Source organism: Bacillus ectoiniformans (assembly GCF_016908875.1).
GTDB lineage: Bacteria > Bacillota > Bacilli > Bacillales > Domibacillaceae > Bacillus_BX > Bacillus_BX ectoiniformans.
The window spans coordinates 1-57,671 of the sequence record NZ_JAFBES010000009.1 but is presented as its reverse complement, the minus strand read 5'-3'; the positions used below and the strand labels follow the sequence as shown (position 1 = coordinate 57,671).

At 42.5% G+C, this 57,671-nt stretch carries 50 protein-coding genes and 2 riboswitches (1 of these 52 running past the window's edge); of the genes, 32 read left to right on the top strand and 18 right to left on the bottom strand.

Annotation, left to right across the window (positions count from 1 at the left end; genetic code table 11):
- Together JOC78_RS12405 and aspA are read left to right on the top strand one after the other, a co-directional pair.
- A protein-coding gene (locus JOC78_RS12405; protein ID WP_204556371.1) for an anaerobic C4-dicarboxylate transporter family protein crosses the window boundary here: on the top strand, window positions 1–433 show its 3' portion. The gene continues 881 nt to the left of window position 1, outside the view; the window shows 433 of its 1,314 coding nt (coding positions 882–1,314); its start codon lies beyond the left edge, outside the window; the stop codon is at window positions 431–433.
- 47 nt (window positions 434–480) lie between these two features.
- Complete coding sequence (aspA, locus tag JOC78_RS12400; protein WP_204556369.1) at window positions 481–1,923, top strand: aspartate ammonia-lyase; 1,443 nt, start codon at window positions 481–483, stop codon at window positions 1,921–1,923.
- A 119-nt stretch (window positions 1,924–2,042) separates the two neighbouring features.
- Here aspA and JOC78_RS12395 read toward each other — a convergent pair whose 3' ends face one another.
- On the bottom strand, window positions 2,043–2,579 hold the full coding sequence (locus JOC78_RS12395) for a general stress protein (RefSeq protein ID WP_204556366.1): 537 nt from the start codon (window positions 2,577–2,579) through the stop codon (window positions 2,043–2,045).
- 166 nt (window positions 2,580–2,745) lie between these two features.
- Between JOC78_RS12395 and rraA the strand changes: the two genes are divergently transcribed.
- Complete coding sequence (gene rraA / locus JOC78_RS12390) at window positions 2,746–3,246, top strand: ribonuclease E activity regulator RraA (RefSeq protein WP_338023204.1); 501 nt, start codon at window positions 2,746–2,748, stop codon at window positions 3,244–3,246.
- A 43-nt stretch (window positions 3,247–3,289) separates the two neighbouring features.
- On the opposite strand, the gene JOC78_RS12385 is transcribed toward rraA, so the two are convergent.
- Window positions 3,290–4,564, bottom strand: a complete 1,275-nt coding sequence (locus tag JOC78_RS12385; protein WP_204556364.1) for an MDR family MFS transporter — start codon at window positions 4,562–4,564, stop codon at window positions 3,290–3,292.
- 157 nt (window positions 4,565–4,721) lie between these two features.
- Between JOC78_RS12385 and bioD the strand changes: the two genes are divergently transcribed.
- Window positions 4,722–5,453 carry a dethiobiotin synthase gene (bioD, locus tag JOC78_RS12380; RefSeq protein ID WP_204556363.1) on the top strand — a complete coding sequence of 244 codons (732 nt, stop codon included), beginning with the start codon at window positions 4,722–4,724 and terminating at the stop codon, window positions 5,451–5,453.
- A complete protein-coding gene (gene bioA / locus JOC78_RS12375) occupies window positions 5,431–6,798 on the top strand; it encodes an adenosylmethionine--8-amino-7-oxononanoate transaminase (RefSeq protein ID WP_204556362.1) in 1,368 nt (455 codons plus the stop codon). Before bioD ends, bioA begins: the two co-directional genes overlap by 23 nt.
- 35 nt (window positions 6,799–6,833) lie before the next feature.
- Here the strand turns inward: bioA and JOC78_RS12370 are convergent, their stop codons facing one another.
- Window positions 6,834–7,016, bottom strand: a complete 183-nt coding sequence (locus JOC78_RS12370) for a hypothetical protein (protein ID WP_204556361.1) — start codon at window positions 7,014–7,016, stop codon at window positions 6,834–6,836.
- A 308-nt stretch (window positions 7,017–7,324) separates the two neighbouring features.
- Window positions 7,325–7,509, top strand: a riboswitch (cobalamin riboswitch).
- Window positions 7,510–7,757: 248 nt separating this feature from the next.
- Here JOC78_RS12370 and JOC78_RS12365 point away from each other — a divergent pair.
- From JOC78_RS12365 to acsA, 14 genes are all read left to right on the top strand, one after another.
- Window positions 7,758–8,729: an ABC transporter substrate-binding protein gene (locus JOC78_RS12365; RefSeq protein ID WP_204556360.1), complete on the top strand. Its 972-nt coding sequence runs from the start codon at window positions 7,758–7,760 to the stop codon at window positions 8,727–8,729.
- Entirely contained in the window at window positions 8,692–9,753 is a 1,062-nt protein-coding gene (locus tag JOC78_RS12360; RefSeq protein WP_204556359.1) for a FecCD family ABC transporter permease, read from the top strand. The genes JOC78_RS12365 and JOC78_RS12360 overlap by 38 nt, the downstream gene beginning before the upstream one ends.
- A complete protein-coding gene (locus JOC78_RS12355) occupies window positions 9,750–11,222 on the top strand; it encodes an adenosylcobinamide amidohydrolase (RefSeq protein ID WP_204556358.1) in 1,473 nt (490 codons plus the stop codon). The genes JOC78_RS12360 and JOC78_RS12355 overlap by 4 nt, the downstream gene beginning before the upstream one ends.
- Window positions 11,219–12,181 carry an adenosylcobinamide-phosphate synthase CbiB gene (cbiB, locus tag JOC78_RS12350; RefSeq protein WP_204556357.1) on the top strand — a complete coding sequence of 321 codons (963 nt, stop codon included), beginning with the start codon at window positions 11,219–11,221 and terminating at the stop codon, window positions 12,179–12,181. Before JOC78_RS12355 ends, cbiB begins: the two co-directional genes overlap by 4 nt.
- Window positions 12,156–13,232, top strand: coding sequence for a threonine-phosphate decarboxylase CobD (gene cobD, locus JOC78_RS12345; RefSeq protein WP_204556355.1), 1,077 nt, complete (start codon window positions 12,156–12,158; stop codon window positions 13,230–13,232). The genes cbiB and cobD overlap by 26 nt, the downstream gene beginning before the upstream one ends.
- Window positions 13,211–13,798, top strand: coding sequence for a bifunctional adenosylcobinamide kinase/adenosylcobinamide-phosphate guanylyltransferase (locus JOC78_RS12340; protein ID WP_204556353.1), 588 nt, complete (start codon window positions 13,211–13,213; stop codon window positions 13,796–13,798). The genes cobD and JOC78_RS12340 overlap by 22 nt, the downstream gene beginning before the upstream one ends.
- The gene (locus JOC78_RS12335; RefSeq protein ID WP_204556351.1) at window positions 13,795–15,300 is read left to right on the top strand and encodes a cobyric acid synthase; all 1,506 of its coding nucleotides are present in this window, start codon (window positions 13,795–13,797) and stop codon (window positions 15,298–15,300) included. Before JOC78_RS12340 ends, JOC78_RS12335 begins: the two co-directional genes overlap by 4 nt.
- Window positions 15,297–16,094 (top strand): adenosylcobinamide-GDP ribazoletransferase, encoded by a 798-nt coding sequence (locus JOC78_RS12330; RefSeq protein ID WP_204556349.1) that lies wholly within the window; start codon window positions 15,297–15,299, stop codon window positions 16,092–16,094. The genes JOC78_RS12335 and JOC78_RS12330 overlap by 4 nt, the downstream gene beginning before the upstream one ends.
- The gene (locus tag JOC78_RS12325) at window positions 16,052–16,678 is read left to right on the top strand and encodes a histidine phosphatase family protein (RefSeq protein ID WP_204556347.1); all 627 of its coding nucleotides are present in this window, start codon (window positions 16,052–16,054) and stop codon (window positions 16,676–16,678) included. The genes JOC78_RS12330 and JOC78_RS12325 overlap by 43 nt, the downstream gene beginning before the upstream one ends.
- Complete coding sequence (locus JOC78_RS12320; protein WP_204556345.1) at window positions 16,630–17,076, top strand: bifunctional adenosylcobinamide kinase/adenosylcobinamide-phosphate guanylyltransferase; 447 nt, start codon at window positions 16,630–16,632, stop codon at window positions 17,074–17,076. Before JOC78_RS12325 ends, JOC78_RS12320 begins: the two co-directional genes overlap by 49 nt.
- Window positions 17,073–17,663, top strand: a complete 591-nt coding sequence (locus tag JOC78_RS12315; protein WP_204556343.1) for a cob(I)yrinic acid a,c-diamide adenosyltransferase — start codon at window positions 17,073–17,075, stop codon at window positions 17,661–17,663. The genes JOC78_RS12320 and JOC78_RS12315 overlap by 4 nt, the downstream gene beginning before the upstream one ends.
- Entirely contained in the window at window positions 17,660–18,154 is a 495-nt protein-coding gene (locus JOC78_RS12310; RefSeq protein WP_204556337.1) for an ECF transporter S component, read from the top strand. The genes JOC78_RS12315 and JOC78_RS12310 overlap by 4 nt, the downstream gene beginning before the upstream one ends.
- On the top strand, window positions 18,151–18,873 hold the full coding sequence (locus tag JOC78_RS12305) for an ATP-binding protein (RefSeq protein WP_204556333.1): 723 nt from the start codon (window positions 18,151–18,153) through the stop codon (window positions 18,871–18,873). Before JOC78_RS12310 ends, JOC78_RS12305 begins: the two co-directional genes overlap by 4 nt.
- 227 nt (window positions 18,874–19,100) lie before the next feature.
- Window positions 19,101–20,822, top strand: coding sequence for an acetate--CoA ligase (gene acsA, locus JOC78_RS12300; protein WP_204556332.1), 1,722 nt, complete (start codon window positions 19,101–19,103; stop codon window positions 20,820–20,822).
- 53 nt (window positions 20,823–20,875) lie between these two features.
- On the opposite strand, the gene JOC78_RS12295 is transcribed toward acsA, so the two are convergent.
- Both JOC78_RS12295 and JOC78_RS12290 read right to left on the bottom strand, forming a co-directional pair.
- Window positions 20,876–21,448: a beta-class carbonic anhydrase gene (locus tag JOC78_RS12295; RefSeq protein WP_204556331.1), complete on the bottom strand. Its 573-nt coding sequence runs from the start codon at window positions 21,446–21,448 to the stop codon at window positions 20,876–20,878.
- Between the two features lie 91 nt (window positions 21,449–21,539).
- On the bottom strand, window positions 21,540–21,860 hold the full coding sequence (locus JOC78_RS12290) for a thioredoxin domain-containing protein (RefSeq protein WP_204556330.1): 321 nt from the start codon (window positions 21,858–21,860) through the stop codon (window positions 21,540–21,542).
- Between the two features lie 125 nt (window positions 21,861–21,985).
- On the opposite strand from JOC78_RS12290, the gene queF reads away from it, so the two are divergent.
- A complete protein-coding gene (queF, locus tag JOC78_RS12285; RefSeq protein ID WP_204556329.1) occupies window positions 21,986–22,483 on the top strand; it encodes a preQ(1) synthase in 498 nt (165 codons plus the stop codon).
- A 57-nt stretch (window positions 22,484–22,540) separates the two neighbouring features.
- On the opposite strand, the gene JOC78_RS12280 is transcribed toward queF, so the two are convergent.
- From JOC78_RS12280 to JOC78_RS12265, 4 genes are all read right to left on the bottom strand, one after another.
- On the bottom strand, window positions 22,541–22,732 hold the full coding sequence (locus JOC78_RS12280) for a hypothetical protein (protein ID WP_204556327.1): 192 nt from the start codon (window positions 22,730–22,732) through the stop codon (window positions 22,541–22,543).
- Window positions 22,733–23,051: 319 nt separating this feature from the next.
- On the bottom strand, window positions 23,052–23,312 hold the full coding sequence (locus JOC78_RS12275; RefSeq protein WP_204556325.1) for a hypothetical protein: 261 nt from the start codon (window positions 23,310–23,312) through the stop codon (window positions 23,052–23,054).
- 122 nt (window positions 23,313–23,434) lie between these two features.
- Window positions 23,435–26,881 (bottom strand): methionine synthase, encoded by a 3,447-nt coding sequence (metH, locus tag JOC78_RS12270; RefSeq protein WP_204556323.1) that lies wholly within the window; start codon window positions 26,879–26,881, stop codon window positions 23,435–23,437.
- On the bottom strand, window positions 26,859–28,724 hold the full coding sequence (locus tag JOC78_RS12265) for a bifunctional homocysteine S-methyltransferase/methylenetetrahydrofolate reductase (RefSeq protein ID WP_204556321.1): 1,866 nt from the start codon (window positions 28,722–28,724) through the stop codon (window positions 26,859–26,861). Before JOC78_RS12265 ends, metH begins: the two co-directional genes overlap by 23 nt.
- A gap of 76 nt (window positions 28,725–28,800) precedes the next feature.
- A riboswitch (SAM riboswitch) is annotated at window positions 28,801–28,915 on the bottom strand.
- 282 nt (window positions 28,916–29,197) lie between these two features.
- Here JOC78_RS12265 and JOC78_RS12260 point away from each other — a divergent pair.
- A complete protein-coding gene (locus JOC78_RS12260; protein ID WP_204556319.1) occupies window positions 29,198–30,280 on the top strand; it encodes a nitric oxide synthase oxygenase in 1,083 nt (360 codons plus the stop codon).
- A gap of 63 nt (window positions 30,281–30,343) precedes the next feature.
- Here JOC78_RS12260 and mreBH read toward each other — a convergent pair whose 3' ends face one another.
- Both mreBH and JOC78_RS12250 read right to left on the bottom strand, forming a co-directional pair.
- Entirely contained in the window at window positions 30,344–31,351 is a 1,008-nt protein-coding gene (gene mreBH / locus JOC78_RS12255) for a rod-share determining protein MreBH (protein ID WP_204556317.1), read from the bottom strand.
- 269 nt (window positions 31,352–31,620) lie between these two features.
- Window positions 31,621–32,124 (bottom strand): acyl-CoA thioesterase, encoded by a 504-nt coding sequence (locus tag JOC78_RS12250; protein WP_204556315.1) that lies wholly within the window; start codon window positions 32,122–32,124, stop codon window positions 31,621–31,623.
- Window positions 32,125–32,315: 191 nt separating this feature from the next.
- Between JOC78_RS12250 and argF the strand changes: the two genes are divergently transcribed.
- Entirely contained in the window at window positions 32,316–33,269 is a 954-nt protein-coding gene (gene argF / locus JOC78_RS12245) for an ornithine carbamoyltransferase (protein ID WP_204556313.1), read from the top strand.
- 47 nt (window positions 33,270–33,316) lie between these two features.
- Here argF and JOC78_RS12240 read toward each other — a convergent pair whose 3' ends face one another.
- Entirely contained in the window at window positions 33,317–34,348 is a 1,032-nt protein-coding gene (locus JOC78_RS12240) for a YeiH family protein (RefSeq protein ID WP_204556311.1), read from the bottom strand.
- A 115-nt stretch (window positions 34,349–34,463) separates the two neighbouring features.
- On the opposite strand from JOC78_RS12240, the gene JOC78_RS12235 reads away from it, so the two are divergent.
- Together JOC78_RS12235 and JOC78_RS17735 are read left to right on the top strand one after the other, a co-directional pair.
- The gene (locus JOC78_RS12235) at window positions 34,464–35,333 is read left to right on the top strand and encodes a LysR substrate-binding domain-containing protein (RefSeq protein WP_204556309.1); all 870 of its coding nucleotides are present in this window, start codon (window positions 34,464–34,466) and stop codon (window positions 35,331–35,333) included.
- Between the two features lie 169 nt (window positions 35,334–35,502).
- Complete coding sequence (locus JOC78_RS17735) at window positions 35,503–36,603, top strand: UDP-N-acetylmuramoyl-tripeptide--D-alanyl-D-alanine ligase (protein ID WP_338023203.1); 1,101 nt, start codon at window positions 35,503–35,505, stop codon at window positions 36,601–36,603.
- Window positions 36,604–36,648: 45 nt separating this feature from the next.
- On the opposite strand, the gene JOC78_RS12225 is transcribed toward JOC78_RS17735, so the two are convergent.
- The 3 genes from JOC78_RS12225 to gltB form a co-directional block, all read right to left on the bottom strand.
- The gene (locus JOC78_RS12225) at window positions 36,649–36,843 is read right to left on the bottom strand and encodes a hypothetical protein (protein WP_204556307.1); all 195 of its coding nucleotides are present in this window, start codon (window positions 36,841–36,843) and stop codon (window positions 36,649–36,651) included.
- 232 nt (window positions 36,844–37,075) lie between these two features.
- Window positions 37,076–38,554 (bottom strand): glutamate synthase subunit beta, encoded by a 1,479-nt coding sequence (locus JOC78_RS12220; protein WP_204556305.1) that lies wholly within the window; start codon window positions 38,552–38,554, stop codon window positions 37,076–37,078.
- Window positions 38,555–38,569: 15 nt separating this feature from the next.
- Window positions 38,570–43,183, bottom strand: a complete 4,614-nt coding sequence (gene gltB / locus JOC78_RS12215; protein ID WP_204556303.1) for a glutamate synthase large subunit — start codon at window positions 43,181–43,183, stop codon at window positions 38,570–38,572.
- 189 nt (window positions 43,184–43,372) lie between these two features.
- Here gltB and gltC point away from each other — a divergent pair, with 189 nt between their 5' ends.
- From gltC to JOC78_RS12195, 4 genes are all read left to right on the top strand, one after another.
- Window positions 43,373–44,278, top strand: a complete 906-nt coding sequence (gene gltC, locus JOC78_RS12210) for a glutamate biosynthesis transcriptional regulator GltC (protein WP_204556301.1) — start codon at window positions 43,373–43,375, stop codon at window positions 44,276–44,278.
- 192 nt (window positions 44,279–44,470) lie between these two features.
- Window positions 44,471–45,850 (top strand): sigma-54 interaction domain-containing protein, encoded by a 1,380-nt coding sequence (locus JOC78_RS12205; RefSeq protein ID WP_204556298.1) that lies wholly within the window; start codon window positions 44,471–44,473, stop codon window positions 45,848–45,850.
- Between the two features lie 66 nt (window positions 45,851–45,916).
- Window positions 45,917–47,248: an aspartate aminotransferase family protein gene (locus JOC78_RS12200; RefSeq protein WP_204556288.1), complete on the top strand. Its 1,332-nt coding sequence runs from the start codon at window positions 45,917–45,919 to the stop codon at window positions 47,246–47,248.
- Window positions 47,249–48,625 carry a YjiH family protein gene (locus JOC78_RS12195; protein ID WP_204556286.1) on the top strand — a complete coding sequence of 459 codons (1,377 nt, stop codon included), beginning with the start codon at window positions 47,249–47,251 and terminating at the stop codon, window positions 48,623–48,625. It begins immediately after the preceding gene.
- Window positions 48,626–48,673: 48 nt separating this feature from the next.
- Here the strand turns inward: JOC78_RS12195 and JOC78_RS12190 are convergent, their stop codons facing one another.
- The gene (locus JOC78_RS12190) at window positions 48,674–49,903 is read right to left on the bottom strand and encodes an aminopeptidase (protein WP_204556284.1); all 1,230 of its coding nucleotides are present in this window, start codon (window positions 49,901–49,903) and stop codon (window positions 48,674–48,676) included.
- An 87-nt stretch (window positions 49,904–49,990) separates the two neighbouring features.
- Window positions 49,991–50,443, bottom strand: a complete 453-nt coding sequence (locus tag JOC78_RS12185; protein ID WP_204556282.1) for an RrF2 family transcriptional regulator — start codon at window positions 50,441–50,443, stop codon at window positions 49,991–49,993.
- Between the two features lie 218 nt (window positions 50,444–50,661).
- On the opposite strand from JOC78_RS12185, the gene hmpA reads away from it, so the two are divergent.
- Window positions 50,662–51,861, top strand: coding sequence for an NO-inducible flavohemoprotein (gene hmpA / locus JOC78_RS12180; protein ID WP_204556280.1), 1,200 nt, complete (start codon window positions 50,662–50,664; stop codon window positions 51,859–51,861).
- A gap of 198 nt (window positions 51,862–52,059) precedes the next feature.
- Entirely contained in the window at window positions 52,060–53,691 is a 1,632-nt protein-coding gene (locus JOC78_RS12175; RefSeq protein ID WP_204556279.1) for an SLC13 family permease, read from the top strand.
- A gap of 23 nt (window positions 53,692–53,714) precedes the next feature.
- On the opposite strand, the gene JOC78_RS12170 is transcribed toward JOC78_RS12175, so the two are convergent.
- Window positions 53,715–55,709 carry a putative bifunctional diguanylate cyclase/phosphodiesterase gene (locus tag JOC78_RS12170; protein ID WP_204556276.1) on the bottom strand — a complete coding sequence of 665 codons (1,995 nt, stop codon included), beginning with the start codon at window positions 55,707–55,709 and terminating at the stop codon, window positions 53,715–53,717.
- A 270-nt stretch (window positions 55,710–55,979) separates the two neighbouring features.
- On the opposite strand from JOC78_RS12170, the gene motA reads away from it, so the two are divergent.
- Both motA and motB read left to right on the top strand, forming a co-directional pair.
- On the top strand, window positions 55,980–56,771 hold the full coding sequence (gene motA, locus JOC78_RS12165; RefSeq protein ID WP_204556274.1) for a flagellar motor stator protein MotA: 792 nt from the start codon (window positions 55,980–55,982) through the stop codon (window positions 56,769–56,771).
- A complete protein-coding gene (gene motB, locus JOC78_RS12160) occupies window positions 56,764–57,522 on the top strand; it encodes a flagellar motor protein MotB (RefSeq protein WP_204556272.1) in 759 nt (252 codons plus the stop codon). Before motA ends, motB begins: the two co-directional genes overlap by 8 nt.
- Window positions 57,523–57,671: the final 149 nt, after the last annotated feature.

Here is a 57,671-nt window from a genome sequence, read left to right as displayed (position 1 = left end):
TAAGGCAGGAGTCACAGCGGTTGTAGCGATTTTCGGAATTGCCTGGATGGGTGATACGTTCTTTAAAGGGAATATGGAGACTATTCAAGGGTCCATCCAAGATCTTGTCACAGCGGCTCCATGGATGTTCGCGTTTGCCTTGTTTGTATTATCTATTTTGCTTTACAGTCAGGCTGCGACAGTACGTGCGCTCATGCCGCTCGGAATTTCACTTGGGATTTCTCCATATTTACTCATTGCCATGTTTCCTGCGGTCAACGGCTACTTTTTCATACCGAATTATGGTACTGTAGTAGCGGCCATTAACTTTGACAGAACAGGAACGACACGAATTGGAAAATATGTATTAAATCATAGCTTTATGATTCCAGGAGTCGTAGCTACGATTGGTGCGGTGGGCATCGGCTTGATCATCATCAATTTCCTGTACTAGCATATACACATGGACAATAGGGCGAAATAAGATAGGAGTGGGATGTCATGATTAAGAAAAAGCTGTTTCGTATTGAAAGAGACTTTTTAGGAGAAAAAGAAGTGCCAAAAGGGGCTTATTATGGGGTGCAGACGCTGAGAGCGGTAGAAAACTTTCCGATTACTGGCTACCATATCGACGAGAGTTTAATTAAAGCATTGGCTATTGTAAAGAAATCCGCCGCACAGGCAAATAGAGATATTGGGCAGCTGGACGAATGGATAGCTGAAGCGATTATTCAAGCCACAGATGAGGTGATCTCCGGACAGTACCATGATCAATTTATTGTTGATCCGATTCAAGGAGGGGCAGGCACTTCCATTAATATGAATGGAAATGAAGTGATTGCTAACCGAGCGCTTGAAATTATCGGGAAGGAAAAAGGAAGTTATCAATATATTTCTCCCAATACTCATGTAAATATGGCTCAATCGACAAATGATGCCTTCCCGACGGCGATTCACTTAGCCGTTATTGAAAAAGTCGATACCTTGCTTGAAGTCATGGAAATGCTGCATGAGGCCTTCAGTCAAAAAGCTGTTGAATTTAATCACATTTTAAAGATGGGAAGAACTCATCTGCAAGATGCGGTGCCAATTCGTCTTGGCCAGGAGTTTGAAGCATATGCAAGAGTGCTTCGCCGGGACATTGAGCGAATATCTTCATCGAAAAAGGATTTATTTGAAGTAAACATGGGAGCGACTGCTGTGGGTACCGGGCTAAATGCGGAGCCGCTTTATATTGAAAAGGTTGTAGAGTATTTAGCCTCAAACAGCGGTTATCCAATTGTGAAAGCTGAGCATTTAGTCGATGCCACTCAGAATACAGATGCTTATTTAGAAGTATCATCAGCGTTAAAAGTTTGCATGATGAATATGTCAAAAGTGGCGAATGATTTGCGTATGATGGCATCAGGTCCACGAGCAGGCCTTGGCGAAATTACCCTTCCAGCCCGCCAGCCGGGTTCTTCCATCATGCCGGGAAAAGTTAATCCGGTTATGGCAGAAGTGTTAAATCAAGTAGCTTTCCAAGTGATCGGCAATGATCATACGATTTGTTTAGCTTCAGAAGCAGGACAATTCGAATTAAACGTGATGGAACCAGTCCTTGTCTTTAATTTACTTCAATCCACTCAGATCATGACGAATGTATTTACTGTTTTCCGTAAGTATTGCTTAGAAGGAATCGAAGCAAACGTGGAAAGAATGGAACACTACGTGAATAACAGTGTCGGAATTATCACGGCTATTAATCCGCATGTGGGATATGAAGTAGCTGCAGCCATTGCGAAGGAAGCGATTGATACAGGGAAATCTGTCCGTGAAATCTGCGTGGAGCGCGGAGTACTGACTCATGAAGAGTTAGATATTATTCTTCATCCATATGAAATGACGGACCCAGGGATTTCAGGTCGTGAATTGATGGAGAAAAAACTAGGGCAATTTAAATAATCACTTACTTTAAGACAAGCTGTGATCTAAACGAATTCGCTGAGGTAATTAAAGAGTCTTCATTTCTGCTGCAGCTAAAACAACCCGCTCCGTATATCGGGGCGGGCCTAAACATGTGATTAAAAGAAATCCCGGTGGTAAGGCTGCTGATTGGGGGGAATTAACGTATCGTCGGTAATGGTCGGTTCTTCATATTTATCTCGCTCTTGTTTTTTCTGGCGGTCTTCTGCTTCTTCTTTTGAAGGAAGCGGGGAATCTTTTTTCTTTACGCTATTAGATGACTCTTTAGATGACTCTTTTGGGGTGAAAAATAAAAAGTTCTTTTGAGGCACGGCTTCTTCTTCTAATACGAGCAGAATCTTTTCATGCTCGATCTCTTCGTGGTAAATAGCCGCTTCTTCTTCAGATAACCCAAATTCAATTAAATAATCTTTTATCGGTTCTTCTTGAAGAAAGATGGACTTCATTTTCTCCACCATATTAGGTCCTGCTGAGGTCACTTCGGCTGCTGTCCGATGCTGCAAAAGTAAATTGAAATCCGCATCTTTCGTGACAGCGTACATTGACTTCGGTGAGTATCCTTCAACTTTTAATTGTTCAATTTGACGAATGACATCAATTTCATGTTCAAATAAGCCAATTACTTTTTTAGTCACCATGTAAGTCCTCCTCCTCATGGGCATTCCTTACTTATTGTTTACCCTCTCAAAACTAATGAAAACTTATTCGTTTTTTGACAAAAAGGTAAATTGGTTTCATAAAAAGGAAATAAGAAGAAACCGTCGAATAATTATGACATATATGAAAGGGGGAAGTGAATTGATTAAAACAGATATTAAAACGGCGGATTTGTGTGATGATTATGCAGATCAATTAAAGGTGTGCAAGCAAGAGTTCAAATCATACGGCGGCCACAAGCGTTTTTCTGGTCCTATCTCTACTGTAAAGGTGTTTGAAGACAATGTGCTTGTGAAAGAGGCCCTTCAAACGATTCCTGAGGGACACGTACTTGTCGTAGACGGCGGAGCTTCTAAAAACTGTGCATTGCTTGGCGATTTATTAGGTGAAATTGCTGAAAAAAGAGGATTAGCTGGAGTCATTGTCAATGGCTGTGTTCGCGATACAGCTGAGTTAAAACAGCAATCCATCGGAGTCATGGCTCTTGGCAGCAACCCGCTAAAGAGCATTAAAGTGGGAAAAGGCGAGAAGGATATTCCTGTTCAATTCGGAGAGGTTGAGTGGGTGCCAGGCCATTATGTCTATGCAGATGAAGATGGAATTGTCATTTCAGAACAGTCATTAATTAATGGGAACGCTGAATAAACAAAGAAGGCACTGATATTATTTTCAGTGCCTTCTTTCACGTTTACAGCGTGGCATTTGATGATTTCTGCCTATCATATAGGTAGAACATGTAGTAATAAACGACAGCGCTTAGTAGGGCAAGAACGGCAAGAATGGTGAACGTCCAAATGAATCCAAACCATGCGGTCATTGGAATAGAAATCGGAGCCACCGTTCGTCCAAGTGTATATCGCAAACTGGCCGCGGCGAAATATTGTCCGCGCATCTCTTCCGGAGCTAATTTAGAAATAAAGCTTTGCTGAAGACCGACAATCATTAATTCTCCAAGAGTGAAGACCGCCATAGCTAGGACCATCCCCCAGAACCAGCCCGTCAGTCCAAACATCCACATCGAAGCCGCGTATAAAATAGAGGAGATGGCAAAGACGTTTCTTTCCCTAAACGGCGTGACCCACTTTGAAATGGCTACCGTAAACAAGGCGACGAGCAAGCCATTCTCGGAAATTAATAGCCCAAAGGCTTTTTCTCCAGTTATTTGAAAGTTCCAGTCAGCAAAAGAGAAGATCGTTTGCAGGCTAATCGTTTCCTTTAAATAAACGGGAATTAATAAATCAAGCTGCATAAAGGTTTGCGCACTCAATATGCCTGCTAAAATAAACAGCATGAATAATTTATCATGAACGATGATGCGGTAATCCTTTAATTGCTCCAGTAAAAAGCTGTACCACTTCTTATCTCCATCAGAAAGCATTGCTTTTTTTGCAGGAAGAGATTCCTCAACCCATTTAATGAGAATAAAGGTGAGAAAGAGGCAAGCAGCTGCTGCAAATACCATCAATTCAAATCGATAGCTGAAAAAGAAGATGCCGCCGAGAATAGGTCCAATGACGACAGCAATATTGATGGATGTATAAAACACGGCGAAGACAGAACTCCTGTCTTTCTCTTCAACTACGTCGGCAATCATCGCTTCACTGGCAGGCCAGTATAGGGCTCCAAACATTCCGCCTATGGTAAATGCAATAAATCCTAGAACGGGTGACTGAAACCACGGTGAATTAGCAAAAGCAAAAAGTAAAAAAGAAGCAGCTTGTCCGAAAGCGGCATACACCATCATTTTCTTGCGGCCAAACCGATCTGCACAGTATCCGCCAATCAAATTGGCGAAAACTGAAAATAATTGCGAGAGGATGAGCAGGAATCCCGCCTTTTCTTTCCCAAACGCATCTGCAAAATAGATGGCCAGGAACGGAAAAAACATCCAAAATGTAATGTTTATTACGGCTTCGCCAAAGAGGCGGACTTTTAAGCTTTTATTCCAATCTCTAATCCTCATGATCTTTGCTCCTTCAGCCAGTATGTCTTTTAAATATATCGCAAATGGAGGAAAAGCAGATAGGGAAATCATCATCATTTTAATTGTTTAAAAGAATTTTATATGTTAACATTTTTATTAATATAGTTAACAAATAATCTTGTGAGGAGGACATAAAATGCAAGGACTATTTATGACAGGTACGGATACTGATGCTGGAAAAACAATTGCGACTGTACTATTGACTCATTGTTTCATGGAGCATGGTGTGAATATATTTCCTTTCAAGCCCGTGCAGAGCGGTGCAGAAGAAAGAGACGGTCAATGGGTCGCTCCGGATGTGGAGCAGTATAAAGTGTTGCCAGGTTTACAGAATGAAAGAATGTTTTCTTGTCTGTATAAAAAAGCCAGTTCTCCGCATTTAGCTGCCGAGAAAGAAGGGGCTAAAATTGAGGTGGACTTGTTAAAAACAGACATACAAGAACAATTAAAACCAAATCGTCTGCTTTTGACAGAAGGAGCTGGGGGATTATTTGTTCCGTTAAACAGGCAGGGGTACTGCATAGTAGATTTAATAGAAGAGCTAAAGTTCCCTGTCGTTATTGCAGCCAAAGCAAGTCTCGGAACGATTAATCATACCATGCTGACAGTGGAAGCATTGAAGAAAAGAAAAGTGACTATTGCCGGCATTATTCTTTCGAGCACAGTTCTTGAAGATCCGGAGATAGAAGCAGATAACAGACTTATGATTGAAAAACTATCTGGCGTCCCGGTTATTGGCACGATTCCTTACATAGAAAACATAGAAGAACAATTAGCAGATGCTGCCTTCCGAACAAAGCTGACAGCAAAATGGAACATAGAGAAAATCAAGGAGGAGATCAATCATGGATACACAGCGACTGTATGATATAAGCAAGCAGCATATGTGGCTGCCTTTTACACAAATGAAGGATTATGAAGAGGCGCCTTTAATTATTGAAAGTGGAGAAGGAATTAAACTAAAGGATATTCATGGGAATGAATATTTAGATGGCTATTCCTCCCTTTGGCTGAATGTGCATGGCCATCGCAGAAAAGAAATTGATGAGGCGATCAAGGCACAGCTTGATAAGATTGCCCATTCAACACTTTTAGGGGCAGCGAATGTTCCGTCTATTTTGCTAGCGGAGAAACTGGTGGAAATTGCCCCAGACAATTTAACTCGCGTCTTTTATTCTGACAGCGGAGCAGAATCCGTAGAAATTGCCATAAAGATGGCTTATCAATACTGGCAAAACAAAGGTAACGATAAGAAGAAAAGGTTCGTTACGCTGGCGAATGGCTATCATGGCGATACAGTCGGTGCAATTAGCGTCGGCTCCATTGATCTGTACCACAAAGTTTACGGATCGCTTATGTTTGAATCTTACAATGTGCCGTTTCCAGCTGCATACCGTCATCCGTCAAGTGATGCAGAAACAGTGAAACAAGAATCGCTTACAGCATTGAGAGAACTGTTTGAAGATAGGCATGAAGAGATTGCTGGAATGATGGTCGAGTCCATGGTTCAAGGGGCCGGCGGAATGAACGTTATGCCAGAGGGCTACTTAAAAGCACTCGAAAGCTTGTGCCGAGAGTTTAGTATTTTACTTGTGGTGGATGAAGTGGCGACGGGTTTTGGACGCACTGGAAAAATGTTTGCGGTTGAACATGAAAACGTCCAACCGGACATCATGACCATAGCTAAAGGGATCACAGGAGGATATTTGCCAATAGCGGCTACTATGACATCTGAAGAAGTCTATAAAGCATTCTATGGGGAGTTTTCAGAGATGAAAACATTCTTCCATGGTCATTCGTATACTGGAAATCAGTTAGGGTGTGCAGCTGCGCTAGCGAATTTAGACATATTTGAGAATGAACAATTAGTAAAGCAAGCGGCAGAGAAAGCTGAATACGTGGAGCAGCTTCTGCAAGAGTTAGAAAAGCTTCCTCATGTGGGAGATATTCGACAGCTGGGGCTGATGTGCGGAATTGAGCTGGTCAAAGATAAAGAAACGAAAGAAGCTTTTCCATGGGAGGAGCGAGTAGGGTATAAAGCAACATTGAAAATGCGTGAATTAGGTATGCTGACAAGGCCGCTTGGGGATGTCGTGGTATTTATGCCGCCTTTAGCGGCGAGCTATCAAGAGCTGACTGAAATGGCGAAGATCATGGAGACAGCCATTAAAGAAGTAACTAGTCTTCATGCGCCCGAAACAGCAGGGAAATAATAAAAGCAGCGGGAATTTCCCGCTGCTTTTATTATTTATAGCTTTTCATCGTGAGAAGGATCTCGGTGGTTCAAATAGCTGTCATCCTCAAGGTCTCCCGGATGTTTATCTACTCGATGGGAGTCAGTTGAGTCCAGGGCTCCTCTGAGAAAATAAATAATAAATGCGCCAATAAATACAAGGACAATGGCTAAACCGATCACTGTTACCCAATCCATACTGTCAGCTCCTTTCAAAACAGATCTTATAAAACATTCTTCCACTTTTATTATAACTTAAACATTCACAATATTATAACAAAAAATGCAAGGTTTATTGTTATATAAGAATAGTAATTTACCTTAAGAAATGAAGTGGAGTTAGAGTGTTGAAGCAAACGGTTTACAGGAGAGGAAGGATGGCCTTTAAATTGTTCAATAACTAATAATCGTATCATAAATTTAAAATTTTTCGAAAAAATAGTCTGGCAGTGCGGCAATTTTCATGTATAATACTTTTAAAGTGATCACTTCTAGCTGCACTAATTGAATATTCGTTAAATCAGGTGAATCTGCGTCAAGCAGTTTCTTAATAGGGAAGTTGGTGTAAATCCAACGCGGTCCCGCCACTGTAAATGGGAGCAACGTGCCACCGCCACTGTACGAAACGTATGGGAAGGCGCACGCTGCAATGAACATGAGCCAGGAGACCTGCCTGATTTTTACGCACCGATTTACCTACGAGGATAGGGTGGTGTTAAAGAGCTAATTTATCAGTCTTTTCTTGAACTCTTTCACACTGCATCTCTATTCGTAGAGGTGCTTTTTTATTGGGAAATAAGCCTGCCGTTTACCGATTTCGGGTGGAACATGGTAACAGACAAGTTGACTGCAAAAGAATATCTTTTCACCTTTATCCATACAAAAGGATAAAGGGAGGCGAAGATTTATTCTATACATAATGAAAGAGGAGAATGAATAATGAAAAAGACAATGACAACGATTTTATCCCTCATGCTGGCATCAAGTGTATTAGCAGGCTGCGGGGAAGAGAAAGCTGCACCTAAGAAAGAAGAAAAAGCACCTGAAACAAAAGAGGGCAATCAAGCCTTTCCTGTCACCATTAAGGATGCAACAGGCAAGGATGTAGTGATTGAAGAAGATCCGGAGAAAATTGTTTCGCTTACGCCTAGCAATACAGAAATTGCCTATGAATTGGGTTTGGGTGATGAGATTGTTGGAGTAACAGATAATGATAATTACCCTGAAGAAGTGTCGAAAAAAGAGTCAGTTGGGGGCATGGAATTCAACGTCGAAAAAGTAATTGGACTGGGAACCGATCTAGTTCTAGCTCATGAACTGAATCTATCTAGCGGTAAAGAAGGATTAAAGCAGCTTGAAGAAGCGGGAATTGATGTTCTAGTAGTCAATGATGCGGCAGATTTTGAAGAGGTCTATCAATCATTTGAAATGATTGGCCAAGCGACTGGGCAAACAGAAGAAGCAGAAAAAGCAGTGTCAGAGATGAAACAAGATCTGGCTGATATTGAGGAGAAAGCAAAGACGATTAAAGAAGAAGATCAAAAGAAAGTCTTCGTCGAGGTCTCTCCCGCACCAGAAATCTATACACCAGGAAACGAGACATTCATGCAGGAAATGCTGGATATAATTCATGCGAAAAATGCTGCGGCTGACAAAAAGGGATGGGTGGCAATGACAGAAGAAGCTGTGATTCAGAGCAATCCAGACGTTATTGTTACGACGTATGGCTATTACACAGAAAAGCCAGTGGAAGGAGTACTTAGCCGCAAAGGATGGGAGAACATTCCGGCGATAAAGAACAAAGCGGTCTATGATGTTCACTCTGACCTTGTCACACGCACTGGCCCGCGATTTGTTGAAGGAGTAGAAGAACTTGCTAAAGCCATCTATCCAGACGTTTTTACAAAATAAACTTTTTGCTTATACAGGGGCATTCGCCTTTTTAATAGCAGCTGGATTTGCCGGTATCTCGATCGGAACGATTCACGTTCCGTTTCGAGATATCGCTTTCTTATTATCTCATCACTTATTAGGCACAGGATTGGACGGAGTGAACCCGACTTTTGACAACATTGTTTGGAAAATCAGGCTGCCGAGGGTCCTGCTTGCCGGGCTGGTGGGAGCTTCATTGGCTGTAGCGGGTGCTGCTTTTCAAGGGCTACTGAGGAATCCTTTGGCTGATCCGTTTACACTTGGCGTATCTTCAGGTGCATCAGTCGGGGCAGTAATGGTGTTATTCTTCCACTTGTCTCTGCCGTGGTTTGGATCTTTTACTCTGCCGATTATCAGTATAAGCGCTTCCATATTAACCATCTTTATCGTTCTGTTGTTCGCTCAAAGTATTGAAAAATCGCTGAAAGTAGAAACGATTATTTTAACAGGAATTATCTTCAGTTCTTTCTTAGGCGCATTAATCTCCTTAATGATTGCCTTGACAGGAGAAGAACTTCGTCAAATTATCGGCTGGCTGTTAGGAAGTGTGTCAATGAGAGGGTGGGATTATATTCAGTTGATCTTGCCATTCTTTCTCACAGGTGTGACGCTTCTGCTTATTCATGCTCCCGAGTTAAATGCGATGTCATTTGGAGAAGAAAAAGCCCAGCATCTTGGGGTGAATGTTCAAAGAAAAAAGTTGATTGTCCTTCTTGCTGGCTCTATCTTAACAGGGGCAGCGGTTGCTGTATCTGGAACGATTGGTTTTGTCGGATTGGTTATTCCCCATTTAATAAGAATCCTATGGGGGCCTGACCATAGGCATCTGCTGCCGCTATCTGTCTTAATTGGTGCAGGTTTTCTTATCTTAACAGACCTCGTATCAAGAACCATTATTTCACCGACAGAATTGCCGATTGGCATTATTACTTCTTTAATTGGCGCGCCGGTTTTTGCTGTTATATTGCTTCGCAAACAAAGGAAAGGAAGAGGAACCGCATGATTACAGTCGAACATCTCTTTGGAGGCTACAGCAGCAAGCCTATCGTGCAAAATGTCTCTTTTTCCGTGAAACAAGGGGAACTTTTCGGTATTCTAGGTCCGAATGGTAGCGGTAAAACGACGTTATTAAAAATGGTCAGCGGAATTGTTCCTTTTTCAGAAGGAGTCATTAACATCAAAGGCAAGGAATTAAAACATTATTCGCCTAAAGAGTTGGCGAAAGTAGTGGCCGTACTTCCGCAAATGACATCTCACGAATTTTCTTATACCGTCAAAGAAACGGTATCTCTTGGTCGCTATGCCCACCAAAAAGGCTTCTTCCGTGCGTGGTCAGATCAGGATGAACAAGCTGTGCAAAAGGCGATGCAGCAAACGGGAACAGAAACCTTTGCCGAGCATTCGCTCTTGGAATTGTCAGGCGGGGAACGGCAGCGCGTCTTTTTAGCTCAGGCTCTTGCCCAAGAACCAGAAATCTTACTGTTGGATGAACCGACTAACCATTTAGATTTATCTTTTCAAAAGGATTTACTCGATTTATTGAAAAAAATGACCAAAGAACTTGGGTTAACAGTTGTATCTATATTCCATGATCTGAATTTAGCCTCTCTTTATTGCGACCGGCTGCTATTGATCGAAAAGGGACAGGTGCACGGTCTTGGGATTCCGAGTGAAATAGTCAAGGAAGAGCATATCAATTCAGTATATGAAACAAAGGTGCACCAGCGTCCGCACCCCGAAGTGCCAAAGCCGCAGATGAGCATTCTGCCGCAAAGAACGAATCAGGATGAGGTTTGTTTTCAAATTGACGAGGGGTTAGTGGAAACATCAGAAGAAATGATTACATTGAATTCGCCTATTTTGCTTAAGACTCTATCTGCAGGAGTGATCGGAGCCGGCTGGGGATGGAATCGAAGCTTTGTCAATCGCCATGTAGATAAAAACTACAATCATGATCATTTTAAACAAGAGATGCACGACTTCTTAACAGCGCAGGGGTTTGACTGCAATGAAACAGTCGGTATGATGACCGCTGTATTTCTAGATACGGCAGCATTTCGGTTAGTAGAACATGAAGGGGCTTCTGTTTTTGCGATGGTTACAGCAGGGGTAGGAAATGCGGTGGATGTCTCCCGGGCATGTGAACACGATCGAGCCATGCTGCCTGGAACGATTAACACTTGGGTGTTTGCCAATGGGCGGCTGACAGAGGAAGCCTTTGTGCAAGCGGTGATGACGGCGACAGAAGCCAAAGTAAAAGCCTTGTTTGAAAAAGGGGTCAAAGATCCGCTGACAGGTTCTTTAGCAACCGGAACCTCTACGGACAGTGTGTTAATTGCTGCGACCCAAAGAGGAGAGGAGCAGGCTTTTGCCGGCACGATTTCCCCTCTCGGCCAAGCTATTGGAAAAGCCGTATACGAATGTACAATCGAATCACTGGAAAAAAGTAAAAATAGAAGGTGCGAGAAATGATTGCCCATATAGCAGCGGCAACTTTAGCTTTTATTTTCGACAGGCTGATTGGTGATCCTCCCCATTGGCCGCATCCAGTCAGATTCATAGGCGCTATGATTAAGTGGCTTGAGAGCAGACTGAATAAAGGCTCCTTTTTAAAGATAAAAGGCGTGCTTATGCTGCTGCTCGTTCTTGGCTCCGTGTTTGGCATCGGCATTTCTGTCATTATAGCAAGTTACCACATTCATATCGGACTAGGGATAGTAGCGGAAGCCATATTGATCTTTTTTTCTATTGCCTGCCGGAGTTTAAAAGAAGCAGGTATTAGTGTTTATGAACCGCTACAGACAGGCGATTTAGAACAGGCCCGGCTAAAGCTTTCTTATATTGTTGGGAGAGATACGGCAAGTTTGAATGAGTCGGAGATTGCCAGAGGGGCGATTGAAACTGTGGCGGAAAATACGAGTGATGGCGTAACGGCTCCGTTATTTTGGGCTCTGATCGGAGGCGGTGCTGCTGCCATGATCTATCGGGCAATAAACACGTGTGATTCCATGGTGGGTTATCAAAACGAGAAGTATCAGGCATTCGGCTGGGCATCTGCCAGGTTGGATGATGCGGTCAATTGGCTGCCTGCACGGCTCACTGCTGTGGTGATGCTGTGGTCATATCCTGAAAGCCCGTATAAAAAAGGGCAGGTATGGCAGATCATCAAAAGGGATGCCCCTAAACATCCGAGTCCAAACAGCGGCTGGGGAGAAGCGGCTGTTGCTGGTCTATTAGGAATCGAGCTTGGCGGTATCAATACATATGGAAACAGAGTTTCAGACCGGGCTCGCATGGGAAACGGGGATCATCATAAATCAGCCAGCCATATTCTCATGTCCATTACAATTATGGAGAGGACTTCGCTGCTTTTTTTATTACTTATGTGGATAGGAGGCATCATATATGAACTTGCCGGCTCATGGATCTAATCCGGCTGCTCTATATCAATCACTTCATCTTTCAAAGCCAGAGAGGATGATCGACTTTAGTGTGAATACGAACCCTTTAGGCACTCCTTCATCGATTAAAAACGAGTGGTCATTTTGGCTATCGCTTGCTGAAGATTACCCTGACCCTGAAGGTGCAAGCTTAAAGCGTCTGCTGGCGGAAAAAAACGGTGTAAATGTTGATCAGATCGTACTCGGAAACGGCGCCGCAGAAATTATTCAATTTCTTGGACAGTATTTGCGTAATAAGCGCGCGGTAATTGTTCAGCCAGCATTTGCAGAGTACGAAGCCGCATGTCAGACATATGGCTGCGAGACTCAATATGTGCATGTTTCAATAGATAATTGGGAGCTGCCTATTGATGAAATAGTTGAACAGGCTAGTCAGATCCAAGCTGTGTTTATTTGTTCGCCTAATAATCCAACAGGCTTATCCTTTCAGTCGAAACAACTAATAGAACTATGCCATCAATTAAAGACTAGGCAAACCCTTGTCGTGATTGATGAAGCTTTTTATGACTTTGCTGACCGGGGCTCCCTCACTTCTTATCTCACCGACTATCCGAATTTAATTCTTCTCCGTTCTCTAACCAAAATGTATGCCATTGCTGGGCTCCGAATCGGTTATATGCTCGCCAGCAAAGAAATAACAGCTGAGATTTCTCGGTTTCTTCCGCATTGGAATGTCAATGCTGTGGCGTTACAAGCAGCTGAAACAGCATTAAAAGATCTTGATTATGTCAAACATAGCCGCCAGATGATTCAGGAAGAGCGGCGGCAAATGTACGAATTTTTCACAGAACAGGGCTTCGAATACACCCGTTCAGAAGTGAATTACTACCTTATGAGAGATCCTGAAATAGAAGATCAAGAGCCGCTATTTCTTTTTTTACTGAAAAAAGGAATTGTTCTGCGGCACACCTATAATTATCCGGGACTTGAAGGCAGATGGCTGCGTGCGGCAGTGAAGTTAAAAGCAGAAAATAACTGTCTGAAAGAGGCGCTTTCGTTATGGAAACAACAGCGAAATTAATATTTGTGACAGGAGGGGTTAGGAGCGGCAAAAGCCGGATGGCGGAAGAAGCGGCACAGAGAGAAACCCTGCCAAGCGAAGGAAAGCTGTACTATATTGCCTGCGGAAAAGTGACGGATTCGGAAATGTCTGAGAGAGTCCGGCACCACCAGGTTCAGAGATATAAATCGCAAGGAAACTGGCTGACGGTTGAGCAGCCTGATGACCTCGCCTCACTTGCAGAACACTTTAAGGCGAGTGACGTACTCTTAATCGACTGTCTGACGACTTGGTTGACGAATGAATGGTTTGATGAAGCGGTGCCAGAGGAAGAATGGGCATGCCCAATGTTTCAGCAATCTTTAAAAGAACGAATCACAGGCGCCATCGACAAGCTGAGAAAACGAACGAGAAGTATAGTAATTGTTTCAAATGAACTGAGCTATGAGGCATTAGAAACGCCACTTGTCTTTTATTACGCAAAAGTATTGGGCGAGCTTCATCAATATTTAGTCAGGCAGTCCAATCAAGTGTTCCTTGTTGAATATGGACAGCGGCTGCTTTTGAAAGGAGGGGATCCAGAATGAAGGGTGTCATGATACAAGGAACGGCTTCTGATGCGGGGAAAAGCTTTATAGCAACAGCGCTGTGCCGGCTGCTGAAGCAAAAAGGATTTCATCCGGTGCCTTTTAAATCACAAAATGTCTCCAACAACTCATATGTTACTGCTGACGGGAAAGAAATCGGAAGGGCGCAAGGGCTGCAGGCAGAAGCATGCGGGCTGGAAGCCATTCCGGAAATGAACCCGATCTTGTTAAAGCCTTCTGCGAATGGCCAATCGGAAATTGTCTGGTTAGGCGAGAGGAAGGATACTGTTTCTGGATTGGCTTATCGGAAAACATATTACGAACAAGCGGTGAAAGTCATTACTGAATCACTTCATTATCTAGAAAAAGAGAATCGTTTTCTTGTGATTGAAGGAGCAGGCAGTCCTGTTGAAATGAACTTGAAGACGAAAGAGCTAGTCAATATGAAAATCGCTGAAATGGCGGATGTTCCGGTCATTTTGACAGCTGATATTAATCGTGGCGGTTTATTTGCCAGTGTGATTGGCACACTTGAATTATTGGAGCCACAAGAACGTTCCCGTGTGAAAGGGATTATTATTAATAAATTCCATGGAGATCCTCATTTTTTTGAAGATGGAAAGCTTTGGCTCGAAGAACGGACGGGAATTCCTGTACTCGCCATTCTGCCATATTTACCTGATCATCACTTAGAAGCAGAGGACTCGCTGTCTCTTGCCGAACGATTTCATGCAAACGTGCGAAAACCTATTGATGTGGCAGTGATTCAATTGCCATACCTATCAAATTACAGTGATATCGAGCCGTTTCTATACGAAGAAGACACCTCGATCCGCTGGGTGCAGCAGGCAGAAGAATTTGGCGCCCCCGATGCTTTGATCATACCTGGAACAAAGAGCACTCTTCATGATTTAGCCTTCTTAAAAGACAGCGGACTCATGAATTGTATTCAGCAATATGCTGAAAGCGGAGGAATCATTGCCGGACTATGCGGAGGGTTTCAAATGCTTGGGGAATACTTAACAGATCCTGATGGCTATGATTCTGGTATGGCTGGGCGGATTGAGAAAGGTGCAGGTCTAATTCCTGCATACACCGTGTTTTATAGTGATAAGACTACGATCCGAGTAAAAGGAAAGGTTCCTTCTCATGTCACTGGAAATGAAATTCCTGTGGAAGGATTTGAGATTCATATGGGTCAGACGCTTCTTCACTCCAGCCCGCCTTTTATAGTACGTGAAGACGGCAGTGGAGAAGGGTACGCTTCACCGGATGGCCGAATAATAGGGACTTATTTACATCACGTATTCCATAGCGACAGCTTTCGATCTGATTGGCTGAATCGGATCAGACAGGAAAAAGGGCTTCCGCTCCATTCTAGCCAAGTGAACCGTGATAAACAAAATGCCTTTGATCAGATTGCCGAACATTTAGAGAAGCATTTAAATTGGGAGCGGTTTCTTGGAATTATAGAAGAGGATAAGAAGGATACCGTGAGATGAAAGGGAATTCTTATATTAATGGGTTATTATTAAACTTTCAATTCTTTACGGTCGTGCCTATCCGCCAATCGCTGCCGATGGAACCTGTTCAATTAAGAGCGGCACTGCGGCTGTTCCCGTTATTGGGGCTCGTGAAAGGGTGTATATATGCGAGTGCTTTTTGGGGGTTGTTAGAGTGGACAGCGCTATCAGCAGTTAGTACGGCTTTTGTATTATGGCTCTTGCCGATTCTAATGACAGGAGGGCTTCACTTAGATGGCTGGATGGATGCGAGCGACGCTTTTTTTTCCTATCGGGACCGTGAGCGCAGGCTTGAAATCATGCAGGATCCGCGCATTGGAGCTTTCGGAGTATTAAGTGTCATCATTCTGCTGGCGGCCCGGTATGTTTTTATATACGAAATCGTGTCCTTTGGTGAAAGCAGCCTGGCACTATTGATCATGGCCATCCCATTTTTAAGCCAGATGGTAATGGGAATTCTGTTAAATGGTCTGCCATCAGCTAAGAAGAATGGGCTTGCACACTTTTTTCAAAAAGGCAGAGATCGGTTCTTAGGTTATTCATATAGTATGTGGCTTGCGGCAGGCGGATTGCTCTATTGGGTGTCTAGCGGAACATTCATTTTATACTGCTTATTTCTATTAGTCATGTGGTTATATTATCTCTATGTTCGCTCGAGTATCATGAAACACTTCGGGGGAATTACCGGGGATCTATTAGGTGCTGGTCTGGAAGGAGCGGAAACGATCTTATGGATGACAGTGTGGTTATTGGTATCTACCGTCATGGCATAACAACAGATAATGAACGAAAGGCTTTCAGCGGCTGGACGAATTCAGTGTTAAGTGAACAAGGAAAAAAAGAGCTTAGTGCGATAAAGAGTCATCTCCCTGCCTATGAAAAAGTAATTGCAAGTGATCTTAGCAGATGCCAAGATACGGCGGCGATCCTTTTTTCTAATAAAGATATTGATCTCTGGCCTGAATTTAGAGAAATGAATTTCGGTCTATGGGAAGGGAAAGTGCATGATGAATTAAAGCATATGAAGGAATATGCAGCATGGGTGAACGACCCTTTTACAAGTCCGCTGCCAAATGGTGAACACTTCAGCGAATTCCATGAAAGGATTAATCGAGCTTGGCAGAAGTGGCTGGATTATATGGAGAGGCATGGGATAAAAAAAGGGGCAATCGTCACTCACGGAGGCGTCATACGCCACTTATTAACTCAATTTGCTCCAGAACAGAAATCTTTTTGGGAGTGGCCTTCAAAAAATGGCCAAGGATATGAACTCTCCGGATCACTAGAGAAGTTAAGGAGGGGTGAGAGGTGCACTTCGTTACAGGCGGTGCCTTCAATGGGAAAAAACAGTGGGTGATTGAGAATTATCAATTAAAAGAACAGGCGCATATGTGGCATTCTTTTTACACAGCTGAACCGATGGCAGAATGGTCAGCAAACATTGTTGTTTTAGAGGGCATTGAGCGCTATGTGCGACGCTTGGCTGAGCAATGTGAGAATGCCGATGCCGCCCGAAAACAATGGAAGATCGATCTTCAAAAGTGGATAGACTGGGAACGCGAGCATCAGGAACGCAGACTTATTTTGATTGGGACAGATATGATGAAAGGAATTGTACCAGCCAATTCATTTGACCGGATGTGGCGTGATGCGGTGGGCTGGTGCTTTCAAGATACAGCGGAATCCGCTGATCTAGTCTGTCAGATTTGGTATGGTTTGCCGCAAATCATTAAAAATGAGGAGGAAGAAAAATGAAATTATATACACGAACAGGGGATAAAGGACAAACAAGTATTATCGGCGGAAGAGTGGATAAAGACGATCTGCGGGTAGAGGCGTATGGAACAGTGGACGAAGCGAATTGTTTTGTCGGTCAGGCAGTCGCTGAATTGGATCCGCTGATCTTTAAAGATATCTTAGAGGACTTAGAAATCATCCAGCATGAATTATTTGATTGCGGAGGCGATTTAGCTACGGTTTCGGGTAAGAAAGGCTGGAAGCTGCAGCAGGATTCTGTGGATGAGCTTGAGAAGAAAATTGATGTGTATATTAAAGAAGCGCCGGAGCTTGAGCGTTTTATTCTGCCAGGCGGCTCGAAAGCATCGAGTTCCATTCACATAGCCCGTACGGTCACTCGCCGTGCTGAACGCTTAGTCGTGAAACTGATGAAGGTAGAAGAAGAGATTCACCCTGTCACTTTACAATATTTAAACCGCCTGTCCGACTATTTCTTTGCCATTGCGCGAGTGATAAACTTCCGCTTAAATATCAAGGATGTCGAATACATTCGCAGTGCCGACGTATTTAAAGGTGGAAAAAGAAAAGAGAATAAAGATCAGTGAATACTAGAAGGTTAAGCTGGCTTTCTCTTTTTGTTGCTTTATCCGTCATAGGGGGCATGATAAAAGTTCCGGCAGTGGTGTCGAGTGTGGCGCTTGATTCATTTCCTGCCTTGCTTGCAGCAGGGCTGATGGGGGCGGGGCCAGGTGCGCTTGTTGCGGGAATGGGGCATCTCGTCTCGGCCTTAGTTGGCGGTATGCCGCTTGGTCCATTTCACGTATTGATTGCTGTCGAAATGGCAGCTATCCTTTGGCTATTTGCTAAGCTTTATCAAACGAGAAATAAATTAATCGCGGTTGGCGTGTTTATTTTTTTAAATAGTGCTGTTGCTCCGGCACCATTCATCCTGTTTTTTGGAGCGGAATTTTATGTGGGCTTAGTTCCAGCTGTTTTCCTTGCTTCTTTTATGAACGGAGTACTCGCGTGGATCGCTTTGCCAAGGCTAATGCCGATTTTTCAAAAATTTGACCAGTCGTTTGAAGTAAAAGTATGAAACGAGATGTGCTGACTTTGCCACTGAGCTCTGAGAAAGAAATTATTATAGCAGCTGATAACAGCGGTTCGATTGGAATGAAGAAAGCGGATCAAATCCAAGCTTCCTATGAAATAGTCGGTTATTACAGCTTTCGAGTGGCGGCTATGGAGTGTTTAGCGGCAGGGGGAGAGCTGACAGCTGCCGTCATACATAATTTCTCTGGAGAAGAGGCCTGGGGCGAGTTGTGCGAAGGTGTAAGAAAAGCTGCAATGCAATTAGGCTTCTCTGAGCTTCCGATTACCGGAAGTTCAGAAACGAATTTTGTTATGGCTCAGTCGGCTACAGGCATGGTCGTGATGGGAACGAGAGAGACCGGCTATTATGAGCGGGTGACTGATGATCTTCACTTTGCGGTAATCGGAAAACCCCTGTGTGGCTCTGAAGTGAAAGAACAGCAGCAGTCTATCGCTCCGCTGTCTTTATTTATTAAGCTTCTGAAAACAAAAGGTGTGCGAAGTATCATGCCGGTAGGTTCAAAAGGTATTTATGCAGAATTGAAGTCGATGACCGGACAAGAGCATTTGCGAATCGAGGGTATAGAGTGTGAATTGGATTTAAATAAATCTGCTGGCCCGAGCACTTGTTTTATCATAGGGTATGAACCGGAAGAAAGGAAGAGGATTTTCCGGTTAGCTGGGACTTTCTTTCATCCAATGACGATTAAAACCGTACAATAGCTTTCAGAGGATATGATGTCAAACGCATATCCTCTTTTTGATGTTTACTAAATGTAGAATCTATTGGTGCAAGCAATCATTTATTTCCAATTCATTGTAAAATTTTTTTCATTTCTAATGAATTGTCACATAATTCCCAAAAAACAGTTTAGAAAATTTGTATAATGTTGTATAATAGCCTTGTTCATACATAACTGTTATATAACATTAGACAAGGGGGAGTTATCATGTCAACAAAGGTGTTTGATCAAGAAATTGCAGCTACACCTGAACAGGCGAATTTACAAAACTATGATGATGCTGTAAAAAATGCTGACTGGGAACAGGTATCTGAGCATTTCACTTGGTTTCAAACAGGTAAAGTAAATATGGTGCATGAAGCCATCGACCGTCATGCAGAAGAAGGCAGAGGGGATAAAACAGCCTTATTTTTCACGGATGGCGAAAGGGAAGAGCAATATACATATGAGCAAATGAAACAAGAATCCTGCCGTTTTGCGAATGGATTAAAATCATTAGGGGTTGAAAAGGGAGACCGGGCGTTTATTTTCATGCCGAGAAGTCCAGAGCTTTATGTGGCATTGCTTGGAATTATTCGTATCGGTGCTATTGCAGGACCATTATTCGAGGCGTTTATGGAAGAAGCAGTGAAAGACCGGTTAGCAGATAGCGGAGCTAAAGTGGTAGTGACTACGCCGGAGCTTCTAGAGCGTGTGCCGGTCAATGAACTGCCTGAATTAAAGCATGTCATTATCGTCGGTTCAGATGAAAAAACAGCGGAATACGTGACGCCATATAGCGAATTGATGAGTCAATCAGATGATTACATAATGGAATGGGTAGACCGTGAAGACGGAATGCTGCTTCACTACACTTCCGGTTCAACAGGCAAGCCAAAAGGAATTCTGCAGGTGCACGATGCAATGCGCCATCAATATCTGTCTGGAAAATGGACATATGATCTTCATGAAGATGATGTGTACTGGTGTACGGCTGATCCTGGCTGGGTAACTGGCACATCAGCAGGTATGTGGTCACCTTGGCTGAATGGTGTGACAAACGTGTTAAGAGGAGGCCGATTTAAAGCGGAAGACTGGTTTGAGACACTAGAGAAATACAAAGTGACGGTATGGTTTAGTGCGCCGACAGCGTTTCGCTTGTTAATGGCAAGCGGCAATGAGCTTCCTAAGAAATATGATTTATCCAATCTTCGACATATTTTATCAGCGGGCGAGCCGCTTAATCCAGAAGTTATTCGCTGGGGACTTGAAGCGCTTAACCTTCGCATTCACGATAACTGGTGGATGACTGAAACCGGTTCCTCGATTTGTGCGAACTTCCGCTGCAATCCGATGCGTCCGGGTTCTATGGGCAAGCCGCTTCCGGGAATTGAAATGAGTATTATAGATGATAAAGGCAATGAGTTGCCTGATAAACACATGGGGAATTTAGCTATTAAGCCGCAGTGGCCAGCGATGCTTCGCCAAGTGTGGAATAACGAAGAGCGCTATGAAAGCTATTTCTTAAATGGCTGGTTTGTCACTGGCGATTCAGCGTATAAAGATGAAGATGGCTATTTCTGGTTTGAAGGCCGTGTTGATGATGTCATCAATACATCAGGCGAACGGGTAGGACCGTTTGAAGTAGAAAGCAAGCTGGTTGAGCATCCAGCTGTAGCGGAAGCGGGAGTCATTGGTGTACCTGATCCAGTGCGCGGCGAAGTCATTAAAGCATTTATTACTCTTCGTCCGGGTTATGAGGAAAGTGAAGAACTGCTTGAAGAAATTCGTGTCTTTGTTAAAACAAGACTGGCAGCTCATGCGGCTCCGAGATTATTTGAAGTAAGAGAGACGATGCCGAAAACGAGATCAGGAAAGATTATGCGCCGAGTTCTAAAAGCGTGGGAACTTGGACTTCCTACAGGCGATTTATCAACGATGGAAGATTAATTAAAGATATAAAAAGAACTCGCTTTTACGAAAGCGAGTTCTTATATGTAAACTTATTTTGCCGCTTTTTCGTAGCCGTTCACAACTAGATCAAGCTGGCCTGTTCCAGGGTGGATCACTAATCCGTGAACAGGAATGTCTTCAATCATCAGCGGGTGATTCTTCACCATGTTTACGCTGTGTGCAACACTTTGCTCCACACTTTCAAATCCTTCTAGCCATTGATCAATTTCCACACCGGCATTTCTAAGCGTATCCAATGTTTCCTCTTTCACGCCGCGTTCAAACATAGCATCAATCATTTTATCACTGGAAAGAGAGCTCATGCCGCAATCATGATGGCCAACAATTAATACCTCATCGGCTTGCAGCTGATAAACCGCTACGAGCAGACTGCGCATAATACTTCCAAATGGGTGACTCACGATCGCACCGGCATTACGAACGATTTTCACATCGCCATTTTTGAAATTCATTGATTTCGTTAATAGCTCGACTAGACGAGTATCCATACAAGTTAAAATGACCAGTCGTTTATCGGGGAACTTGTCCGTTTTATATTCCTCATACATTTTGCTTGAAACAAACTTTTCATTGTAATTTAGAATTTCGTCTAATAGTGTCATCATCATTCTCCTTTCGTGTATACCTATATCATACTATATTGATTGGGAATTGAGAATCTTTTGATTACTGTTATATATTTGAAACCGATGATTAAAGATGTCTCATAATTTTGCCTAGCTGCTCGTCTAATTCGTTCATTGGTACAAAACGTGCTTTTCGAAACATTTCTTTCCCATCCACAAAAAAGATCAAGACAGGTACGGTAAAAATTGAAAATTCCCCGGCAATTTCAGGAATGTCATCTGCGCTGGCGTGAATGGCATTGATGGAAGGGTAGTTAGTCAATAATTCTTTCACCTGAGGAAGGAGGGCATGACAGACAGAGCATTGTTCTCTTGAAATATAAAGGAGAACAGATTGGCTACTTTCAATTTCGGCTTGTATATCGGCTAAATCATGAATAGGCTTCACGTAATAAATCTCCTTTTTTATTTATTTTACAGGCACCATGATTAGGATACAAATAACAAGCACTTTCCATTCTAGTTGTACCAAAGTATAATAGATGAGCAAACGATTTAAGGGAGGTTCCGCATATGGCAGGAAGAAAAGAAGAGGAACTGCAAGACATCACGCTGTTGGGAAATCAAGGAACAAACTATACATTTGAATACGATCCGTCGATTTTAGAGACGTTCGACAATAAGCATCAAGGCCGGGATTATTTTGTTAAATTTAATTGTCCTGAATTCACAAGCCTGTGCCCGATGACAGGCCAGCCAGATTTTGCAACGATCTATATCAGCTATATTCCAGATGTGAAGATGGTGGAGAGTAAAGCATTAAAGCTGTATCTGTTCAGCTTCAGAAATCATGGCGATTTCCATGAGGACTGCATGAATATTATCATGAACGACCTGATTGAATTGATGGACCCTCGCTATATTGAAGTATGGGGCAAGTTCACACCACGTGGCGGCATTTCCATTGATCCGTATACTAACTACGGAAAGCCAGGAACGAAATACGAAAAAATGGCAGAGTACCGCATGATGAATCATGATATGTATCCGGAGACAGTGGATAATCGGTAATACTTAGAAGAGGCACCTTAGATGGGGTGCCTCTTTGCTTTCTCAAAAAAATACTGATCAGAAGCTGCTGTTATTCCCAAGCGGCTGCTGGTTTTGTCCTTGCATTCCATTCGCCATTCCCATGACGCTTGATGCTAGTGGAAGCATGTTTTTAGCGCCTGACTGATTGCCGCTCAGCATTTGATAAGTGGCAATCCCAACACCAATTGAAGCGAAAACCGGTAAGATTTTATCCATGTTTGTCTTCATAAATCAACATCTCCCTGTCATCATTGAATGTGGAACCTTTCTAGTTTGCCTCGCTTAGCTGAAAATAAAGAAGGAGGTTGTTTCCAAGGAGTGACGTTAAGCGGAGGGCAGGAAGGGAATTTTTTTCATCTTCGCAAGGGACTTCTTCGGTTTCACGCGTAGTATTATCGCTTTCGCATAGGGCTTTTTCGCCTTCACTCGAGTTTATTCACCTTTGAAAGGAGTTTCTTTGCTATCGAATAAAATTTTTAGCGGCAGAGGAAAACGCTTGGTAATAAAAAAAACGATGCCGCTATGAAAACGGCATCGGCAGGCAATACTATTTTTTATTCGGATAGGCATCAGAGTCAGGTGAAACCATTCCTCCTGCACCGGATGAGCTGACGTCAGGTGCCGCGCCTTCCGGCTGATTTGGCAGAGAGTTGTGCATTTTTTCGTAGGAAGAATCTGTATGGCCAGTGGAGTTTTGATTAGCTTCGTCTAAAGCCAGTAATTTAAAATCTGTGCCTTCCAAAGCCATTTGCAGCTGTTCTTGAGCGTCTGAACCAGTATACTCCATTTTAACAGTTAAGGTTTTCACTTTTATTCCTCCTTGTGAAATTGTCTATTTATTCCTTTCCCTTTGCTCCTGCACTCAAACTAAAGAAATTTCCATCGTTCATTACAAAAAAAGAGACTGCCGCAGCAGCCTCTTTCGACTTCTTATTCCACATTAAAATAACGGGCATCTGGATGAGAGAAGACGATGGCAGAAACAGATGCTTCCGGCTCCATCATGAAGCCTTCCGTCAGCTGTACACCGATCTCTTCTGGCTTCAGCAGACTAAAGAGCTTTTCCTGATCTTCCAAGTTAGGACAAGCAGGATAGCCGAATGAGAAGCGTTGGCCCTGGTATTTCGCAGCAAAACGTTCTCTCATCGTGAAGTCTGTTGGATCTGGGAAACCCCATTGATCGCGCATTTCCTGGTGAATCCGCTCGGCGAATCCTTCAGCAAGTTCAAGAGCTGTCGCTTGCAAGGCATGGCTTTTTAGGAAATTGCCTTCTTGTTTATAAGCTACCGCTTGATCGCGTACATTAAAGCCGGCTGTCACAAGAAACAATCCAACGTAATCCATTTCACCGCTCTCGACTGATTTTAAATAATCGGCGAGGCAAAGGAACGGTTCTTTCGTTTGACGCGGAAACGTAAAGCGTTCAATGACTGTTTGGCCATCATTCGGATCATAAATGATGACATCATCTCCATCAGATTGAGCAGGGAAGAACTGATAAATACTGGCTGTTTTTAGTTGGCCAGAGGATAAAAATTCTTCGACCATCGTATTTAAAGCTGTCGCACGGTCATCGTTTTCAGCAAGCAGTTTCTCCACTTTTCCTTTCAAGCCTAGGTGATGGCCAATAAGCGTTTGCCGATTCACATATGGTTTAAGGTGAGCAACAGGGTATTCGCGCTGCACATGTTTTCGTAAATCGCGCGGCGTGTACACAGGTGCATCTTCTCTTACAGTTTTCTTTGGTTTTTCAAGCACAGCCACTTTAGATGCGGCATTACTTTCACGGTATGCTTCAATTTCTTTTCGTTTTTCCTGTTTATCAGATAGCTCGCTTAGCAAGGCTATTTTTTCGTCTTCATTTTGAAGGCGGCTGGCAAGTTGTAGGCCATCCATCGCGTCTTTTGCGTATAAAACAGGCCCTTGATATTCAGGTGAGATTTTCGTTTCTGTAAACCGGCGGGATAAAGCGGCGCCCCCGACGAGAATCGGTACATCAATGCTCGCGGCTTTCATGTCCTGAGCAGTCAGCACCATTTGCTGAGCCGATTTAACAAGCAGGCCGGATAATCCGATCATATCAGGATTTTCTTTCTTTATTGCTTCAATCAAGGCAGAAGGGGTGACTTTAATGCCAAGGTCAACCACTTTAAAGCCATTATTGCTTAAGATGATTTCCACAAGGTTTTTCCCGATATCATGTACATCGCCTTTTACCGTAGCGAGTACGACTTTCCCTTTACCTGTATCATTTTCTTTCTTTTCCATGTAAGGCTCTAAGAATGCGACAGCAGCTTTCATGACTTCTGCACTCTGCAGCACTTCAGCGACAATCAGCTGGTTGTCATTAAATAGCCGGCCGACTTCGGCCATCCCAGCCATTAACGGGCCATTAATAATATCTAGAGGCGTATCATATGTTTGTAAAGCTGATTCAAGGTCAGGGAGCAAGCCTTCTTTCGTTCCTTCCACGACATAATAGGTTAAACGTTCAGGAACAGTTTTAGGGATATCTTCTTCCTTCACTTCTCTTGTTTTTCCGCGGTAAAAGGCAGTGAAGTCCGCTAATGTATCGTCGTTCGTATGGAAGAGCAGCTGGTCAGCCATTTTAATTTCCTCTTCCGGAATAGAGGCATAGCGCTCTAATTTCTCGGTATTAACGATGGCATAGTCAAGGCCTGCCTGAGTACAGTGATACAAATAAACGGCGTTTAGCACTTCACGTCCAACTGGGGGCAAACCAAAGGAAACATTGCTGACACCAAGAACCGTCAAAGCAGCAGGGAGCTTTTCTTTAATTAAACGGATGCCTTCAATCGTTTCTTCTGCAGAACCGATATATTGTTCGTCACCGGTTCCAACAGGGAAGACAAGAGGATCGAAGATAATGTCTTCTGGAGCAATGCCCCATTTATTCACCAGCAAATCATACGAACGTTCAGCAATCTCAAGCTTTCTTTCGCGAGTGACAGCCATTCCTGTTTCGTCGATCGTACCAACGACAACGGAAGCTCCATATTTTTTAACGAGCGGAAGAACGGCTTCAAAGCGTTCCTCTCCGTCTTCTAAGTTGATCGAGTTAATGATGGCTTTCCCTTGTGAATAGGTAAGGGCTTTTTCAATAACGGCTTCATCCGTTGAATCAATGACAAGAGGGACTTTGACTTTCTTCACGACTTCTTTCATGAAGGCTTCCATATCTTCAAGCTCGTCACGATCCGGGTTAGCGAGACAAATATCAATGACATGAGCTCCGCCTTTGACTTGAGCCCGGGCAATTTCAGCGGCTTCTTCATATTTGCCTTCCACGATCAGCCGTTTAAATTTCCGAGATCCAATCACATTCGTCCGTTCTCCAATAAATAATGGTCTCATGGAGTCATCATAAAGGAGAGGCTCGATGCCTGAAACTGCATGGTCGTGTGCATGCTCTGGACGGTTACGAGGCGTAAGGTCTTTCATTGCATCACGCAGAGCACGGATGTGATCGGGCGTTGTTCCGCAGCAGCCGCCGACGAAGTTCAGCCAGCCTTTTTCAGCGAATCCCTTTATTTTTTGGGCAAGTGATTCAGGAGACTCATGGTACAATCCTTCTTCATCAGGAAGACCGGCATTTGGATAACAGCTGACAAAGCTCTGAGACAGGTCTGATAAAGAACGAATGTGATCAGTCATGAATTCTGGGCCCGTCGCACAATTTAACCCGACAGAAAGCGGCTTGATGTGTTCAATAGAAATATAAAAAGCCTCGATGTTTTGACCTGCAAGAGTCGTGCCCATTGGTTCAATCGTACCGGAAATCATAATCGGCAATTCTTTGCCTGTTGCTTCAAATGCGCGTTTAATTCCCAGTGTGCCGGCTTTCACATTCAGCATATCCTGGCTCGTTTCCATTAACAGCAAATCACAGCCGCCTTCAATTAAGGCTCTTGCCTGCACTTCAAAGTTTTGGCATAGCGTCTCAAAGTCAATTCCGCCAGTAACAGACAAGGTTTTGGTCGTTGGCCCAATTGCTCCAGCTACATAACGCGGCTGATCAGGTGTAGAAAATTCATCCGCACACTTTCTGGCAAGTTCTGCAGACTTACGGTTAATTTCATAGGCTTGATCACCAAGATCATATTCATCAAGCACAAACGGTGTGCCGCCAAATGAATTGGTTTCAATAATGTCCGCTCCAGCTTCAAGGTAGGAGCGGTGAATCCATTCAATGACATGCGGAGCAGTAAGGTTTAAATATTCATTGCAGCCCTCAAACTCTTCTCCGCCGAAATCTTCAGCGGTAAGGTCGGCTTGCTGAAGCATCGTACCCATCGCGCCGTCTAAGATGAGAATTCGTTTTTTAAGTTCTTTTTCAATTGGATGTTGGCAAGACATGGGCGATCCCTCTTTTCTTAAGATTTTCATCAAGTGTATCAATATATTGGACAAGTTCAACCGACATGTCGTAGCGCAAGAACGGTGTAATGATATAAATGCCGTTAAATAGCTCTGCGGCAGTGTCGATTAAGTCTTTGGCGATATTTAACCCTTCAAGTGTAGAAGCCTCTTTTTCCCCTTCACATACTTTCATGCGTCGCAGCGTTTCTTCAGACAGTTTAATGCCAGGTACTTCATGGTGAAGGAATTCAGCATTTCTAGAGCTGGTTAAAGGCATAATGCCGATAAAAACAGGTGTCGGCAAATGCTTCGTTGCCTCGTATACTTCAATAATTTTTTCTTTCGTAAACACAGGCTGAGTAATAAAATAATCGGCTCCGCATTCAATTTTCTTTTCCATCCGTTTAACAGCCCGGTCAAGCACCCGGACATTAGGATTAAATGCCGCTGCCACTGAAAAGTTCGCTTTTTGTTTAAATGGCTTGCCGGAGAAGGAAATTCCTTCGTTCAGCTGTTTGATCAGCTGGATTAATTCCAGGCTTGATACATCGTAGACCGATGTGGCACCAGGGAAATCACCGATTTTTGTAGGATCTCCTGTAATCGCCAGAATATCGTGCATGCCTAAAGCGTGGAGCCCCATTAAGTGTGACTGAAGGCCGATTAAGTTGCGGTCGCGGCAAGTGATGTGCACAAGCGGCCGAATATTATGATTTAGTTTCAGCAATGACGCGACAGCCATATTGCTGACACGCGGAGATGCAAGTGAATTATCTGCCATGGTGACAGCTGCAATACCGCTTTGCTGAAGGGCTTTCGCTCCTTCGATATAAGCGGTCGTATCTAAATGCTTCGGTGTATCCAATTCAACAATGACCGTCCGTTCCCGCTTGGCTTGCTCAGACAAGGATGGAAGCGGGGAAGGGGCAGTCTCCTGAATAATAATCGGTTTTTTAGGCTTTATTCTTTTCTCTGTGACCGGTTTCAGTCCAGTCAGTGCTTTCTTGGCAGATTCAATGTGCTTGGGTGTCGTTCCGCAGCAACCGCCGATCAAGCGAACCCCTTGATCTCTTAAATGTACCGCTGTTTTCCCGAAGTAATCTGCTTCTGATTCGTATACAATACGGCCATCTTCTACGTCCATAAGACTGGCGTTCGGGTAGGCAGATAAAAAGGCGTTCTTAGGTAATTCGACCTCATCAAAAGCTTGAATGGTGTGAAAAGGGCCAAGACGGCAGTTAACTCCTACAACATCCGCTCCTAAGCTTTCAAGCTCACTAAGTGCCTGATTTAAAGACAAGCCATTTTGCAGAACGCCAGGTTCATGCATGGATACTTGAGTGATGATTGGTAAGTCTGTTAACTCGCGTGCTATTTTTAAAACGGAACGAATCTCGTCAAAATCATAATAAGTTTCAAATAAAAGGCCGTCTGGGTTTTCTATTAGCAAGCTTTCGGCTTGTTCCCGGACAGCTGCCTCGATTTCCTGTAAAGTAGCGGTACTTTTGTTCATCCCGCGGATTCCGCCAATGGTTCCAAGCACAAAGCGGTTGTGTGGGTGCGCAGCTTTTTTAGCGATAGCCACGGCCGCCTGATTTAGTTCCCGGACGCGTCCTTCCATACCGTAGCGGCCCAGCTTTATGGAGTTGGCCCCGTACGTATTTGTTTGAATCACATCCGCACCAGCTCTAATATACTCACTATGTATTTTTTCAATAATTTCAGGTCTCTCTGTATTTAACTCTTCATAGCAAAAGTCGATGCCGTAAGAATATAATAGAGTCCCCATTGCGCCATCCGCTGTCAGTGTGTCATGTTTCAGCCTGTCTATTAAATTCATTGTCATCGTCCTCTCTCGATATATAAAAAAGCCTTCTTAATAATTAAGAAGGCTTCAAAACAGTCAAGTTTATTCCTTCTTATCTTCCAAACTATAACGGAGATAGTTTGCTGGATTTAGCACCAAAGCCTCTAAAGGGCAGGTTGCTGAAGCTTCACCGGGCCAGTACCCTCAGCTTCTCTTGATAAGAAAATTAATTTATTAAATTATTTAAATAATTAAACACATCATATCTTTTCATAAGGAGTGAGTCAAGGGGTTTTCAAATATTAAAAAGATTTGGTAAATACAATGATCCATCTTTACCTATCAACTGCTAGTAAAGGTAAACAGCAATTAACATTTAAGGAAAAATCAGAGTGCGATAAAGCTATTAAAATAGTAAATAAATTGTCAACATCATAAGGAAAACAGAGGTTTAAAACAATGATATACTCTGAGTAGATAGACAATGAAGATAAGGTGGATCTATTATGGATATCTTGCTTTGGAAAACAGCTAAGCAATTCATTACTCAATGTTATCAAGAACTCGGAAAGCCAGAAGACATACTGAAAGAACGTTTGCAAGAGGTAAAAGAAGAAATCAGTGAAACAGGCAGCTATACACACACCTATGAGGAGTTAGCACACGGCGCGCGAATGGCCTGGCGCAACAGTAACCGCTGCATTGGGCGATTATTTTGGCAGACACTTCATGTGTTCGACGAAAGAAGAGTCCAAACAGAATCTCAAGTGGCTGCGGCATTAAAGCAGCATGTGGAATTTGCTACGAATGAAGGAAAAATCCGCCCGGCTATTACTGTATTTCGACCTGAATTACCGAATAAAGAAACGATTAAAATTTGGAATCATCAGTTGATCCGATATGCAGGATACCAAACCGAAAGCGGCATTGTGGGAGATCCGGCTTCTATGGACTTCACCGCAGAATGTGAGAAGAGAGGCTGGAGAGGGAGGCAATCAGATTATGATGTGCTTCCTTGGGTAATTCAAATAGGCAATCGGAAGCCGGAGTTATTTCCTGTCAATTTACAGATCGTTAAAGAAGTACAGATTACTCACCCAGACTTGACTTGGTTTAAAGATCTTTCATTACAGTGGTACGCTGTTCCGATTATTTCCGATATGAAGCTGGAAATTGGCGGAATTCATTACCAGGCAGCGCCATTTAACGGCTGGTATATGGGAACGGAAATAGGGGCTCGGAATTTAGCAGATGACTTTCGCTATAATAAGCTTCCGCTGGTTGCTGAATGGATGGGTCTAGATACCAGTAAGCCATCTTCGCTTTGGAAAGACCGGGCGCTTGTTGAATTAAATGCGGCTGTACTGTATTCCTTTAAAGAGGCAGGGGTGAGTATTGTCGATCACCATACAGCTGCACAGCAACTGAAAATCTTTGAACAGAATGAAGCAATAGAAGGAAGAGAATGCACAGGGGACTGGACGTGGCTCATACCGCCGGTGTCACCAGCTGCAACACATATCTTTCATAAAGAATATAATCCTTCCATCCAAACGCCAAACTATTTTCATCAAAATAAGCCATATTGATGGCAAAAAAAGAGAGCGGCCAGGTCGATTTAATGACCTGGCCGCTCCGTCTATATAGCTAGTTTAGCTAGTTACTTTTTGCAGACTCTTCATGACATGAAGGGATCGGCCTGTGCCGATCGCAACTGATTCAAGCGGATTTGGAGCAAGATGTACAGGAACAATGATTTCCTTGCTCAGCCAATCCTGCATGCCATTCAGTAAAGCACCGCCGCCGCTGATAACCACACCGCGGTCTACAATATCACCGCTGAGTTCAGGAGGTGAGTTTTCTAGAGTGACGCGAATGGTTTCTAAAATAGCTAACAATGATTCTTTCAATGCTTTTTGGATTTCATACGAGCTGACTTCAATGGTTTTCGGCAGACCCGTAACAAGGTCACGTCCTCTGACATCCATTTTCTTCTCTTCATGTTCGACTAACGCATAGCCGATTTCCATTTTGACTCTTTCAGCTGTCCGTTCGCCTATGAGCAAATTATATTCTTTGCGCACATACTGAATAATGTCTTCATCTAATTTATCTCCTGCAAGGCGAATGGAATTACAGGAAACAACGCCTCCGTAAGAAATGATCGCAACCTCTGTTGTGCCGCCGCCAATATCCACGATTAAATTCGCTATAGGCTCTTCCACGGGCAGATCTGCGCCAATGGCAGCTGCAACAGGTTCTTCAATCAAATGAACGGTTTTAGCTCCGCTGCTTTTAATCGCATCTTGTATCGCACGTCTTTCCACAGAAGTAGCACCAGAAGGCGTACATACGACAACGGTAGGTTTGCGAATCGTAAATCCTAAAACTTTACTCGCTTTTTTCATCAAGCCTTTTAACATTTCAGTTGTTATATCGAAGTCCGCGATCACTCCGTCTTTAAGGGGACGAGTGGCAACAATTCTTCCTGGCGTTTTACCAATCATGCTTTTGGCATCTGTGCCGATAGCCAGTACTTTTTTTGTTTCAGTATCGACCGCCACTACAGAAGGTTCATTAATAATAATGCCTTTATCTTTACTGTATACTAGTAAATTAGCTGTACCTAAATCAATTCCAATTTCAGTTTGTCCAAACATATCAATTCCTCCAAACGACATCGCTGCCTTTAGCTTCTATTAGTATAAAATCCACAAAAGGTCTATGTATATGGGGCGAATGAGGGAAAAAATAGTATGACAAAATAATAATAAATATTACAAAATAATTAGGCGGTTTAATAATCTTTTCCTTGAGATATTGGGGTTTACCTAATTTGCTTGTTAACAAAAATTAATGTTTGTAAACAAAAAACCACTGAAAAGTCAGTGGTATAGTAAAAGGGATAATATTTTTATTGTGTCCTTTGTCACAAAGTATTGAAAAAATCTGCTAATTCTTTACTGTGTGTCTTTCGCGCTTTGCGGTGTTCCGCTCGGCTGCCGGCAGTTTCATTTAGCCATTTTTCTGCTTTTGTCTCAGGAATGACTTCTGGCACTTCGACAGGCTTTCCATTTTGGTCAAGAGCTACAAAGGTTAAGAAAGATATAGCGGCCACTGACTCTTCACCAGTGAGCAAGTTTTCGGATGTGACTTTGACAAACACCTCCATACTCGTCTTGCCTGTATAAGTAACCATAGCTTCAAGAGTAACGGCATCTCCTACCCGGATCGGTTTTAAAAAGTCGACTGAATCTGTAGAAGCAGTAACGATAGGAGTACGAGCTAATTTAATCGCCGAAATAGAGGCGATGTCATCGATATAAGCCATTAGTTTTCCGCCGAAAAGAGTGCCGTGATGATTTGTATCCGGCGGCAGTACATGACTGGTTTTAATTGCTAATGTCTGTTTCATGGATTTTTTTTCTCTCATTAAGATGTCACCTCATTGTTGGTATTACAAATAGTATACCTGTATAGGAAGAAAACGAATCCTCATGAACAAAAAAACAATAATTCAGAAATTATGGTTGTATTTTCATTCTTTTTAATGTATAAATATAAAATAAGATTAATAATTATAATAACCTTTCAAGGATTATAAAATAGACAGAGGTGACCGGTATGGAAACGATCGATATGTTAAAAGAACAAGATTTAAAAGGCAAGGATCTATTGAAGCTAGCAGACTTTTCAATTGAAAATATCAATGCTTTGGTTGAGCTGGCGTATGATATGAAACAGAACAAAGAAGCGTACGCAGACAGCTTAAAAGGTCAGCTGCTAGGAATGATCTTTGAAAAAAGCTCAACTAGAACGCGTGTATCTTTTGAAGCAGCTATGATTCAGCTGGGCGGACAGGGAATGTTTTTAAGCTCAAATGATACACAGCTCGGACGCGGGGAAACGATTGAAGATACGGGGAAAGTCTTGTCAGGTTATCTAGATGGAATTATGATTCGCACGCACAGCCACTCAAGAATTGAAGCGTTGGCGGAAGCTGCAAGTATTCCAGTGATCAATGGTTTAACAGACCTTTATCATCCTTGTCAGGCATTGGCTGACCTTTTGACAGTGTATGAAATTAAAGGCGAGTTTAAAGGCAATAAGATGGTGTATGTTGGAGACGGAAACAACGTCGCACATTCCTTAATGATTGCCTCTGTAATGGTAGGAATGGACTTTACCTTGACTGCGCCTAAAGGCTATGAACCTGCATCGGAAGTAGTTGAAATAGCGAAAGAGATCGCTAAGCAGACTGGAGCTAAGGTAGAATTAACTGAAGATCCTAAAGCTGCTGTAAAGGGTGCGGACTTTATTTATACGGACGTTTGGACCAGCATGGGTCAGGAAGAAGAAGCTGCTGAACGATTGAAAGCATTCGGTCCTTATCAAGTGAATGAAGATCTTATGGTTTTGGCTAATCCTGAATGCAAGTTTATGCATTGTCTTCCGGCACACCGTGGTGAAGAAGTATCGGCCGGTGTCATGGATGGAGAAGCTTCTGTTGTATTCCAGGAAGCTGAAAACCGTTTGCACGCGCAGAAAGCTGTGTTGTATAGCCTAATGAAGAAGTAAGAAAAAACAGCCGTTTCGGCTGTTTTTTCTTACTTCAAGATCGGTCGTTAAGTAAACAGAAGAGCCCACATTGCAGACAAACAGACCGATGTAATGGTCAGTGCAATCAGCGGCTTAACCGCTTTTTGTTTTAACTGGCGCAGATCCACATTTAATCCAAGTCCTGTCATCGCCATCGTGAGAAGAAATGTCCCTCCAGTGGAGACATGGCTGATCTCTGAAGCGGTCAGCCATCCATTAGCTGTTCCATAAGTAGCTAGAACACTGGCAGCTAAGAAACCTATTAAAAACCAAGGGAACGGGGCGGTTGAAGCAATATCAGATTCAGGTGATTTTTTTCTCATCCAATAAACGAGTAAAAAGCAGACAGGGAGCAGCAAAAGAACGCGTCCAAGTTTCGCTAAGAGGGCTATTGTAAGCGCATCTTCTCCAGCGGCGGCTCCGGCCAGAGCCACATGGGCAATTTCGTGCAGGGTAATTCCTGACCAAATGCCATAAGTTTCAGGCGACATACCTGTTAAAGGAAATAGTAAAGTATAAAGAATGGCGGCGATCGTTCCGAAGAAAGCAATCATTCCGACAGACATCGCTGTATCTTCTTCCTTTGTTTGCAGAATAGGTGCAGCAGCAGCAATAGCAGCAGCCCCGCATATGCCTGTTCCGATGCCAAGAAGTAAAATGACATGGGGATCAGCCTTTAACCACTTTCCTAAAAGGATCATTAAGCCTATAGCAAAAACAATAGTAAGGGCACCTTGTGCAAGCATACCCAGCCCTTCATTTAAAACTAAAAAAATGTTAAGTTTAAGTCCATAAAGGATAATAGCGAACCTTAAAATCCTCTTTCCGGTAAATGAAATTCCAGTTCTCAATGTTTCAGGATAACCATATAAATGGCGGTAGAGAACGGCCAGTAAAATGGCAGCGGCGAGCGGTCCGATTTTATTGAAAACGGGTAAGTAAGAAAGGATCGTGCCTGCTGCAGCAATTAAGGCAGTAAAGCCAATACCGGATAAAAGCGGAATATTCATCTTCTTGGGTGAAGGAAGTTCAATATTTGAGTCCAGTGCATTTTTCATAGAGGAAGCACTCCTTATAAGATTCGATAGTTTAATCATATGAAAAAAATGTATATAATTAAAATTAATCATTGTTATGTGAATGATAAGTAAATACTTATACTGGTGGGAGAAAATGGACCAAAAACTAAAAGTATTTTTAACCGTAGTTAAATATATGAATTTTTCAAAAGCAGCGGAGGAGTTATTTATTACGCAGCCGGCTGTCAGTCAGTATATTAAGAGTCTTGAACAAGAATTAAATATTAAATTAATTGATCGTACGAATAAGAAAGTCCGGTTAACAAAAGCAGGGAGTTTAGTTGCTTATTATGCCAAAGAAATGTTTGTACTAAAGACTAAAATGAAACAGGCAGTCAGTGACTTAACGAGTGAAGTAAAAGGAAAGCTTGCTGTTGGGGCCAGCTATTCTTATGGAGAATATATACTTCCGCATGTCCTAGCAGACTTTCTGCGCCAGTTTCCCCATGTTGAACCGGTAATTACGATTGGCAACACGCACGATATTGCGAGTAAGGTGCAAAACCAAGAGATTGATCTCGGAATAGTAGAAGGCAGTTTTCCTTCTGAAAAGCTTCATAAAGAAAAAATTGCTACAGACCGAATGTTTGTGATTAAAAGCAGGAAGCATCAGCCGAAGAAGCCGATTCATCTAAATGAAGAAACGTGGATTGTCAGAGAGGAAGGCTCCGGTACAAGAGAAGCGGTTGATATGTTTTTAAAGAAGCATAACATCCAGCCAGAAAAAACATTGGAATTCGGCAGCACACAGATTATAAAAGAAGCGGTGGAAGCAGGGCTCGGGGTGTCTTTGTTATCTGAATGGACGATCCGCAATGAGCTTGAGCTGGATAAACTAAAGGTAATTGGCGGCGAACAATTATATTTTGAACGAAGCTTTTATGCCATTACATCCGGCAATCCGCTATCGACAAAAACGACAGCTACTTTTTTGGACTTTTTAAATCAATATTTCTTAGATTGAAAGCTGAAGTGAACATGCTTCAGTTTTTTTGTCGTTTTTCAATGTGTTATTGATCAACCCGTGTAGATAGCCGGTCCCTTTCATTTGAAAGAGCATTTACTAATAAGGAGGAGCTGCATGGCAGGAGGCATCCTCTAAAGAAATAAAACTTGAGAAAGGGGCCGAAAAGGTGCAAAAACCAATTATTGCAGTGACAGGAAGTGCGGGGAAAACGACGGTAAAAGCCATGCTTAGTGCTATTTTGAGAGAAAAGTGGAAAATCTACGAATCTGGAGATTACCAGAATACAACAGTAAACACCCCTAAACATAAAGCGAATATTAGGCGGGGACATAAAGCAGCTGTTCTTGAATATGGAATGGGCTTTGCAGGTCAAATTACGGAGCATTGTTCGATTCTGCAGCCTAATATGGCAATCATCACCAATGTCGGAACAGCTCATATCAATAACTTTGATGGAAAAATGGACGGACTGATTGCTGCTAAGTCAGAAGTCATCAAAGGAATGGATCCATCCGGCATGTTATTCATTAACAAAGATGATTTTTATTCGAAAAAACTTCATAAAAAAGAATTTAAGGGAACGATTATTAGTGTGGGGATCGACTCTCCGGCACATTACAGGGCAAGCAAGGTAGAGTTTACAAAAGAAGGGATGCAATTTTCATTAAGGTTAAATGGGAAAAAGCATATGTTTTCTTTACCTGTTTTTGGCAAGCATAATGTATATAATGCGCTGTTGGCTATTGCCGTTGCTGATCAGTTAAAGTTTAGTCCTGAGGATATGATAAGAGGTCTGCAGTCCATTAAAAGGCCGGCACACAGGCTGGAATTTCATGAGCTGAAAAATAATATTACGGTGATCGATGATACGGTACATGCCCATGGACCTGCGATGAAGGCGGCGTTGGATGTCTTAGCAGAAGTAGGCAAGCATAAAAAAGTAGCAGTGCTTGGGAGTATGCCTGCCCATAAAGACCAAATGATTAAAGATCACGAGGAGATAGGCGAGTACGCGGCTTCAAAAGGTATAGACATGTTATTTACCTATGGAAATTATTCAGCCCATATCAGTCAGGGAGCCATCAATGCAGGAATGTCAGAAGACCAGGTTAAACATTTTTCGGGCCTGCAAAAAGACATGCTTCATGAAGAACTTTTAAAATTTTCAGGAGCTGATATGACCATTTTGGTGAAAGGTGCAAGCCGATTAAATATGCTTGAAACTGTCCAGTATTTGCGGAAAGAAATTCCTAAAAAACGGAAGTGAAAAAGAAAAGAGAGGGGCTTCTGAGGGAGGCGCTGAAAAAAGTCATTAAATGCTGGCTGACAGTTGTTTGTCACTTCGGGATGCCTCGCTTTTTGCAGGGTTTCGGCCGCCGTGTTCCGCAATCGCCGATAGAATGTTCAAAGCCGCCGATAGAATGGCCGAAGCCGCTGATAGAATCTCCGTATCCGCCGATAGAATCCCGAAAGCCGCTAATAGATCGCGGATAAGCGTCCATAGCAAGCTAAGAGACGTCAAAAACAGTTTATTTTCGTTTGCACCGCCTTAAAATCATCAAAAATTAACTCATTTCTATGAGAATAGTTGAGGATCGGAGCTTTGTTTGCTGTTCCAAATGATCTCACCTCTTATTTTCGATCAATTAGGGTCTTTACGCTACTAACTTTACTAGAAAACCCCTGGATTATTCCGATCATACGGAACAATCCAGGGGTTACTTAACTTTAATCTTATATTATGGAAGGAATGTTTCTCCCATTAAATATCGATCTACTTCGCGTGCAGCTTCACGGCCTTCGTGAATCGCCCAGACGACTAAACTTTGTCCCCGGCGCATGTCTCCAGCGGCAAACACGCCTTCTTGATTGGTTGTATATTTGCCATATGGTGATTGAACTGTGTCTCGCGCTGTTTTCTCTACATTGAAATGTTCGATTAAAGATGTGTCTGTTCCGTTAAACCCAATGGCAATGAAGACTAGCTGAGCTGGCCACACCTGCTCGCTTCCTGGAATCTCTTTCATGCTATAAGATCCGTCTTCATGATAGGTTTTTTCCATGCGTACAGTATGCAATTCTTTTAAATTTCCGTCTGCATCAGCGATAAATTTTTTAGTAGCAATTAAATATTCTCTTGGATCACTGCCAAAGACAGCTTTTGCCTCAGCATACGCATAGTCGAGAGTAAAGGTATTTGGATATTCCGGCCAAGGATTTGTTGATACGCGTTGGTCAGGCTGCACTTCATGCTTACCGAATTGTACAACGCTTTTTGCTCCTTGCCTCATTGCTGTCGCCACACAGTCTGCTCCTGTATCACCGCCTCCAATGACAATGACATCTTTATCTTGTGCGGAAATGACACCTTCTTCTGATTGGTTTAACAGGCTTTTCATGCTCTTTGTTAAATAATCCATTGCTAAATGAATTCCGCTGGCATCTCGGCCTTCAATGGTCATATCTCGATGCTTTTGTGCGCCTGCACAAAGTACCGTTGCATCATATTCCTCTTTCAGCTGTTCAAATGTAACGTCTTTGCCGATTTCAGTGTTGGTAACGAATTCGATTCCTTCTGCCTTTAAAAGGTTAACCCGGCGATTTACTGTTTCTTTTTCAAGTTTCATAGAAGGGATACCATACATCAGCAAACCGCCAATACGGTCTTCGCGCTCGAATACGGTTACCAGGTGGCCGGCTTTATTTAATTGGTCAGCAGCTGCAAGACCTGCGGGGCCTGAGCCGATGACCGCCACTCTTTTACCTGTTCTCCGCTTAGGAGGAGCAGGTGTAATCCATCCTTCTTCAAATCCTTTATCAATAATGGCTTTTTCAATTGATTTAATAGCGACTGCCGGGTCAGAGATGGCTACTGTACATGAACCTTCACATGGGGCAGGGCACACACGGCCAGTGAATTCAGGAAAATTATTGGTTTTTACCAAGCGGTCCAATGCTTCTTGCCATCTGCCGCGATAAACGAGATCATTCCACTCAGGAATTAAGTTATAGAGTGGACATCCAGACGTTCCATTTGATAATTGCAGACCGGTGTGGCAAAAGGGAGTCCCGCAGTCCATGCAGCGGGCACTCTGTACTTTTAATTCCTTTTCTGGCATTGGTAATGAGTATTCTTTCCAGTTTTTGATTCGTTCAGCCGGATCTCGTTCCGGTGCTGTTTTCCGTTCATAGTCAATAAATCCAGTTGGTTTTCCCATAGTCATGCTCCTTCCTTAGTTCTGAACAGCTTCAAGCTTTGGGGCTTGATTCACCGCCACTGTTTGCTTGCTGGCAGTAAATGCTGCAAGTTTTGCTTCCTCAAGAGCAAATCCTTGGCTTTCGTACTGCTGAATGGATGCCATCATCTCTTTAAATTCACTTGGAATAATGCGGATAAATTGTTGTTTTTCTTCATTCCAGTTATCTAAAATCCGTTTCGCTTTCGGACTATTCGTGAGTTGGTGATGCGTTTCGATCATTGCTTTTAATTCTGACATTTCTGCATCGTTTTGAATGGTTTCAATCAGAATCATTTCTTTATTGCAGTTTGCTTCAAGCGACTTAAGATTGTCAGTGTAAATATAGGCGATCCCGCCGGACATGCCTGCTGCGAAGTTTCGGCCGACATTTCCTAAAACGACAACTTTTCCTCCAGTCATGTATTCACAGCCGTTATCGCCGACGCCTTCAACAACTACATTCGCTCCGCTGTTTCTAACGGCAAAGCGTGCGCCTCCTTGCCCATTGATGTAAGCTTCTCCTGAAGTTGCTCCGTAAAGGGAGACATTTCCCACAATTGAGTGAAGTTCAGCAGGATGTTTAAAGTCTTGGTGCGGCCGAATAATCAGCTTGCCTCCTGAAAGTCCTTTGCCAAAATAATCGTTCGCGTCACCGTTAACAGTTAAAGTCATGCCTTTTGGAATAAATGCTCCCAGGCTTTGTCCGGCGGATCCGTTAAATGTAAATTGGATCGTGTCTGTCGGAAGTCCAGCTGCACCGTATTTCTTTGTAATTTCTGATCCGGTTATCGTGCCAACTGAACGATCGACATTGCGAATTGGAAACTCTCCTGTAACAGGCTGTTTGTTTTCAATGGCCGGCTGTGCCGCTTGAAGCAGAACTTGCTGATCTAACGTGCGTTCTAATTTATAATCTTGTGCTTGTGTAAAGTATTGTACCTGGCCTTCTTTTAATGGAGTCATATATAAAAGAGGGAACAGGTCTAAATATTTCGCTTTCCAATGCGTCTCTTTTCTCGGGTGGGTCGTTAACATTTGTTTTTGACCGATCAGTTCATTAAATGTGCGGAAGCCAAGGGCTGCCATAATTTCACGAATTTCTTCGGCTACAAACTTCATGTAATTCACGATATGATCCGCCGAGCCCATGAATTTTTTTCGTAGTTCAGGGTTTTGCGTCGCTACTCCAACCGGACAAGTATCCATGTGGCAGACTCTCATCATGACGCAGCCGAGAATAACGAGAGGGGCAGTGGCGAATCCGAATTCTTCTGCACCTAATAAGGCAGCGATCACGACGTCGCGTCCGTTCATCAATTTACCATCCGTCTCAAGCGTGACTTTTTCACGTAAGTTATTCATGAGCAGTGTTTGATGAGTTTCAGCCAAGCCGATTTCCCATGGCAAACCTGCATGTTTAATGCTTGTTTTTGGCGAAGCTCCAGTTCCGCCTTCGTATCCGCTCACTAAAATAACATCTGCTAATCCTTTCGCTACACCGGCAGCGATCGTTCCTACACCTGATTTCGCTACTAGCTTTACATTAATGCGAGCCTTTGTATTGGCATTTTTTAAGTCATAGATAAGCTGGGCTAAATCTTCAATTGAATAAATATCATGGTGCGGAGGAGGGGAGATCAGTCCAACTCCTGGCGTCGATCCACGTGTATTCGCAATCCACGGATAGACTTTCTTTCCAGGCAGGTGTCCGCCTTCACCAGGTTTTGCTCCTTGCGCCATTTTAATCTGAATTTCTGAAGCTTGGTTCAAATATTCGCTAGTGACACCAAAGCGGCCAGAAGCCACTTGTTTAATTGAGCTGATTTTTGAATCGCCATTTTCATCAGGTGTATATCGGGATGGATCTTCACCGCCTTCACCGCTGTTGCTTTTTCCGCCAATCCGGTTCATAGCGACAGCAAGTGCCTCATGAGCTTCTTTGCTGATCGACCCGTACGACATGGCACCGGTTTTAAATCGTTTTAAAATAGATTCGGCTGATTCCACTTCTTCTAAAGGGACAGCTGGGCGCACAGTGAAATCAAAATCAAGCAGACCGCGTAAAAATAATACTTGTTCGTCATCCATCATCGCAGAATACTTCTTATATAATTCATAGTTATTCGTCCGGGCTGCATGCTGCAGGGTATGAATCGTTTCTGGATTAAAGGCATGCTTTTCACCGTTACGGCGCCATTGGAATTCTCCGCCGGAATCAAGTGTTTTTTGTTGATATTCACTTTTATGAAACGCTTCTTTATGACGCAGGAGAGTTTCATTCGTAATAACCTCTAAAGAAATTCCGTCAAGCGGGGAGGCTGTGCCAGTAAAGTAGTTCTCAATCAGTTCATGGCCAATTCCTACGGCTTCAAATATTTGAGCGCCACGGTAGCTTTGTACCGTTGAGATCCCCATTTTCGACATCACTTTCACTAATCCAGTGACAGCTGCAGCTAAATAGTTCTTCTCTGCTTCTTCTAAAGTAAAGCCTGTGATGACGCCTTCTTTAATAAGTGCCTCAATGGAGTGAATCGCTAAGTAAGGCTGAATCGCATCTGCTCCGTAACCGATTAGACAAGCGAATTGGTGTACATCGCGAGCTTCGGCAGTCTCTGCAATCAGACTGACCTTTGTTCTTGTGCCATTTTTGATCAAATGCTGATGCAGGCCGCTGATGGCAAGCAGGGAAGGCACAGCAGCAAAGTTCGAATTCACGCCTTTGTCTGACAGAATGAGTAACGTGCAGCCTTCGGCAATTGCTTCATCGGCTTCTTTGAACAGCTGCTCGAGAGCCTGTTCTAGATTAGGACTCTCTGTTTTGAATAAAATGGAGGTGGTTCTTGAACGAAAATCATCATACCGGTTATGGCGCAGCTTCATCAATTCCATTTCTGTTAAGAAAGGGGATTCTAAACGGATTCTGCGGCAATTGCTAGCTGAAGGCTCTAAGATGTTTCCTTCATTTCCAAGCAAAGTCATAGTAGAAGTAACATTTTCTTCACGCGTTGCATCAATTGGCGGATTGGTGACTTGGGCAAACAGCTGTTTAAAGTAATTGAACAATAGCTGCGGGCGTTCTGATAATACAGCGAGTGGAGAATCAAATCCCATGGAACCAATTGGGTCTTTTTTATCTGTAACCATTGGTTTGATATTTTTTGTCAATTCTTCATACGTATAACCAAAAGATTTTTGAAGATTCAGTAATTTATTTTCGTCATATGGTCCATCTGAGTGGTCAATCTCTTCAAGGTCTGCAATGGCTAGCAGTTGATCATTCAGCCAATCACGGTAAGGCAGTTCACGAGAAATCGAATGTTTGACTTCATCATCAGACACGATTCGGCCTTGTTCTAAATCGACAAGAAGCATTTTTCCGGCACTTACGCTTTCTTTTTTTATAATTTTCTTTTCCTCTGTTGGCACAATACCGACTTCAGAAGAATAAATGATTAAGTCATCCTCAGTGACGTAGTAGCGCGCGGGTCTTAATCCATTTCTGTCTAAAATGGTTCCGATTACCCGGCCGTCCGTGAAGGAGATAGAAGTAGGGCCATCCCACGGTTCCATCAGGCAGCTGTGATATTCGTAAAAAGCAAGCTTAGGATCTTGCATTTGTTCATCACGATCCCAAGGTTCTGGAATAAGCATCATGGCTGCGTGAGGAAGAGAGCGTCCTGAGAGAGTTAAAAACTCAAGGGCATTATCAAGCATGGCTGAATCGCTTCCGTTCGTATCGATCACTGGAAGCAGCTTTTGATAATCGTCTCCAAACACTTTTGCGAAACTTGCTTTTTCCCGTGCTTGCATCCAGCTGACGTTGCCGCGATTCGTATTAATTTCTCCGTTGTGAATCAAGTAGCGGTACGGATGAGCGCGTTCCCAGCTTGGAAACGTATTGGTGCTGAATCTAGAATGAACAAGAGAGAAAGCAGAGACGTACTCTGGGTCAGATAAATCAAGGTAATACTGATCCATTTGTTCCGGTGTCAGCATCCCTTTATAGATGATGGTTCTAGTAGACAGGCTTGGAATATAGAATGAGCCTTGAATAGACGCATTAGCTGAAACTTCATGTTCAATCCTTTTGCGAATGATGAATAACTTCCGCTCGAAATCTTTCTCTGTCTCTAGCTGGTGATCTTTTTCAATAAACAATTGCATAATATTCGGTTCAATGGCTTGAGCTTCTGCTCCAACTGTCTGTGAGTTAACAGGAACTTGGCGCCAACCAAGAAAGATTTGTCCTTCTTCCTTTACGATGTTTTCCATAGCGGTTTGAATCACTTGGGATTCTTTTTCGTCTTTAGGTAAAAAAACCATCCCAATCGCATAGTCGAAAGGATCTGGCAATGATATGCTCAAGTCTTCACAATTCTTTCGGAAAAATGAATCGCATATTTCAAGCATCATCCCCGCTCCGTCGCCGGTCGTGCCATTTAATTGGCCGCCTCTATGTTCAAGCTGGCATAGCATGTGAATGCCTTCTTTTACAATGGAGTGAGCAGGTTTTCCTTTAATATTCGCAATGAAACCGATTCCGCATGCATCATGCTCATTTTTAGGGTCATATAATCCTTGTTTGGTTGGATAGCCGAAAATTGTCATCGACTGCACCTCCGATATCGTTATTTGAATGATTCATCTATTGTATCTTTACTGTATCTTTACCTTATTCACTGTTTAAAAATTCTGTGATCTTACTATTTATTCTATATTGCAAAAATGATACAATCAATATATTGTTAGTTCGTTATTAATCTAAAAATGAGATTGAATGGAAAGAGGTGGCAGGTTTTGGAGCTTCGGCAGATCAAATATTTTATCGAAGTGGCAAAAGAGGAGCATGTGACAGAAGCCGCTTATCGTCTCCATGTCGCGCAATCTGCGGTGAGCAGGCAAATTGCTAAACTCGAGGATGAATTAGGAGTCGAGTTATTTTTGCGAGAGGGAAGACGGGTGAAGCTGACACGTGCAGGAAAAATATTTTTAGAACATATTGAGACGGCAGTGAACGAAATTGAAAAAGCTGTGACAGCAGTTGAAGATTTTTTAAATCCGGAAGCAGGGAAAATCCGTTTAGGCTTTCCTAACTCTTTAGCTACCAAAACTCTGCCTCGGGTGATCTCTGCATTTCGAAGCCAGTATTCCGATGTAGGATTTGACTTTCATCAAGGGTCCAATAAAGAACTGAGAGAGCTGGTCGAACTCGGTGAAATCGATTTGGCGTTCGTTTCCCCGGTGCCTGATGCGACATCTGAAATTGACACGCACATATTCTTCTCTGAGAATATGCGTGCGCTGCTGCCGAACCATCATCGACTCGCAAAGCAGGAACGGGTAAACCTTCGTGATTTAATAGATGATCAATTTGTCCTCTTCCGCACGGGGTACGATATGAGAAAGCTAGTCATTGATGCCTGTGAACAAGTGAATTTCGAGCCGAATGTAGGTTTTGAAAGTGAGGATATTTACACGATTAAAGGGTTAGTAGAGGCAGGACTTGGTGTCAGTTTGCTGCCGGAAACACTTTTGGTCGATCAAACGCCGCCTGGAACTGTCAGCATACCGATTAGTGTGCCTCGAGTCACGCGCACAGTTGGTGTCATTTTGACAAAAGCGCGTCCGCTTCCGGCATCGGAAAAGATGTTTTATGAGTTTCTAATCCGATACTATAACCGTTTGAATCAGTTTAGTTTTTAATATAAGAAGAACGAAGCAACTCAGTGACATGGGTTGTTATTTTTTGAAGATAATTATTCACTTTTGAATAATTATTTAAAAGTAAATAATTAGTTTAAATAGAGGAAATGACAGCTTTGTAAACTAATAATTTGATAGAGTAAATATATTGTACGGAAAGTTATTCGAAATTGAATAAAGGAGTGAATAATTATGAACTCGGACTGGCTGTTAAATAAAGATGAAAATATATTAAAGGCTGTTTATGAAGATGTGATGGTGACTAGTGCTTCAGGTGAAATCTTGCAGGTCTCAAAAGGAAGCGGGGACCATTACGGGATGGCTCCTGAAGATATGATAGGCCTGTCAGTGTATGACTTAGAGAAGAACAAGGTGTTTGACCCGGCGATTACACCTGAGGTCCTGCGCAAGAAGAAAAAAGTAACTGTTATCCAAACGACAGCTGCCGGAAAGAAAATTATAGTAACTGGTGTGCCGCTGTTTAATGAAGATGGCGAGATTGAAAAGGTAATGAGTTATACATATGATGTATCGGAACTCGAACTAGTGAAAGAGTTTCTAAGTGAGATGGAAAGAGAAATGGAGCGGGTCAAAAGTGAGGTCAAGCTATTAAGAAATAAACAGTATAAAATGAAAGGTTTTGTCGCCGAGAGTCCGAAAATGAAAGCAACCATTGAAATGATGATGAACGTGGCTGACGTAGATGTGACGGTATTGCTTCTTGGTGAATCAGGAGTTGGCAAATCAATGATTGCCCGCTGGATTCATCAGAATAGCCAAAGAAAAGATGGGGCATTTATTGAAGTGAATTGCAGTGCGATTCCTGAAGCGATTTTTGAAGCGGAGTTCTTTGGCTATGAAGGCGGGGCATTCACTGGAGCAAAGAGTAAAGGGAAAATAGGCTATGCTGAAATGGCTAATAACGGAACCTTATTCTTAGATGAAATCGGGGAACTCCCGATGCATTTACAGGCCAAGCTATTAAAGTTTATTCAGGAAAAAAGCTTTTATCGGGTAGGCGGCTCGAAAAAAGCAGAGTCCGATTTTCGCCTTTTGGCGGCGACGAACAAGGATTTAAAACAAGCGGTTGCGGAAAGAACGTTTCGGGAAGACCTCTATTTCAGGCTCAATGTTGTTCCGCTGTCTATACCACCCTTGCGTGAGCGGCCCGAAGATCTGTCTCAATTGATCAGCTATTTTTTGGAGAAATTTAATGAACAGCACTCTCGCGGGAAACAGCTTGCGAATGATGCGCTAGATGCTTTACTGTGCCACGAATGGAAAGGGAATGTAAGAGAATTGGAAAATTTAATCGAAAGACTGGTCGTTACAACCACAGCACCGGTGATTGGTTTTGAAGAACTCCCCTATGAGTATAAACAAGGACAGCTGAAGCGGAATTTCGGTGATATTGAACGGCAAACGCTTCCGGAAGCGTTAGAAGAACTTGAAGGTTACATGTTGACTGAAGCCAGAAAGAAATGCAGAACCACAACGGAAATGGCCGCTTTGCTCGGAATCAGCCAGCCATCTATCGTTAGAAAACTTAAAAAATATCATCAAAAACACTAGATTTGGCACAAGAATTGCATTAATATTCATCAAAGGCAATATTTTTGCATTCGGGAGGCTAAATTTATGCAACAGACACAATGGGGTCACTTAACAGAAAAGCTATCATCAATGCTTGCACCGAGCATGGCAAAGGATCATCCAAATCTGCCGGTCGTGAAGGCGGAAGGCTGCTATTACTATGGATTGGACGGGAAAGAGTATTTAGATTTCACTTCGGGAATTGCAGTGGAAAATGTCGGTCATCGTCATCCAAAAGTAGTGCAGGCCATAAAAGACGGAGTGGATCATTTAATGCATGGACCATCGGGGGTCATCATTTATGAATCTATTTTACGGCTGGCAGAAACACTCGGAAAGAAAATGCCGGGGAATTTAGACTGCTTCTTCTTTGCCAATAGCGGAACGGAGGCCATTGAAGGGGCATTAAAGCTTGCGAAGTACGCAACGAAAAGACCGTATGTCGTTTCGTTTACCGGCTGCTTTCATGGCCGGTCGATCGGCGCTTTAAGTGTGACAACGTCGAAAAGCAAGTATCGAAAGTATATGCAGCCGTCGTGGCTCACTTATCAGCTGCCTTATGCAAACCCTGCGGAATGTCCGGCCTCTGAGGACCCGGATACGTATTTTGCGGATAAACTGGAAAAGGAGGCAGCCTCTCTTTTCAGTCACCAGGTAGATCCGGAAGAAGTCGCTTGTATGATTCTTGAACCGGTATTGGGTGAAGGGGGCTATATCATTCCGCCTGCAGGCTGGCTGAAAAAGATTCGTGAAATTTGTGATCGTCATGGTATCTTGCTGATATTTGATGAAGTTCAAACTGGCTTTGGACGAACTGGGGAAATGTTTGCTGCTCAAACATTCGGCGTCACTCCTGACATTATGGCGATTGCCAAAGGGATTGCGGCAGGGTTGCCATTAAGTGCGACAGTCGCTTCTAAAGAATTAATGGAAAAATGGCCGTTAGGTTCACACGGCACCACTTTTGGAGGAAATCCGCTTGCCTGCTCCGCTGCGCTTGCTTCACTGGAAGTGATTGATGAAGAAAGATTGTTAGATAACTGTAAAGAGACAGGCGCTTATGCCTTAACCAAATTAAAAGAGATGCAGGAAAAGTATGATGTTATTGGTGCTGTACGGGGAACTGGATTAATGCTCGGAATTGAACTGGTTCATCCAGTAACTGGCCAAAAAGACGGCGCAGGTGTGATGGATGTGCTGGATAGAGCTTTAGAAAAAGGGGTCTTATTTTACCTGTGCGGCAATCAAGGGGAAGTTATTCGGATGATACCGCCGCTAACGATTACTAGAGAACAAATCGATAAAGGGTTAGCTGTTCTTGAAGAAGCCATTGAGGAATATCAGTCAAGCCTTTACGTAAAAAAGGAGGGTAATTAGATGGAGCCTCAAGTAAAAGCATCTCCTAACGTAGTATCACATGATCGTGAGGGACTGTATAGATTTTTAGTGCCGTCCTTAATCGGAATCTTGCTTTTCTTACTCCCTATTAAATTTAATGGGGAAGTGACCATCGGTGTTGGAATTTTAGCGGTGTTTTTTCAAGATTTAATTGGAGATTATATGGCGCCTTTCATTTTAGGTGTATTGTCTATCTCTCTAGTGATGAGCCTCATTGGTATGATTGCCAAACCGGCATTTATCATGGAACGTCCTTTTCTTAAGCAAATGTTTCATGTCGGTGCTGTGAGCTTAGGCGTGCGTTTTTTAGGATTAATGATCGGGTTGATGACGTTTTATAAAATTGGGCCCGAATTTATTTGGTCAGATAACACAGGCGGAGTAGTACTATATGGATTAGCTCCTGTCTTAATGACTTGGTTCTTCTTTGCAGGTCTGCTGCTTCCGCTGTTAGTAGAGTTTGGTCTGATGGAATTTGTCGGCGCTTTTGTAAGTAAGGTGATGCGGCCTGTATTTAAGCTGCCGGGACGTTCATCGATCGATTGTTTAGCTTCATGGATGGGAGCAGGGACAGTAGGAGTTCTTGTGACCACGAAGCAATTTGACGAAGGATATTATACAAGAAGAGAAGCAGCGGTCATCGCGACCACTTTCTCGATTGCATCAGTCGCTTTTAGTTTAGTAGTTGTGAATGTGGTAGGGCTTGGACATATGTTTTTGCCATTTTATTTAACAGTCAGCGCGGCTTGTATTGTTGCAGCCATTATCATGCCTAGAATTCCTCCTCTATCAAGAAAAGAGGACACCTATTATGAACCAGCAGGCAAACAAATTGATGAAACGATTCCAGAAGGAGTGACATCCTTTCAATGGGGAATGCAGCAGGCGTTAGATAAAGCCAATAAAACGAAAAGTGCCAGTCAGCTAATTAAGAGCGGACTAGAAACGGTAGCAGACATTTGGCTTGGGTTGATCCCTTTAGTGATGAGTTTAGGAGCGCTTGCGCTGATCGTGGCAGAATACACATCGTTCTTTAACATCATCTCTTATCCGATTGTACCAATTTTGGAACTCATGCAGCTTCCGGAAGCGGATGCAGCCGCCCAAACGATGCTCGTTGGATTTGCTGATATGTTCTTGCCAGCTGTCATCGGCAGCGGTATTGAAAGTGAGTTAACACGCTTTGTAGTAGCTGGCGTTTCTTTGACCCAATTAATCTACATGTCGGAAATCGGAATTTTGATTTTAAGATCCAACATTCCACTTAGCTTCTTAGAATTATTTATTATCTTTGTACAGCGTACAGTTATTACTTTGCCAGTGATTGTTCTAATCGCTCATTTATTTGTCTTTTAATAATGCAAAAAAAACACCGGACAGCTCAGGCTGCCGGTGTTTTGAACATTATGCCCAATTTCCGTTTCGGAAAATCGCTTCACGTGTTCCGTCTTCTTTAATGCCGTCAATATTCATTTCAGCTGATCCGATCATGAAGTCGACATGTGTTAAGCTGGTGTTCAATCCGTTTTTCTCGAGTTCTTCCTGCGACATCGTCTTGCCGCCTTCGATGCAAAATGCATAGGCGCTGCCGATGGCTAAATGGTTAGAAGCATTTTCGTCAAATAACGTATTGTAAAAAAGAATGTTTGATTCAGAAATAGGGGACTGATGCGGCACAAGGGCAATTTCCCCTAAATAATGAGAACCTTCATCAGTTTCAACGAGTCTTTTTAATACTTCTTCGCCTTCTTCTGCTTTTACATCTGTAATGCGTCCTTTTTCAAACATAATCGTAAATTTATCGATAATGTTCCCGCCGTAGCTTAGAGGTTTGGTACTTGCAACATAACCGTTGACTCCTTGCTTATAAGGAACGGTGAAGACTTCTTCTGTCGGCATATTGGCCATGAAAGAATGTCCCTGTTCATTGACGCTTCCTGCACCGACCCATAAATGGCCTTCAGGCAAGTCAATCGTTAGATCAGTGCCCGGTGCCGTATAGTGCAAAGATTTATAACGTTTCTCGTTTAAATAGTCCACTTTTTCATGCAGTTTATTGTCATGTTTCACCCATGCGTCAACGGGTGAGTCTGTGTCCGCCCGAACGGCTTTAAAGATCGCTTCCCATAGGGCAGGGACTTGCTGTTCTTTTGGAAGGTCAGGAAATACTTTTTCCGCCCATGCATCGGATGGAGCGGCAATGACAGTCCAGCTGACTTTATCGGATTGGATATATTGACGATAGGTTTTCATAGCTTGGCCGGCAGCTTTTTGAAAATCAGCAATTCTTTCAGGGTTAATGCCTTTTAAAAGGTCAGGGCTTGATGAGATCACGGACATAAACGCGGCCCCTTTTTCCGCTAATTCTTCAAGCATCTTAGCCCGCCATACCGGATACTCTTTGAATGCTTCATCTGGAGCAAGCTCATACTTCGTGCGAGAGACGATGTCATCGTTCCACTCCACATTTACATGTTTCGCACCAGCTTCATATGCTTTTTTGACAATCAAGCGAACAAGTTCTTGGGCATCCAGTGAAGCGTTGACGACAAGCGTTTGGCCTTCTTGAATATTCACTCCGACTTTTACGGCAAGTTCCGCATATTTTTCCAATGTTTCTTGAAAGTTGGTCATATGTATTCTCCTTTAGATTCAATTTATGTTAATTGTATCAATAAGAAGAGCGATTTCAAAAGATTTGCAATAAAAAAACCTGAAGATTCAAACTGATTCTTCAGGTTGTTCAAGGAATAGGCTCCTAAGTATGGCTGGATCGCCAGCTAAGTCTTTTAGCGTATATCCATCGAGAACAGCTAAATACGCTTGCAGAGCTTGAAATAAGACATGTTTTAAGCCGCAGACGGGTGTGATTACACACTGGTTGCCATCAGGATTAAAACATTCGACTAAGTAAAAGTCGTCTTCTGTTTTTCTCACGACGGCTCCAATATTAATCTCTTCAGGGGGGAGAGCAAGCCTGATCCCGCCGTTACGCCCGCGTATGGTTTCAATAATGCCCATTTTTCCTAGTTCATGAATCACTTTCATTAAATGATTCTTAGAAATCCCGTAAGCTTCTGCAATTTCTTTTATATTTGATAACTCTGAGCGTTCTTTGCTTCCGAGATAAATAAGCACCCGCAAAGAGTAATCGGTATAAAGGGTTAACCTCATTCGTTTTCACCACGGTTCTATTAAATCCAGCCTGCAAATATTCTTCTGTGCAGTGCTTTAATATTCTATATTCTACTTAGCAAACGACTAATTATCAAGCGAAGCGGAAGGAATCAAATGTGAACAATTTTAAAACATGTATTTTAGATATTGCTTTTAACTGCTTAATAGATTATAAATAAGATATATTAAAAATACATCTTTAACGGAGGAATTCCATGTTATCTCAAAAAACGATTGATATTGTCAAATCTACTGCTCCTGTTCTTGAAGTTCATGGTACTGCGATTACGACTCATTTTTACCGTACAATGTTTGAAGCGCATCCAGAACTATTAAATATTTTTAACCATGCCAACCAAAAACAAGGACGCCAGCAAACAGCGCTTGCTAACACTGTATATGCGGCTGCTAAATATATTGATCAACTAGAAGTGTTAATTCCTGCTGTTAAACAAATTGGCCATAAACACCGCAGTTTAGCTATTAAAGCGGAGCATTATCCGATTGTAGGGGAGTATCTTTTGAAAGCAATTAAAGAAGTGCTTGGAGATGCGGCTACTGACGATATTATTAATGCATGGGGAGAGGCGTATGGAGCGATTGCCCAAGTATTTATTGATGTAGAAGCGGAAATGTATAAAGAAGCCAGCGAACAAGATGGCGGCTGGATGGACTTCAAAGAGTTTGAAGTAGCAGAGAAGAAAGAAGAAAGCTCTCTGATTACATCATTCTATCTAAAACCGAAAGATGGCGTTAAATTGCCAGCTTACCTTCCAGGCCAATACATTACAGTGAAATTAAGTATTCCTGGAGAAGAACACATTGTTAATCGCCAGTACAGCTTATCTGCAGCTCCTAACGAAGAGTTCTACCGAATTTCAGTGAAGAGAGAAGCGGATCATCAGCCAGAAGGCAAAGTTTCTAATTATTTACATGACCATATCCAAGCTGGTGATGTAGTTGAGGTAAGTGCGCCGGCAGGAGATTTCTATTTAGAAACTAATCAATCAGCCCCAGTTACACTGATCAGTGGGGGAGTTGGCGTGACACCAATGATGAGCATGCTTCATACATTGGCTAGTGAAGGAACAAGCCGAAATGTGACATTTATTCATGCGGCTCGTGATGAACAAGCTCATGCTTTTAAAGATGAGGTGCAACAATTAGTCAGCCAACTAGAAAATGGACGTTCTTATATCGCCTATGAAAATGCTGGCGAACAAGCAATGTGCGATGTAAAAGGTTATATCAGCAAAGAATTCTTAGCAGGCGCAGTGGACAACGATAGCATTTGTTTCGTATGTGGTCCAGTACCATTTATGGAAGCAGCTATCTCACATTTAAAATCGAATGGGATCTCTGATGAAAACATTCGATATGAATTCTTCGGTCCAGCTGTGGCACTGCAAGCTTAATCCTATATGTATAAACGGGCATTCTCCTATTTTATGGGAGAATGCCCGTTTTTTATATTAATTTTGAAAAAAGAAAACGTTTTCACTATTTTGAAAGTAAATTCTGAATTCTATTGACAAATAGTGACAAAGTTTACTATTATGCTATAGTAAGTATTTTTATACATAGTATTGAATAAACAGATAGGGGGAAGAAACATGGGAGGATTTGCAAACCAAGCATGGGGCAAGCTTTGGAATATGCATCATGAGACGAAAAAAACTTTAATGCTTTTTTCGCAAACCTCAGTTTCATCAGAGAATGGAACAAGCATTTCGAAAGATAAGAAAAGTGTGAAACCAGATCCAAATCAAAAACCTCACCGCAGTTTAAGACAAAATATCGGTCTATGGTTAGGTCCATTATTATTCATGCTGATTTTATTTGGATTATCGCCAGAAGGCATGTCAAAGGAAGCGCTTGCCGTATTAGCGAGCACAGCCTGGATAGCGACATGGTGGATTACGGAAGCGATTCCAATTCCGGCAACTTCCTTGCTGCCGATTATTTTGTTTCCGCTTACAGGAGCGGTCACTGAAGGTATTACGAGTGCTTATGCGGATACGACGATCTTTTTATTCTTAGGTGGTTTCCTATTAGCGATTGCATTAGAAAAGTGGAACTTACATCGCCGCATGGCTTTAAATATCATTTTGTTTGTCGGAACAAGCACTCAGCGAATTGTTCTAGGGTTTATGATTGCGACAGGGTTTTTGTCGATGTGGATATCCAATACCGCAACGGCTATGATGATGATGCCGATCGCACTGGCTGTCATTAAGCATGTAGATGATTCGATTCCAGGTAAGAGCGGGGAAGAAACCAACTTCGGAAAAGCAATGATGCTTGGAGTGGCCTACTCAGCTTCGATTGGCGGACTCGGAACATTAATTGGTACGCCCCCAAACACGATTTTTGCTGGCGTAGTCAAAGAATTATACAAAATTGACCTTTCATTCGGCATCTGGATGCTGTTCGGAGTTCCATTGGCAGTTATTCTCTTGGCAGCTGTTTGGATTTATTTAGTGAAGATGGCCTTCCCATTAAAGCTAAAAGAAATTCCGGGCGGAAAATCAATTTTACAATCTCAGAAAGCAGAATTAGGACGAATCAGCTTTGAGGAAAAATTAGTGTTAACGGTGTTTACCGTTACGGCATTAGCATGGATCAGCCGGACGTTTATATTAATGGACTATATTCCATTCCTAGATGATACGATTATCGCCATTACGGCCGCAGTGCTTTTATTCATTCTTCCATCTAAACAAGCGAATGATGGGAAATTATTAAACTGGAATGATGCAAAAAATATTCCTTGGGGCATTTTACTTCTATTTGGTGGCGGCTTAGCCATCGCAAAAGGCTTTAAAGATTCTGGTTTAGCTCAATGGATTGGCGAGCAGTTAACGATTCTGCAAGGTGTTCAATTTATTGTTATTATTGCAGTCGTTACAGCTCTAGTTATTTTCTTAACAGAAATCACATCAAATACAGCCACAGCAACAATGATGTTTCCAATCATGGCATCGCTTGCGTATGCACTAGATGTCCATCCGTATGCCTTAATGGTAGCAGCGGGCATTGCAGCATCTTGCGCATTTATGCTGCCGGTTGCCACACCGCCGAATGCCATTGTGTTTGGTTCAGGGTTAATTAAGATTAATGATATGGCCAAAGCCGGATTTTGGATCAACATTGTATGCATCGGTTTCATCACATTTATGATCTATGTATTCATGCCGGTTGTGTGGGGAATTGACTTAAACGTTTTCCCGCAAGAATTAAAATAAACAAGAAGGGTGACTCAGCTGAGTCACCCTTTCTGTTTATTTAAAAAGTGGCTGACGAAGATTTCGATTTCATCAGACTTTAATGGCTTGCTGATATTATAGCCTTGAATTTCATCACAGCTTAATTGGATAAGCGCTTTTAATTGTTCTTCGGTTTCTACTCCTTCAGCTACTACTTGAAGATTAAATAATTTAGCTAAATTAATAATCATTTGAACAAGTGCTTTACCTTCTTCTGAAGTGTTCACATCATCAATAAAAGCTTTATCGATTTTCAGTGTATGAATCGGCAGCTTTTTTAAGTAGGTGAGTGAAGAAACACCTGTTCCGAAATCGTCTAGTGAGATGGAGATGTTTTTACTCTTTAATCGGTTAATCACTTCTACCGCTAGATCGAGGTTTTCCATGATAGATGTTTCGGTAATCTCTAGTTCAAGGTGTTTGCCGTCTAAATTATGCTTATTCAGCATAAACATCACCGTTTGATGCAGCGTGTTGGATAAAAACATTTGAGCTGATATATTTACGGCAATTTTTTGTATGGCATGGCCGTTTTCTGACCAAATTCTCATTTGGCGGCAGGCTTCATTCAAGATCCAATGTGTTAAGTCAGTAATAAATCCATTCTTTTCAGCAATAGGAATGAAAAGAGCAGGAGAAACGAAACCGAAAATAGGACTTTCCCAACGCACTAAAACTTCGGCGCTCGTAATCTGCTTTTTGTGCACATCATATTTTGGCTGATAACATAGGTAAAATTCGTTGTTTTTCAAGGCCTTGCGAAAGTTCATCGCAATCTGGCGCTCTTGATCATTATCGTGTACAGATGGATGATAGACCACTGCTTGGTTCTTGCCATTTTGTTTAATATGCTGAAGAGCCTTTTCTGAAGCGACAATTAATTGTTCAAACGATCTTCCGTGATCAGGAGAAAGAGACACTCCTGCAGAAGCAGTTAAAGTGACTGGCTGATCCTCGATATAAAATGGATAATCTAAATGTTCCAGTAGTGCTTTCGCTTTTTTTAATGCTTGATCGGCTGTTACCTGGCCAACAAGCATGGCAGAAAATTTATTGCCTTCCATCCGGTTTAAAAAGCTTCCGGCAGGTATAAAGGATTGTAAACGGGTGACTAAATCTAGCATTATTTTATTTCCATTGCCATACCCAAAGGTTTCATTGATCCACTTAAAGTTATCGATATCAAAAACGATAAGCATGAATTCTTCTTGAGCGGATGATAAATGCTGGCTGGTATACTCTCCGAGGTGCCTCCGATTAGGCAGCTTTGTAAGTTCGTCATAGTAGATGAGCTTTTCAGCCATTCTGCGATCAAGGGCAGCAGCCGTTAATAGGCTTACAAACATCAAGGCAATCATACTGTATAAAAGAACTGGATGGCTCTCAAATGAATGCATGGCAAGCGGGTGCGAATCAATAGCCAGTAAACCTGTGTAAAACACACAAAAGTAAAGAAGACTTAGAGTCAAGCTGTTTAACACTTTATAAAACCAGCTTCTCTTAAAAGGAAGCGGTCGTAAAAAATGTATAACTGTATAAGCAAAAACAAAGACGGCTGCGATAAATAAAAGGAAATAACTCACGCTATATACTTTCGGAAGAGATCGAAGCCACATACTAGCAGCAGAAAAATATGAAATAATGATGCCGCCAGTCACTATAGAACAGACTGACCATGTGGGAGATTGCTTACTTCTTGTATTATGCATGTTATAAAATACTAAATACAATGACATGACAATAGACAGAATCGAAAGTGACAGCAGTCCGCTAAAATTATTTAATGAAGCAGACGTGAAAAAAATCTGAAGGAAATAAAAGATCCATATGGCTCCAGACAACAGCAGGGATGAACAAAGGATAAGCGCTTGTTTTTGACGCAAACGAAAAGAAGCGATTCGTTCATTCATCTGCATAGTGAAAAAATACCCGATGAAGGACAATAAAATAGACAGTAAAATAATGTCCAGCTGTTCAAATTCTGTTAAACTTTTCATTGTAAGTGATTACCTCTATAAAAATGGATTCATTTGTAAGATTATTCAGTTCTCTCATCATATCAGAACTGGGTGAAAACCACTACTATTTTTCTATAATTTTGTTACATATTGTTAATCTTTGTCGATTTTTAGAAGAGAATAGCTTATGATGATAATAGAAAGAAATAATATGCAAAAGAGGCTAATATTGATCGAAAGCGCATGAAAACTTTTAACTTTATGTCGATAAAAGAAGTACAAAATATAAAGAGTACAGGGTGAAATGTCATGGATAAATCGTCGTTAATAGGTGTCATACTCGGTTTAATTGCAGTTGGAGTAGGGATGGTGTTTAAGGGAGTAAGCCCGGTCGTTTTAATAAACCCAGCAGCGATCTTAATTATTTTATTAGGTACGGTGGCAGCGGTTGTCATTGCCTTTCCGACTAGTGAATTGAAAAAGGTGCCGAAGCTGTTCGGAATTCTCTTCAAAGAACAAGAATTAATGTCTCCTCAAGAAGTCATTAAATTATTTACGGGCTGGGCAGAACTTGCACGTAAAGAAGGCCTCTTATCTTTAGAATCTAAAACCAATGAAATTAATGATCCATTTTTGAAAAACGGCTTAAGTTTAGCGGTCGACGGTCAAAGCGCAGATTATATTCGTGATGTAATGAATGAAGAAGTATCAGCTATGGAAGAAAGACATGGAGCGGGTGCTGGAATCTTTACTCAGGCAGGAACATATGCCCCAACACTTGGAGTACTCGGCGCTGTTATCGGTTTAATTGCAGCCCTTGGGAATATGAAAGATACGGATTCTCTAGGACATGCGATCTCAGCCGCATTCGTAGCCACTTTGCTCGGGATCTTCACAGGATATGTTCTTTGGCATCCATTTGCGAATAAATTAAAGCGTAAATCAAAGCAGGAAGTCAAAATAAAAGAAATGATGATAGAAGGCATCTTATCTATTTTAGAAGGTGAAGCACCACGGGTACTAGAGCAAAAGTTATCTTCTTATTTGCCGGCAGAGGAGAAGAGAAAACTTTTAGAAGAAAGCGGCGGTGCAAATGGCTAAGCGTAAAAAGCATAAAGAGCACGAACATATTGATGAATCATGGCTCATTCCCTATGCGGACCTTTTAACTTTATTGCTGGCATTGTTTATCGTTTTATTTGCGAGCAGTTCGGTCGATGCGAAGAAATTCCAAATGCTTTCCGAATCGTTCAACCAAGCATTTGATGGCGGGACAGGAGTGATGGAATATCCAAACCCTGTGCCGGAAAACACGGTTTCTCCTGATGATGAAAAGCAAAAAAAGGTCGGCGGCTTAGGTAAGCAGGACCAAAAAGAGCTGTCAGAAATGCAAAAAAATATCACTCAATATATTGAAGAGAACAATTTGCAAGATAAAGTGGAGACGGTGTTAAGTGGAGAAGGTCTGCTGCTTCGGATTCGAGACAATGTATTATTCAACTCAGGGGAATCTGAAATTAGACCCGAAGATCAAAAGGCAGCAAGAGAAATTTCACAATTGCTTGTGATGGATTTGCCTCGAAACATTGTTATTAGCGGACATACAGACAATGTGCCGATCAAAACGGCAGAGTTTGAGTCGAACTGGGAATTGAGTGCGATGAGGGCCGTCAACTTTATGAAAATCATTTTAGAAAATAAAAACTTGGATCCGCGTCTTTTCAGTGCAAAAGGCTATGGAGAATACCAGCCGATTGGCGCCAATGATCAAGTCGAAGGCAGAGCAAAAAATCGCCGGGTCGAAATCCTGGTCTTGCCTCAGGGCCAAAAAGAAAATCAAATGAAGCAGTAGAGGACATTAACTCCTCTTATGTTTACCGGAACGTTTTGACGCGTTCCGGTTTTTTAGTGTGCCCGGCATGGGTGTAATCTATAGGGTGAGAGTCCCGAACTGTGAAGGCAGAAGTAGCGGTTAGCTTAACGCAAGGGTGTCCGTGGTGA

Excerpts from the sequence above, each read along its gene's own strand:
- aspA (WP_204556369.1), top strand. The coding sequence starts at position 481 with ATGATTAAGAAAAAGCTGTTTCGTATTGAAAGAGACTTTTTAGGAGAA.
- JOC78_RS12385 (WP_204556364.1), bottom strand. The coding sequence starts at position 4,564 with ATGAGGATTAGAGATTGGAATAAAAGCTTAAAAGTCCGCCTCTTTGGC.
- bioD (WP_204556363.1), top strand. The coding sequence starts at position 4,722 with ATGCAAGGACTATTTATGACAGGTACGGATACTGATGCTGGAAAAACA.
- bioA (WP_204556362.1), top strand. The coding sequence starts at position 5,431 with ATGGATACACAGCGACTGTATGATATAAGCAAGCAGCATATGTGGCTG.
- JOC78_RS12370 (WP_204556361.1), bottom strand. The coding sequence starts at position 7,016 with ATGGATTGGGTAACAGTGATCGGTTTAGCCATTGTCCTTGTATTTATT.
- JOC78_RS12365 (WP_204556360.1), top strand. The coding sequence starts at position 7,758 with ATGAAAAAGACAATGACAACGATTTTATCCCTCATGCTGGCATCAAGT.
- JOC78_RS12355 (WP_204556358.1), top strand. The coding sequence starts at position 9,750 with ATGATTACAGTCGAACATCTCTTTGGAGGCTACAGCAGCAAGCCTATC.
- cbiB (WP_204556357.1), top strand. The coding sequence starts at position 11,219 with ATGATTGCCCATATAGCAGCGGCAACTTTAGCTTTTATTTTCGACAGG.
- cobD (WP_204556355.1), top strand. The coding sequence starts at position 12,156 with ATGAACTTGCCGGCTCATGGATCTAATCCGGCTGCTCTATATCAATCA.
- JOC78_RS12340 (WP_204556353.1), top strand. The coding sequence starts at position 13,211 with ATGGAAACAACAGCGAAATTAATATTTGTGACAGGAGGGGTTAGGAGC.
- JOC78_RS12335 (WP_204556351.1), top strand. The coding sequence starts at position 13,795 with ATGAAGGGTGTCATGATACAAGGAACGGCTTCTGATGCGGGGAAAAGC.
- JOC78_RS12330 (WP_204556349.1), top strand. The coding sequence starts at position 15,297 with ATGAAAGGGAATTCTTATATTAATGGGTTATTATTAAACTTTCAATTC.
- JOC78_RS12325 (WP_204556347.1), top strand. The coding sequence starts at position 16,052 with ATGGATGACAGTGTGGTTATTGGTATCTACCGTCATGGCATAACAACA.
- JOC78_RS12315 (WP_204556343.1), top strand. The coding sequence starts at position 17,073 with ATGAAATTATATACACGAACAGGGGATAAAGGACAAACAAGTATTATC.
- JOC78_RS12305 (WP_204556333.1), top strand. The coding sequence starts at position 18,151 with ATGAAACGAGATGTGCTGACTTTGCCACTGAGCTCTGAGAAAGAAATT.
- acsA (WP_204556332.1), top strand. The coding sequence starts at position 19,101 with ATGTCAACAAAGGTGTTTGATCAAGAAATTGCAGCTACACCTGAACAG.
- JOC78_RS12295 (WP_204556331.1), bottom strand. The coding sequence starts at position 21,448 with ATGACACTATTAGACGAAATTCTAAATTACAATGAAAAGTTTGTTTCA.
- queF (WP_204556329.1), top strand. The coding sequence starts at position 21,986 with ATGGCAGGAAGAAAAGAAGAGGAACTGCAAGACATCACGCTGTTGGGA.
- JOC78_RS12280 (WP_204556327.1), bottom strand. The coding sequence starts at position 22,732 with ATGAAGACAAACATGGATAAAATCTTACCGGTTTTCGCTTCAATTGGT.
- metH (WP_204556323.1), bottom strand. The coding sequence starts at position 26,881 with ATGTCTTGCCAACATCCAATTGAAAAAGAACTTAAAAAACGAATTCTC.
- JOC78_RS12265 (WP_204556321.1), bottom strand. The coding sequence starts at position 28,724 with ATGAATTTAATAGACAGGCTGAAACATGACACACTGACAGCGGATGGC.
- JOC78_RS12260 (WP_204556319.1), top strand. The coding sequence starts at position 29,198 with ATGGATATCTTGCTTTGGAAAACAGCTAAGCAATTCATTACTCAATGT.
- mreBH (WP_204556317.1), bottom strand. The coding sequence starts at position 31,351 with ATGTTTGGACAAACTGAAATTGGAATTGATTTAGGTACAGCTAATTTA.
- JOC78_RS12250 (WP_204556315.1), bottom strand. The coding sequence starts at position 32,124 with ATGAGAGAAAAAAAATCCATGAAACAGACATTAGCAATTAAAACCAGT.
- argF (WP_204556313.1), top strand. The coding sequence starts at position 32,316 with ATGGAAACGATCGATATGTTAAAAGAACAAGATTTAAAAGGCAAGGAT.
- JOC78_RS12240 (WP_204556311.1), bottom strand. The coding sequence starts at position 34,348 with ATGAAAAATGCACTGGACTCAAATATTGAACTTCCTTCACCCAAGAAG.
- JOC78_RS12235 (WP_204556309.1), top strand. The coding sequence starts at position 34,464 with ATGGACCAAAAACTAAAAGTATTTTTAACCGTAGTTAAATATATGAAT.
- JOC78_RS12220 (WP_204556305.1), bottom strand. The coding sequence starts at position 38,554 with ATGGGAAAACCAACTGGATTTATTGACTATGAACGGAAAACAGCACCG.
- gltB (WP_204556303.1), bottom strand. The coding sequence starts at position 43,183 with ATGACAATTTTCGGCTATCCAACCAAACAAGGATTATATGACCCTAAA.
- JOC78_RS12205 (WP_204556298.1), top strand. The coding sequence starts at position 44,471 with ATGAACTCGGACTGGCTGTTAAATAAAGATGAAAATATATTAAAGGCT.
- JOC78_RS12200 (WP_204556288.1), top strand. The coding sequence starts at position 45,917 with ATGCAACAGACACAATGGGGTCACTTAACAGAAAAGCTATCATCAATG.
- JOC78_RS12195 (WP_204556286.1), top strand. The coding sequence starts at position 47,249 with ATGGAGCCTCAAGTAAAAGCATCTCCTAACGTAGTATCACATGATCGT.
- JOC78_RS12190 (WP_204556284.1), bottom strand. The coding sequence starts at position 49,903 with ATGACCAACTTTCAAGAAACATTGGAAAAATATGCGGAACTTGCCGTA.
- JOC78_RS12185 (WP_204556282.1), bottom strand. The coding sequence starts at position 50,443 with ATGAGGTTAACCCTTTATACCGATTACTCTTTGCGGGTGCTTATTTAT.
- hmpA (WP_204556280.1), top strand. The coding sequence starts at position 50,662 with ATGTTATCTCAAAAAACGATTGATATTGTCAAATCTACTGCTCCTGTT.
- JOC78_RS12175 (WP_204556279.1), top strand. The coding sequence starts at position 52,060 with ATGGGAGGATTTGCAAACCAAGCATGGGGCAAGCTTTGGAATATGCAT.
- JOC78_RS12170 (WP_204556276.1), bottom strand. The coding sequence starts at position 55,709 with ATGAAAAGTTTAACAGAATTTGAACAGCTGGACATTATTTTACTGTCT.
- motA (WP_204556274.1), top strand. The coding sequence starts at position 55,980 with ATGGATAAATCGTCGTTAATAGGTGTCATACTCGGTTTAATTGCAGTT.
- motB (WP_204556272.1), top strand. The coding sequence starts at position 56,764 with ATGGCTAAGCGTAAAAAGCATAAAGAGCACGAACATATTGATGAATCA.